This window comes from Psychrobacter sp. WY6, from assembly GCF_018448495.1.
GTDB lineage: Bacteria > Pseudomonadota > Gammaproteobacteria > Pseudomonadales > Moraxellaceae > Psychrobacter.
The window spans coordinates 3114254-3171924 of the sequence record NZ_CP049902.1; the positions used below are offsets into that span (position 1 = coordinate 3114254).

At 42.5% G+C, this 57671-nt stretch carries 41 protein-coding genes, 1 tRNA gene and 22 pseudogenes (2 of these 64 running past the window's edge); 35 read left to right on the forward strand and 29 right to left on the reverse strand.

All coding sequences use genetic code 11. The features are described from left to right. Both G7Y90_RS15600 and G7Y90_RS15605 read left to right on the forward strand, forming a co-directional pair. Positions 1-127, forward strand: a pseudogene (locus G7Y90_RS15600) (peptidylprolyl isomerase) (it extends 387 nt beyond the left edge of the window). Between the two features lie 115 nt (positions 128-242). Further along, positions 243-1094 carry a UDP-2,3-diacylglucosamine diphosphatase gene (locus G7Y90_RS15605; protein ID WP_250162846.1) on the forward strand — a complete coding sequence of 284 codons (852 nt, stop codon included), beginning with the start codon at positions 243-245 and terminating at the stop codon, positions 1092-1094. Between the two features lie 132 nt (positions 1095-1226). Here G7Y90_RS15605 and orn read toward each other — a convergent pair whose 3' ends face one another. After that, the gene (gene orn, locus G7Y90_RS15610) at positions 1227-1814 is read right to left on the reverse strand and encodes an oligoribonuclease (RefSeq protein WP_045446983.1); all 588 of its coding nucleotides are present in this window, start codon (positions 1812-1814) and stop codon (positions 1227-1229) included. A 220-nt stretch (positions 1815-2034) separates the two neighbouring features. On the opposite strand from orn, the gene rsgA reads away from it, so the two are divergent. The 4 genes and pseudogenes from rsgA to secB all read left to right on the forward strand — a co-directional run bounded on the left by rsgA (position 2035) and on the right by secB (position 4945). Next, complete coding sequence (rsgA, locus tag G7Y90_RS15615) at positions 2035-3135, forward strand: ribosome small subunit-dependent GTPase A (protein ID WP_250162847.1); 1101 nt, start codon at positions 2035-2037, stop codon at positions 3133-3135. A 173-nt stretch (positions 3136-3308) separates the two neighbouring features. Further along, positions 3309-3765: pseudogene (locus G7Y90_RS15620) on the forward strand (rhodanese-like domain-containing protein). A 311-nt stretch (positions 3766-4076) separates the two neighbouring features. Beyond that, positions 4077-4328, forward strand: coding sequence for a glutaredoxin 3 (gene grxC, locus G7Y90_RS15625; RefSeq protein ID WP_250164013.1), 252 nt, complete (start codon positions 4077-4079; stop codon positions 4326-4328). A 162-nt stretch (positions 4329-4490) separates the two neighbouring features. Beyond that, a pseudogene (gene secB, locus G7Y90_RS15630) lies at positions 4491-4945 on the forward strand (protein-export chaperone SecB). Between the two features lie 241 nt (positions 4946-5186). Here the strand turns inward: secB and adk are convergent. From adk to G7Y90_RS15665, 7 genes and pseudogenes are all read right to left on the reverse strand, one after another. Continuing rightward, positions 5187-5840: pseudogene (adk, locus tag G7Y90_RS15635) on the reverse strand (adenylate kinase). A gap of 219 nt (positions 5841-6059) precedes the next feature. Next, positions 6060-6794 (reverse strand): tetratricopeptide repeat protein, encoded by a 735-nt coding sequence (locus G7Y90_RS15640; protein WP_502937441.1) that lies wholly within the window; start codon positions 6792-6794, stop codon positions 6060-6062. Further along, positions 6761-7372, reverse strand: coding sequence for a c-type cytochrome biogenesis protein CcmI (gene ccmI, locus G7Y90_RS15645; protein ID WP_250162849.1), 612 nt, complete (start codon positions 7370-7372; stop codon positions 6761-6763). Before ccmI ends, G7Y90_RS15640 begins: the two co-directional genes overlap by 34 nt. Then, positions 7326-7819, reverse strand: a pseudogene (locus G7Y90_RS15650) (cytochrome c-type biogenesis protein). Before G7Y90_RS15650 ends, ccmI begins: the two are co-directional and overlap by 47 nt. A gap of 55 nt (positions 7820-7874) precedes the next feature. Then, positions 7875-8477, reverse strand: coding sequence for a DsbE family thiol:disulfide interchange protein (locus G7Y90_RS15655; protein WP_502937442.1), 603 nt, complete (start codon positions 8475-8477; stop codon positions 7875-7877). A 67-nt stretch (positions 8478-8544) separates the two neighbouring features. Then, positions 8545-10555 (reverse strand): annotated as a pseudogene (locus G7Y90_RS15660) (heme lyase CcmF/NrfE family subunit). Between the two features lie 485 nt (positions 10556-11040). Then, positions 11041-12345: pseudogene (locus G7Y90_RS15665) on the reverse strand (hypothetical protein). A 477-nt stretch (positions 12346-12822) separates the two neighbouring features. Between G7Y90_RS15665 and mrdA the strand changes: the two are divergent. From mrdA to scpB, 8 genes and pseudogenes are all read left to right on the forward strand, one after another. Further along, positions 12823-14807: pseudogene (gene mrdA, locus G7Y90_RS15670) on the forward strand (penicillin-binding protein 2). A 36-nt stretch (positions 14808-14843) separates the two neighbouring features. Then, positions 14844-15530, forward strand: coding sequence for a 16S rRNA (guanine(966)-N(2))-methyltransferase RsmD (gene rsmD, locus G7Y90_RS15675; protein WP_284143758.1), 687 nt, complete (start codon positions 14844-14846; stop codon positions 15528-15530). Between the two features lie 210 nt (positions 15531-15740). Next, positions 15741-16169, forward strand: coding sequence for a 50S ribosomal protein L13 (rplM, locus tag G7Y90_RS15680; RefSeq protein ID WP_045447009.1), 429 nt, complete (start codon positions 15741-15743; stop codon positions 16167-16169). Positions 16170-16179: 10 nt separating this feature from the next. Continuing rightward, positions 16180-16566 carry a 30S ribosomal protein S9 gene (gene rpsI / locus G7Y90_RS15685; protein WP_045451158.1) on the forward strand — a complete coding sequence of 129 codons (387 nt, stop codon included), beginning with the start codon at positions 16180-16182 and terminating at the stop codon, positions 16564-16566. Positions 16567-16902: 336 nt separating this feature from the next. Next, a pseudogene (locus G7Y90_RS15690) lies at positions 16903-17885 on the forward strand (LpxL/LpxP family acyltransferase). A gap of 148 nt (positions 17886-18033) precedes the next feature. Further along, positions 18034-19122: pseudogene (gene trpS, locus G7Y90_RS15695) on the forward strand (tryptophan--tRNA ligase). A 150-nt stretch (positions 19123-19272) separates the two neighbouring features. Next, positions 19273-20079 carry a segregation and condensation protein A gene (locus tag G7Y90_RS15700; RefSeq protein WP_226950294.1) on the forward strand — a complete coding sequence of 269 codons (807 nt, stop codon included), beginning with the start codon at positions 19273-19275 and terminating at the stop codon, positions 20077-20079. Positions 20080-20215: 136 nt separating this feature from the next. Then, positions 20216-20760: pseudogene (scpB, locus tag G7Y90_RS15705) on the forward strand (SMC-Scp complex subunit ScpB). Positions 20761-20943: 183 nt separating this feature from the next. Here the strand turns inward: scpB and lolA are convergent. The 3 genes and pseudogenes from lolA to rplU form a co-directional block, all read right to left on the reverse strand. Continuing rightward, on the reverse strand, positions 20944-21630 hold the full coding sequence (gene lolA / locus G7Y90_RS15710; RefSeq protein ID WP_193008349.1) for an outer membrane lipoprotein periplasmic chaperone LolA: 687 nt from the start codon (positions 21628-21630) through the stop codon (positions 20944-20946). A gap of 452 nt (positions 21631-22082) precedes the next feature. Further along, positions 22083-22340, reverse strand: coding sequence for a 50S ribosomal protein L27 (gene rpmA / locus G7Y90_RS15715; RefSeq protein WP_055123782.1), 258 nt, complete (start codon positions 22338-22340; stop codon positions 22083-22085). Positions 22341-22431: 91 nt separating this feature from the next. After that, positions 22432-22736 (reverse strand): annotated as a pseudogene (gene rplU, locus G7Y90_RS15720) (50S ribosomal protein L21). Between the two features lie 579 nt (positions 22737-23315). On the opposite strand from rplU, the pseudogene G7Y90_RS15725 reads away from it, so the two are divergent. The 9 genes and pseudogenes from G7Y90_RS15725 to hemB all read left to right on the forward strand — a co-directional run bounded on the left by G7Y90_RS15725 (position 23316) and on the right by hemB (position 33518). Next, a pseudogene (locus tag G7Y90_RS15725) lies at positions 23316-24301 on the forward strand (polyprenyl synthetase family protein). Positions 24302-24805: 504 nt separating this feature from the next. Then, positions 24806-25651 carry an IS630 family transposase gene (locus G7Y90_RS15730; RefSeq protein WP_250162852.1) on the forward strand — a complete coding sequence of 282 codons (846 nt, stop codon included), beginning with the start codon at positions 24806-24808 and terminating at the stop codon, positions 25649-25651. 184 nt (positions 25652-25835) lie between these two features. After that, a pseudogene (locus tag G7Y90_RS15735) lies at positions 25836-27232 on the forward strand (efflux RND transporter periplasmic adaptor subunit). Positions 27233-27321: 89 nt separating this feature from the next. Then, a pseudogene (locus tag G7Y90_RS18145) lies at positions 27322-28994 on the forward strand (efflux RND transporter permease subunit); the annotation flags it as partial. Positions 28995-29107: 113 nt separating this feature from the next. Further along, positions 29108-30479: pseudogene (locus tag G7Y90_RS18150) on the forward strand (efflux RND transporter permease subunit). Positions 30480-30552: 73 nt separating this feature from the next. Continuing rightward, complete coding sequence (locus G7Y90_RS15750; protein ID WP_250162855.1) at positions 30553-31188, forward strand: TolC family protein; 636 nt, start codon at positions 30553-30555, stop codon at positions 31186-31188. After that, positions 31166-31522 carry a TolC family protein gene (locus tag G7Y90_RS15755; RefSeq protein WP_250162856.1) on the forward strand — a complete coding sequence of 119 codons (357 nt, stop codon included), beginning with the start codon at positions 31166-31168 and terminating at the stop codon, positions 31520-31522. Before G7Y90_RS15750 ends, G7Y90_RS15755 begins: the two co-directional genes overlap by 23 nt. Next, positions 31479-32192, forward strand: a pseudogene (locus G7Y90_RS15760) (TolC family protein). Before G7Y90_RS15755 ends, G7Y90_RS15760 begins: the two are co-directional and overlap by 44 nt. Positions 32193-32510: 318 nt before the next feature. Continuing rightward, positions 32511-33518 (forward strand): annotated as a pseudogene (hemB, locus tag G7Y90_RS15765) (porphobilinogen synthase). A gap of 104 nt (positions 33519-33622) precedes the next feature. Here hemB and G7Y90_RS15770 read toward each other — a convergent pair. Then, positions 33623-34595, reverse strand: a pseudogene (locus tag G7Y90_RS15770) (glutathione S-transferase family protein). A gap of 305 nt (positions 34596-34900) precedes the next feature. On the opposite strand from G7Y90_RS15770, the gene G7Y90_RS15775 reads away from it, so the two are divergent. After that, positions 34901-34977, forward strand: a tRNA-Val gene (locus G7Y90_RS15775). 228 nt (positions 34978-35205) lie between these two features. On the opposite strand, the pseudogene G7Y90_RS15780 reads toward G7Y90_RS15775, so the two are convergent. After that, positions 35206-35431 (reverse strand): annotated as a pseudogene (locus G7Y90_RS15780) (helix-turn-helix domain-containing protein). A gap of 117 nt (positions 35432-35548) precedes the next feature. On the opposite strand from G7Y90_RS15780, the gene G7Y90_RS15785 reads away from it, so the two are divergent. The 5 genes from G7Y90_RS15785 (at position 35549) to G7Y90_RS15805 (ending at position 37956) form a co-directional block, all read left to right on the forward strand. After that, positions 35549-35764: a hypothetical protein gene (locus G7Y90_RS15785; RefSeq protein WP_058025596.1), complete on the forward strand. Its 216-nt coding sequence runs from the start codon at positions 35549-35551 to the stop codon at positions 35762-35764. 11 nt (positions 35765-35775) lie between these two features. Then, positions 35776-36972, forward strand: coding sequence for an Arm DNA-binding domain-containing protein (locus tag G7Y90_RS15790; RefSeq protein WP_250162857.1), 1197 nt, complete (start codon positions 35776-35778; stop codon positions 36970-36972). Further along, entirely contained in the window at positions 36969-37259 is a 291-nt protein-coding gene (locus tag G7Y90_RS15795) for a hypothetical protein (RefSeq protein ID WP_250162858.1), read from the forward strand. The genes G7Y90_RS15790 and G7Y90_RS15795 overlap by 4 nt, the downstream gene beginning before the upstream one ends. Before the next feature lie 20 nt (positions 37260-37279). Then, positions 37280-37600: a hypothetical protein gene (locus G7Y90_RS15800; RefSeq protein WP_250162859.1), complete on the forward strand. Its 321-nt coding sequence runs from the start codon at positions 37280-37282 to the stop codon at positions 37598-37600. Between the two features lie 185 nt (positions 37601-37785). Continuing rightward, positions 37786-37956 (forward strand): helix-turn-helix transcriptional regulator, encoded by a 171-nt coding sequence (locus tag G7Y90_RS15805; protein WP_250162860.1) that lies wholly within the window; start codon positions 37786-37788, stop codon positions 37954-37956. A 247-nt stretch (positions 37957-38203) separates the two neighbouring features. On the opposite strand, the gene G7Y90_RS15810 is transcribed toward G7Y90_RS15805, so the two are convergent. Together G7Y90_RS15810 and G7Y90_RS15815 are read right to left on the reverse strand one after the other, a co-directional pair. After that, positions 38204-38956: an IS5 family transposase gene (locus G7Y90_RS15810; protein ID WP_193217037.1), complete on the reverse strand. Its 753-nt coding sequence runs from the start codon at positions 38954-38956 to the stop codon at positions 38204-38206. Between the two features lie 79 nt (positions 38957-39035). Further along, complete coding sequence (locus G7Y90_RS15815) at positions 39036-39734, reverse strand: helix-turn-helix transcriptional regulator (protein WP_250162861.1); 699 nt, start codon at positions 39732-39734, stop codon at positions 39036-39038. Between the two features lie 135 nt (positions 39735-39869). On the opposite strand from G7Y90_RS15815, the gene G7Y90_RS15820 reads away from it, so the two are divergent. Next, complete coding sequence (locus G7Y90_RS15820; protein ID WP_250162862.1) at positions 39870-40979, forward strand: histone deacetylase-like amidohydrolase; 1110 nt, start codon at positions 39870-39872, stop codon at positions 40977-40979. Positions 40980-41100: 121 nt separating this feature from the next. Here G7Y90_RS15820 and G7Y90_RS15825 read toward each other — a convergent pair whose 3' ends face one another. The 13 genes and pseudogenes from G7Y90_RS15825 to G7Y90_RS15870 form a co-directional block, all read right to left on the reverse strand. Then, a complete protein-coding gene (locus G7Y90_RS15825; protein ID WP_250162863.1) occupies positions 41101-41931 on the reverse strand; it encodes a M48 family metallopeptidase in 831 nt (276 codons plus the stop codon). A gap of 6 nt (positions 41932-41937) precedes the next feature. After that, on the reverse strand, positions 41938-45300 hold the full coding sequence (locus G7Y90_RS15830; RefSeq protein ID WP_250162864.1) for a type I restriction endonuclease subunit R: 3363 nt from the start codon (positions 45298-45300) through the stop codon (positions 41938-41940). Next, the gene (locus G7Y90_RS19315; RefSeq protein ID WP_502937369.1) at positions 45291-45632 is read right to left on the reverse strand and encodes an Abi family protein; all 342 of its coding nucleotides are present in this window, start codon (positions 45630-45632) and stop codon (positions 45291-45293) included. The genes G7Y90_RS15830 and G7Y90_RS19315 overlap by 10 nt, the downstream gene beginning before the upstream one ends. Continuing rightward, the gene (locus G7Y90_RS15840; RefSeq protein ID WP_250162866.1) at positions 45547-46212 is read right to left on the reverse strand and encodes an Abi family protein; all 666 of its coding nucleotides are present in this window, start codon (positions 46210-46212) and stop codon (positions 45547-45549) included. The genes G7Y90_RS19315 and G7Y90_RS15840 overlap by 86 nt, the downstream gene beginning before the upstream one ends. Positions 46213-46540: 328 nt before the next feature. Then, positions 46541-46907, reverse strand: a pseudogene (locus G7Y90_RS19320) (PD-(D/E)XK nuclease domain-containing protein). Positions 46908-46978: 71 nt separating this feature from the next. Next, on the reverse strand, positions 46979-47266 hold the full coding sequence (locus tag G7Y90_RS15850; protein ID WP_250162868.1) for a hypothetical protein: 288 nt from the start codon (positions 47264-47266) through the stop codon (positions 46979-46981). Beyond that, positions 47263-47760, reverse strand: a complete 498-nt coding sequence (locus tag G7Y90_RS15855) for a restriction endonuclease subunit S (protein ID WP_250162869.1) — start codon at positions 47758-47760, stop codon at positions 47263-47265. The genes G7Y90_RS15850 and G7Y90_RS15855 overlap by 4 nt, the downstream gene beginning before the upstream one ends. Further along, positions 47718-48500: a restriction endonuclease subunit S gene (locus tag G7Y90_RS15860; RefSeq protein ID WP_250162870.1), complete on the reverse strand. Its 783-nt coding sequence runs from the start codon at positions 48498-48500 to the stop codon at positions 47718-47720. Before G7Y90_RS15860 ends, G7Y90_RS15855 begins: the two co-directional genes overlap by 43 nt. Beyond that, positions 48490-48837 (reverse strand): N-6 DNA methylase, encoded by a 348-nt coding sequence (locus G7Y90_RS19325; protein WP_502937370.1) that lies wholly within the window; start codon positions 48835-48837, stop codon positions 48490-48492. Before G7Y90_RS19325 ends, G7Y90_RS15860 begins: the two co-directional genes overlap by 11 nt. Positions 48838-48917: 80 nt before the next feature. Beyond that, positions 48918-49145, reverse strand: a pseudogene (locus G7Y90_RS19330) (HsdM family class I SAM-dependent methyltransferase); the annotation flags it as partial. Further along, positions 49111-49518: an HsdM family class I SAM-dependent methyltransferase gene (locus tag G7Y90_RS19335; protein WP_502937443.1), complete on the reverse strand. Its 408-nt coding sequence runs from the start codon at positions 49516-49518 to the stop codon at positions 49111-49113. The pseudogene G7Y90_RS19330 and the gene G7Y90_RS19335, both read right to left, overlap by 35 nt. Positions 49519-49544: 26 nt before the next feature. Continuing rightward, positions 49545-49985 (reverse strand): type I restriction-modification system subunit M N-terminal domain-containing protein, encoded by a 441-nt coding sequence (locus G7Y90_RS19340; protein WP_502937444.1) that lies wholly within the window; start codon positions 49983-49985, stop codon positions 49545-49547. Positions 49986-50069: 84 nt separating this feature from the next. Then, positions 50070-50543 (reverse strand): hypothetical protein, encoded by a 474-nt coding sequence (locus G7Y90_RS15870; protein WP_250162871.1) that lies wholly within the window; start codon positions 50541-50543, stop codon positions 50070-50072. 570 nt (positions 50544-51113) lie between these two features. Here G7Y90_RS15870 and G7Y90_RS15875 point away from each other — a divergent pair. The 5 genes from G7Y90_RS15875 to G7Y90_RS15895 all read left to right on the forward strand — a co-directional run bounded on the left by G7Y90_RS15875 (position 51114) and on the right by G7Y90_RS15895 (position 57438). Continuing rightward, positions 51114-51623, forward strand: a complete 510-nt coding sequence (locus G7Y90_RS15875; RefSeq protein ID WP_250162872.1) for a hypothetical protein — start codon at positions 51114-51116, stop codon at positions 51621-51623. Between the two features lie 72 nt (positions 51624-51695). Then, entirely contained in the window at positions 51696-52364 is a 669-nt protein-coding gene (locus G7Y90_RS15880) for a hypothetical protein (RefSeq protein ID WP_250162873.1), read from the forward strand. 302 nt (positions 52365-52666) lie between these two features. Continuing rightward, a complete protein-coding gene (locus G7Y90_RS15885) occupies positions 52667-53332 on the forward strand; it encodes a hypothetical protein (RefSeq protein WP_250162874.1) in 666 nt (221 codons plus the stop codon). Between the two features lie 202 nt (positions 53333-53534). Next, positions 53535-54104 carry a site-specific integrase gene (locus G7Y90_RS15890; protein WP_250162875.1) on the forward strand — a complete coding sequence of 190 codons (570 nt, stop codon included), beginning with the start codon at positions 53535-53537 and terminating at the stop codon, positions 54102-54104. Continuing rightward, positions 54091-57438, forward strand: coding sequence for a tyrosine-type recombinase/integrase (locus tag G7Y90_RS15895; protein ID WP_250162876.1), 3348 nt, complete (start codon positions 54091-54093; stop codon positions 57436-57438). Before G7Y90_RS15890 ends, G7Y90_RS15895 begins: the two co-directional genes overlap by 14 nt. 35 nt (positions 57439-57473) lie before the next feature. Here the strand turns inward: G7Y90_RS15895 and G7Y90_RS15900 are convergent, their stop codons facing one another. Further along, positions 57474-57671: the 3' end of a LexA family transcriptional regulator gene (locus G7Y90_RS15900; RefSeq protein ID WP_250162877.1), read on the reverse strand. It continues 453 nt past the right edge of the window; the window shows 198 of its 651 coding nt (coding positions 454-651); its start codon lies off the right edge, out of view; the stop codon is at positions 57474-57476.

Here is a 57671-nt window from a genome sequence, read left to right on the forward strand (position 1 = left end):
TAAAGTAACCAGCGGTATGGATGTCATCGAAAAAATGCGCGGCGTACCTACTGGTCGTTTCGGCATGCATGCTGATGTGCCAAAAGAGCCAGTGGTTATCAAATCAGCGACTATTATCACTAAGTAACTGCTACTAAATAACGGTTTCTCAGTAATCATTCTTCAATAGTTATTACTCAGTAGCGATGAGTCTGTAAAAGCTTATGAGTCGTTACTGTTTAAAATTACGAGGATAAAGATAAATGCAAAGTTTTGAGCACCTAATTACCACCAGCCCTCATGAGGTGCGGCAAGTATTGATTAGCGATTTGCATTTATCGCCTGAAGAGCCTGCCTTAGTGCAGGCTTTTTTGGCGCTGCTTGATGATTGCCTTGCTTTGCCTGTGCTCAAGCGCTTATTTATCTTAGGTGATTGGTTTGAAGTTTGGCTCGGTGATGATTTTTATTTGTCTTTATCCGACGAGGAACGACAAAGTCATTGGCTCACTCCGCTTATCGTCAAATTAAAAAGACTACGGGTAGCTGGCTGCGAGATTTTGGTCATGCATGGCAACCGTGATTTTTTGTTAGGTCAGCCATTCTGCAATCTATTTGGTGGCGAGCTTATTTACGAGCCGTATACTTTGACTGTCGGTCAGCAAAATTATCGTCTAGAGCACGGTGATGCTTTGTGTACTGATGATAAAAAATATCAGTTTTTTCGCAAAATCATGCGTAATCGGTTAACCCAATGGTATTTGCTCAATAAACCACTAGAAAAACGCTTGGCTATCGCAGATAAAATGCGTAAAAGCCAGCAGAACAACGCCAATAAAGCGGCGCATATCATGGATGTGAACGATGAAGCCGTGCATCAAGCCATCAGCGATAGCGATGCTTTATTGCATGGACATACCCATCGTCCAGCTATTCATCAGGCTACCACTGATAAAAAACGCTACGTGCTCGGCGACTGGCGATTGCTCGATAGCAATATTCGCCAGCCAAAAGTAAGTGCGGTGATTGGTGCAGTGACAGGCGACGAGCAATCAAATGACAGTTTTAATAGTAATGCTGCTGAATTTAGATTGATTGAATTTAAATCGCTCATTTAATATCATTTTTTTTGAGCGCCTCTGAACAATAAAAAAGGTCTGTTGATAATTCAACAGACCTTTTTACTATAAATGACACTGCATGATTGACACGAATTTAAGTGTCAAACTATTGATCGCTCAACTCTTACTTTACGGTATTAATTTAAAGAAATGCTGGCGATAATGCTTTAATTCACGAATAGAATCACGGATGTCATCTAACGCTAGGTGACTGCCACCTTTTTCAAAGTTTCTGAGAATATCAGGACGCCAGCGGAAGCAAAGCTCTTTAATTGACGAGACATCCAGATTGCGATAATGGAAGAATTTTTCTAATTCCGGCATTTGACGCGCCATAAAGCGGCGATCTTGACAGATGGAATTGCCGCACATTGGCGACTTACCACTATCGACCCATTTATTGAGAAACTTAATCGTCTCAGCTTCAGCCTCTGCCAATGTCACGGTACTACGGCGGACACGGTCGACCAATCCTGACTGACCATGCTGCTTGGTATTCCAATCATCCATTTTATTTAACGTTTGATCCGATACTTTTATAGCGAACACTGGCCCTTCGGCAAGGACATTTAAATCTTCATCAGTGACAACGGTAGCAATCTCGATAATCTCGTCATTCAAGGTATCCAGTCCGGTCATTTCTAGGTCAATCCATACCAGCCCTTTTTTGCCTTGGTTTCTGATTTTAATCTTGTTGGGGTGGTCACCGGTACTCATAAAATATCCTATGGTCAATAAAGTTTAGAACAACTTTGGAGCAATATTAATTAGATAAATCGCCTGTTAATGTTCATCGCTAAGTAGCAAAACGTTGCATCTACTGATTTATAACCCTTAAAACGTTACAAAATCTCTGTCTGCAGCAGGCGCTTTAGGCTGTATGTTATCAAACTTTCACGCTACACTTAGCAATATTTTTTTAATAGGTTCAAAACCCATGGCATTAATTCGGCAACGCAAACTGACTAAGCAACAGATTCGTCGCATCGACAAACAACAGCTGGCAAGTCAAGACAGCATCGATGACAGTTTGGATGGCGTGGTCATGGCGCATTATGGCAAGCAGTTGGAAGTACAAGTGACCAGCTTGCCTGCGGTGATACCCGTGCAACCGGAGATTGCACCCGATGATCCTGAGCCGTTTTGGCAAGAGCTGGCATTAGGCGATATTTGGCGTTGTCATGTGCGTACCAACTTACCGATGCTAGCTGCTGGCGACCAAGTACGCTGGAGTGCCGATCCTAACACGGGCTTTGGACGTATTGAATCGGTCAAGCCGCGTACCTCTCTGGTCTCGCGTCCTGATCGTTATCATAAACTTAAACCTGTCGCCGCCAATGTCGATATTTTAGCGATTGTATTTGCGCCGCTACCTGCTGCCGCGCCAACCCTCATCGATCGTTATTTGGTCGTCTGTCATCATGCTGGCGTAAAGCCGCTGTTGGTGCTTAATAAAGCCGATTTATTGGCAGAAGAAAACGGCGTCGATACCAAAGAATTATTGGCACAATATGCTTCTCTCGGTTATGAGAGCGTCTTGACCTCAGTCGATTGCCCTGAAAACGTCGCGGATAGCGATGAGCAAGAAGGGCTGGATGAATTAAAACGTTATATCGATAAAAAACTGGTTATTTTTGCGGGACAATCTGGTGTCGGTAAAAGCAGTTTAATCAATGCACTACTACCTGAATCGGCACAAAGCGTCAATATCATCTCTGATAACTCAAAACTTGGTCAACACACCACCACCACCAGTCGCTTATTACCATTTAATCCAGCCGACTTGACCCAAGGCGGTATCGTCGATACGCCAGGTATCCGCGAGTACGGCATTTGGCATCTCACACCCGATGATATCATTTCAGGATTTGTGGAACTTGCACCCTTATCTGGCAACTGTCAGTTCCGTGATTGTCGTCATACTCACAACAGCAAAGGCTGCGCACTATGGCAAGCGGTTGCTGACGGCGTGGTATTGCAGCGCCGTGTGGAAAACCTCGTGACTTTAAGAGAAGAGGCTGATACTAAGCCCTATTAATACGGGCAGTATTAATATTGGCAGTATTAGTATCCGCCTTATAGCTCGTTAATCGCTTGGTTGACCATCGCCCGTTTACTATGGATGGTCTAATCGGTATAATAGCGCCTTGTTCAGTATCGTTAGGCTGTCTTCTCAGCTTAACCGAACACTTATTTTTTTGGAGGTATGGTTTGGATCGTGCGCTGGAATTTGTGGGCAACCACCCGTTTTTATTTGGTATATTAGCCGTACTTGCCGTGCTATTTTTTACGATTGAAAACAAACGTAGTGGCAGAAAAATATCGCCCAATACCTTAGGTATGATGGTTAACTCGCAAAACGCGCAGCTAATCGATATTCGTGCCAAAAAGAAGTTTGAGACCGGTTACATTCAAGGCAGCCGTAACATACCGTTCACCGAGCTCAAAGACCGCTTAGAAGAAATCCGTGCAATTGAGCAGCCAGTGATTATCATTTGTGATATGGGTGTGCAAGCAGGCGCGGCTATTCAGATGATCGGCAAGGACAGTGTCTATCGCTTAGAAGGTGGTATCGCGGCGCTGGCAAGCAGCGGGCATGCCATTAGTTGGTTTAAAAGACGCAAAGCCTAAAAATAAAGGCAAAGCCAAACCAAGTCTACATAAGTAGTCCGCTATACTGATGTTTAAAAATATTTAGCCCGTATCAATTGATATATGATTGAGGGGCGTTGAATATTTATAAATAAAAAAGACACCTTATCGATAGGTGTTTTTTTTTGTGTGCATTTGTGCTACCGTCAGAGCTTTTATACTCAAGCATCTTGAATTTGCTCTGTTCATCCCCACTTTAATAACGAGCATTACCGAATCTATCTTCAATTTACTTGCTGGTAACGGATTATAAGAATTTTTAAAATAATATTTATAATAAAACGATTACCTTCTAAACTTATAAATAAGGATTTACCATGACTGTCGCTGTTAAAGTTTACACCACCCCTCTGCCCATATTGCTCAAACGCCAAACAACTCTTAAAAACTAAAGGCGTTGACTACGAAGAAATTGGCATGCACGATATGAGCCGCGAAGAGCGTCAAGAATTAATGAAAAAAACCAATAACTATCGCACTGTGCCACAGATTTTCGTCGGTGAGACCTTTGTCGGTGGTTTTGATGAACTCAATCAAATGAACCAACAAGGCAAACTTGACGAGCTATTAGCAGGTTAATCTGCTACTTTTCGTTGCTGTCTTCTGCCTGTGCAATGATAGACAGCGGCAAAGATAAAAGAGAGTAATAAAAACATCCAGATTTTGTCTCGATTTACATTACAATGAACTTTTATTAAAATGACAGTTTGTCCAACTATTTGAATAACTTTTAGAGGATTTATCATGGCTGAAGAACAAGCACAACCACAATTAGCGCTAGAGCGTATCTACGTAAAAGACATGTCACTTGAAGTCCCAGGCGCTAGTGTGTTCACCAAAGAGTGGAACCCAGAGCTTGATATCAATTTGTCTAGCAACGCTGAAAAACTGGATGATGATCATTATCAAGTCATTTTAACGGTGAGCGTTACAGCAAAAATGCGGAAGAAGCGGCATTTATCGCTGAAGTGCATCAAGCGGGTATCTTCTTATTAAAAGATATTCCAGAAGACCAAATCGGTCAAATCTTAGGTGCATACTGCCCGAACGTTTTGTTCCCGTATGCTCGTGAAGTCATCAGCGACATCGTAACGCGTGGTAGCTTCCCGCAGTTATTGCTAGCCCCTGTCAACTTTGACCAAGCTTACGCACAAAGCCAGCAACAAGCACAAGTTGATGCTGAAGGTAATGCATAAGTTTTAAGCAAAAATTTGCTAGCTTTATTCACAGTATATTTTGATAAAAAAGCCGTTTACTCATCACGAGTGAGCGGCTTTTTTGTGGATGCTGTTTAAGCGCTTACTCAAAAGAATCGTTGAGCAATGAGAGTTCTACTGAGTAATATTGTGAGACAGACAGTTAAAACCATCAGACATAAAAAAACCCTGCTAACAAACAGGGTCTTCAATCTCATCATCAATTATTCAAAATCGATGATCAACCTTTTAACGCTGATAAAATTTGTTGCTTAACCTCATCGATGCCTTGCGTGCCATCAAACTTATCATAATTAGGGGCATCGGCACCTTCTTTGGCCTTGTCTTGATAAAAACCAACAAGCGCTGATGTTTGCTCATGATAAGTCGCTAGACGATCACGAATGGTAGATTCTTTATCATCTTCACGCTGGATTAGCGCTTCACCTGTCACATCGTCGATACCATCGACCTTGGGTGGATTGTGATCAACGTGATAAACGCGACCTGAACCAGGATGTTGGCGACGACCAGATAAGCGCTTGACAATCTCGTCATCTGGCACGCTAATTTCGATTACATGATCGATAGCAACGTCAGCATCTGCAAGTGCTTGAGCCTGTGGAATCGTACGCGGAAAACTCCAAAATACAACCATTGGCACAATCAGGCTTAGCGATACGTTCTTTCACTAGGTTAATAATGAGTCATCAGAAACCAAACCACCAGCATTCATGATGTCTTTGGCTTTTTTGCCAAGCTCGCTGCCTTCTTTGATTGCTGCACGCAGCATATCGCCAGTTGAGATCTGCGGGATATCATATTCTTTAGAAATAAACTGGGCTTGGGTACCTTTACCGGCGCCTGGTGGACCTAGCAAAATAATACGCATCATTACACGATTCTCCTTAATAGATAGGATTTTGGGACTAATAAAACTCAGGGATTGGTTGTTTGCCAAGCTACCTTACCTTGTGGCTTGGCAAAGCTCAAGTATTTTCATTATTTGCAGTGATAAGTTGTCATGACTTATCTGTTCATATAATGCTGTTGCGCGCTGCTGTATCGGACAACAGCGCTTACGTCAGAGGTGCTGACAACAACAGATATAATACTATGGAATTTGTTGATTAATTTCAACATTGACCTGATTTTGTTCCGCACTAATTACCACAGGATTACCTGACAAATCCTCTGACTCTGCACTGGCAGTACCACTATGGCTGATACGAGCGATGACAGCCAACTGAACTTTATCCGCTCTCGCCGATTTCAAAGTACGTTCAGGCATCATGGCCAAATCGCTAATGCTGGCTTCACCTTGCTTGATAACACTGATCGGCAAACGTTTGGCAGCAAATGGTGGTCCACCATTGACATCACGTATGGCGACAAATAACACATCGTCGGCTTTAACTAACGGCAGCAGGCTAGCATTAATCGTAACAGTCACTTCAACACCTTCAGAGGCTTGCTGTTGCTGAGCGGTGACATTAGCACTTAGCTCATCTAAACTCGCCAATGCTTTGGTATGATCACCAGGTTTAGCCGCAATACTGTCACGTAGACGCTTAATCCAGCCTTGTGCTTGATCAAAATTACTACTCCGTGCCTCACCCATTGCCATGAGCATTTGCGCGCCCTCATGCTCTGGATTTTTAGCCAACACGTCTTGTAGCACTCGGCGACTATTAGCGTCTAATTGGCCTTTATTGGCAAAGAAGCTAATCTGTGCATAAGTGGTTGCAATCTCTTCATTGTCTGGTGACAAACGATAAGCACGCGATAAGGCTTCAATTGCGGAGTCAGTGGCTTCTAATGATAAGAATAATTCTGAAAACGCATCCAGCGATCTGGATCATCAGCGTGACGATAGACATTGGTTTGCATGGCACTAATCAGCTGTTGACCATCTTCAATCGCCCAAGCAGGCGGCTGATCAATCTTACCCGTTAATAAGTCATCAGCCACTTGACCGACTTTGTCTTCAGCTGCCCAAAGCTCGAACACAGGCGTACGATCGCCGACCATCAAATACGCCATCGCCGCGAGGACTGGCACCCAGACAGTAATAATCAATCGGCTTTTGATGCCAGGCGCGACCATCGGTGTGACTTCACGCTGAGCATCCAATAACTGGCGTTCAAGCTCCAGTTTTTGGTTCTGGTAATGGCTGTCATCGATAGTGCCATTGTCTTTATCTGTTTTTAGTTCTGCTAGACGCTCACGGAACACAGCAACGTTGATATCCAACAGCTGATGTCCATAGGCTTTTCTGGCGAGCGTGATGCTCGCAGCCAAGGCATGATAGTAATAACAGCGAGTATTAGGGCGATGAGTAAGCTTAGAGCAATAAATAAGCCCACAGTAGAGAATATGGTCATTTTTTGTCCTTGAGGCTTGTAATATCATGGTCGTTTTTGTCATCGCTCGAAGCACGTGATAACAGACGATCAATCTCGGCTTTTTCAGCAGCAGATAGAGCAGCAGCCGTACTATTGACCGTTACCCCCTTTCACCACTAGCGACAAGCTGACGTCGTTTGCTTTGCCAGAACCAGCCTATGAGTAAACTGATGAGTAATAGTGGCGGAAAAAACCACAAAATCCACGTTGATGGCCGGACAGGCGGCTTATAAGTGATGAAATCGCCATAACGTTCCTGCATATAAGCACGAATCTCGCCATCACTACGACCATCTTTTATCAAATCATAGGTTTTTTGCTTTAGATCTTGGGCAATGGGCGCATCCGATCCTGCAAGATTTTGGTTTTGACATTTAGGGCAACGCAGCTCTTCGATGAGACCACGATATTGGGCTTCTTGCTGCACAGAATCAAAGTCATAGACCTCAATAGCAGCATAGCTTGCCATACTTATTAGACAAGCTATTAATAGGCTCGCGACTTTTAACGTAACGGCTGTTATTTTATTGGCTATCATTTACACGCCTCCGCAACCTGAGTCGGATCTGGACTGACGTTGTTTTATTGGCTTCATTGAGCACCATCAAGCAGGGCGTGATACGGCTTTGCCAGTTGCTTTCATTGATCTCACCAATGATGTGCTGACGAATAATACCATTACCATCGACTACGAAAGTCTCAGGTGCACCCGTCAAACCTAAGTCCAAAGCAAACTGACCAGATAAATCCTGAATGGACATCGAGAACGGATCGCCACCTCGGTTTAAGTAGCCTAGGGCATCACCAATATCATCTTTATAGTTGACCCCGACCAGATTGACACCGCGCTCCTCTAGTTGCATAAGAAAAGGATGCTCAATAATACAAGTTGGGCACCAAGAGCCCCAAATGTTCATCAAAAAGGGCTTATCAGGCAGATTCTCATTGGTCATGATACGACTGGTATCTGATAATAAAGGCAGCTCAAAAGCGGGCACTGGGCGCTCAAGTGCCGTATTGGTAACAATATCCGTCGGCTTACCCAAACGCAGATATAGCATGATGATTAAGCCAATGAAAACGATCAGTGGAATCAAAAACCATAGCTTAAGTTGCTTTTTGTTCATGGTTTTCGTGCCACCTACCTTATCTTGCTTTGCATTTTGATCAGGGGATTGCTTTGATGTGCTCATATTAATTATCCCCTGTCTTTAATGCTGACGCATCCAAATCGGCGACAGTGGTAAAGCCTGCTTTATTCGCCGCAATTTGTGCAGGTGTCTTGGTTTTCTTAATACGATACCGATGATCAAGAATACTCAATACTGCACCAAACGCCATAATCAGAGCGCCTAGCCATATCCAGCGGATAAGCGGTTTCACATAAATACGTACTGCCCATTCATTGCTATCTTCGGCGATAGGTTCGCCCAGTGCCACGTAAACATCACGCATGAGGCTAGCATCAATCGCGGCTTCTGTGACTGGCATCATACTAATGATGTAATTACGTTTTTCAGGATACAGAGTAGTCACAGCACGGCCATCTTTGCTGATTTCAACCTCAGCTTGGGTGGCATCAAAGTTACTGCCTTGACTTCACGAAAGCCTTTAACGGTAAAGTCATAGCCTTGGACATGAACACTATCGTTTGGTCCAAGCGCGACATCACGTTCAATACTTAACGTACTGGTAAATGCGACGCCGATGACGGCAATAATGACACCAATATGAGCAGTCTGTTGACCCCAATAGCTCAGACGTAACTGGCGTAACCCTTTAACAAAATTGGGTGCGTTTTTGGTTTTGTCTTTGAAATCAACCACCATCCATAGCAGTACCCAAAAACTGACCGCCAAGGTAACGCCAATATTAAGCATCGCAGACGGGCTCACAAAATACGTGATAACTGCCGCAAGCACTAAACTACTGGCGGCAATGACCATACCAGCGCCCAAGAGCGGACGGCTGTCTTTTTTCCAGCGAATGTTCGAGCCCATACCCATTGCCACTAATATCAGCCACGTTAGCGGTACAAATAGCTTAAAGTAAGGAGGGCCGACAGACACCTGACCTAAATTAAAGGAGTCAGCAATGATAGGATACAGCGTGCCGAGTAATACGACCAAAGTCGAAATCAAAATAATAACGTTGTTAATGACTAAAAATGACTCGCGTGAGATCAGTTGATACTGACTTTCGACCGTTAAACGCCAACCACGTACCGCAAACATCAACAAGCCACCGCCGATGATCACACCGAGAATGACTAGAATGACCAGACCACGCGTTGGGTCAGCGGCAAACGAATGCACCGAGGTAATAACGCCAGAACGCACGAGAAAGGTGCCCAATAGACTGAGTGCGAAAGCAAAAATCGCCAGCATAATCGTCCATGCTTTAAAGACACCACGTTTTTCTGTAACGGCAAGCGAATGTAACAGCGCAGTACCAGCCAGCCATGGCATCAATGAAGCGTTCTCTACTGGATCCCAAAACCACCAACCACCCCAGCCAAGCTCGTAATAGGCCCACCATGAGCCAAGCGCGATACCAACGGTCAAAAAGCCCCAAGCCGCCAATGCCCACGGACGCGACCAGCGTGTCCACACTGCATCTAAACGACCTTCCCACAATGCCGCCATACAAAAGGCAAACGGCACGACCAAACCCACATAACCCATATACAGCATCGGTGGGTGGATAATCAAACCGAAATCTTGTAGCACAGGATTTAGATCCGCACCATCAACAGGTAAGTTTGGCAATGTACGATCAAATGGCGACGAGGTAAAAATCAGCATCGCGAGCATCATCATCTGCACGCCAGCCAAAATTACCAACACTCGCGCACGCATAGACAGTGGCAAACCACGGCTAAAGTAAGAGACCAGCGCACACCAAGTAGCCATGATGGTCATCCAAAGCAGCAATGAACCCTCATGACCACCCAAGTTGCCGACAGCTTATAATACCAAGGCAACAGCGTATTAGAATGCTGAGTGACATAGACTAGGCTGAAGTCATTATAATAAAAGCCTGCCATCAGCGCGGCAAATGATGTGATCATGGCAGCAAATTGTGCCCACGCCAGACTTGGTGCCAAACGCTGCCACGCAACGTGGTCACGCATGATACCGACGGTTGGTAATACCACCTGCAAAATCGCCAATATAAAGGCGGCTAGCAAGGCAAAATAACCCAATCTGTGATTAACATACGGTCTAACCTTGTTTACCTTAATACGGTCATTGTTTATTTTAGGGATTGGTTTTTAGGATATTCGAAAGTATCCAGTAATCGTTACTACGAGTATTTATACTGCTGGTCTTTATCAGGGCGTATTAAACATTCACAAATAGGCACTGCTGATTGCGAAAACTGTTCTAGACAAAGCGTAAAACGACATGCTCGTGCCTTAACTAGGTTATAACGCACTGCTCATATAGATCTGGGAGGCAGTTTTCACATCAGCTCGAAGAGACAGGACTCTTTTTTACCATTTCATGGTTAAAAAATAGTCTCTGTCAGTGCCATGGTCGAATATTCAACACGCCCTAGTATTATTTATTATAAAAGCGCCATTAGCCATTGCAGCTGAGGGCGTTACAGCAAGGTACATTAGCGTCAACTTGTCACGTTTCTGTATCCACTCTGTATGCGATGTGTATGGACATAAAAAATGCGTCATTACTGAATCGCAGGAAAAAACACTAAGACCAGATGCAACCAGCCTGCTAAAAACCCTGTCAAACCACCCAACACGATTAATGTCATTTCATCTTCACGAAAAGCGGGACGTAATAAGTTCTGAAACTCATCTGGCGTCAGCGCGCGAATACGGTCACGAAACAGCCCAAATATTTACTGGCACGGCTTTCATTGAGCTCAGGATCTCGCAATGGCACCATTGTCGCAACAATTGACTTATCAATGATGGTGTTTTTAGCTGTCCATATTCGCGGCGACCCAAGCCTAGGCGCAGTGTCGTACTAATCACTGGCGACTCTAGCACTTTATATAAATGCGACTTCATCAACTCACGCGTTTGCGCAGCACGGTCGCCATACATCATCTCATTCATGTTCTCAAGCGTCACCAAATCTTTTACGACAATCTCAGCAAAAACCTCAGAAACCTCCTCTTGGCGTTTCATAAAACCGCCTTGCAAACGGTACGGGCGATATGTGGTAATTGCGGTCTAATAAAGGGAAAGCGACTCTGGACGGCAAAAAACTTCACATAAGGAATAAATCGCGGCTACAGGATTAAACACCATCCAATAGCAATCCAATTGGAAAAAACCCAAATAGCGGCAAAAAACGGCACTGTCCATGCTGCGGCACCACCAAAAATATAAACATTTGGATAATACCGAAGACCAAACCAATCAAAGCACTGATATGCCAAATAAAATCGATCTCTTTTTGACCAACCTTCAAAAACATATTGACCATTAAACGACGATCACTTCCATCGTTTAACAATCATTTTGCGCATATCACCAAGTCTTCGACGTATGGGTCAAGTCAGTCACCAAAGACTGCATGAATTGGGCAGCTCTTGATGCGCTTGAGCATAGACACGGCGCTTCAACGCATAAGGCAGATTACCCCACAGCGCTGGCGAATGGTCCAACATAATTTCATCAATCAATGCTTCAGGTTTTTGTCCACGGTATCCGTGATAAATACCGCCATCTGCTCAGGTTCCATCGCCTGAAAGAACTCATCAAGCGAACAAGCTTTGATAGCGTTTGATCCACGATAACGCCTGATAGCCAGCCTTCGTGGGACGATACCTTGCCAGCCAATACCCGGCAACCCAAAAAACGGGAAGTTGGAATACGAATACCCCGAAACTTAATCGGATAGAACAGCATTTTAAGCCATCCACACGTGTATCCTGTGACAAATGCGTCACAGGCGGAATAGTCAGCATGGCAAAAAACTCTGGGTGTTCAGCTATTGTCTGCCACAATGAAGTTGCATCCATGACTTATCTTGCCCCTGACAGGTTAATTGTCGTCGCTAATTAAAAAGGATTAGCAAATTAGAACGCTTAACAAAAAGCCGCTCTGCCCATGATAATATTATCAAATAAATCGCCTGATTTTAGCATACTTGCCATTCATTAGCACACGTCGAGCCTAGGTAAGTTGTGACTAGGGATGACACGTTTTACTATTACTTTCGATAGTAACAATATTAATATCATCTACAGGCGCTTTAGATAATAACGACCACAAAATAAATGGCGGTGTACTGCGGCGGCTCATTTGTTCTGTTATAATTTGTGATTGTATGACCGCACATCGCTGTATATAGATTGAGGGATTATTATTTCAACTCATATCAGTCCATGTAATTGAAATTCTTATTATTATCCTTTATGCTCGCCGCACTTTGATGAACGACCCTGCCCTTTTACTCTCTTTTATTGACTCACTGACCGTTTGGGCTCTTACTTTCTATGAATAAACCGCTAACCCCCAATACTGAACAGGTCAATCGTGTTTTCACCAGTCGTATTATTATCCTTGGAATTCTGATATTTATTGGATTGAGCGGCTTGATCGTGCGTTATGGTTACCTGCAAGTCTATGCGCACGATAAGTATACGACGCAAGCAGACAATAACCGTATTAAGCTGATCTCTGCACCGCCCAGCCGCGGCTATATTTATGATCGCAATGGGATCATACTGGCAGACAACCAGCCCGTATTTACGGCCATGTTAAGCCCTGATGAAGTCGAAAATCCAGAGCGTACGCTAAATTTGCTTGCGCCTATTTTTGAGCTAACAGATGAGAATATTACCGATATTTTAGCGCGACTGAGTAAAAGCAAAAACGATCCTGTGACCATCAAAATTGACTTAACCGATGCCCAATTGGCGCAGTTTAGTGAGCGCAAACCCTTTTTTCGCGGTGTGACCATTCAAAGCAAGCTGACACGTTCATACCCTTATGACGAGCTATTTGCACACGTCATCGGCTATGTTGGGCGTATCAATGATAAAGAAACCAAACGCATTGACAAAGATCGCTACGCTGGCACTGACCTTATCGGTAAAATCGGTATCGAAGATTATTACGAGGATATATTGCTAGGGCAACCGGGTTATCAGTCGGTAGAAACCGATGCTCTTGGCAATATTTTGCGTCAATTAGACACTAAACCACCCGTAGCTGGTAATGACATTACGCTGAGCTTAGATTATGGCTTACAGCAAGTCGCCCAGCAGCAGCTAGACGGTCGTCGCGGCGCTATCGTGGCAATCGATCCAAAAAATGGCGATGTATTGGCGTTTGTCAGTAATCCAAGCTATGACCCCAACCCTTTTATCTCAGGCATCTCCTTTAAGGATTATGGCAATCTGCGTGAAGATCTGGATCAGCCGCTCTATAATCGTGCGCTACAAGGGATGTATCCTCCTGCCTCCACTATTAAGCCTTTTGAAGGCTTAGGCGGCATTCATTATGGGCTGCGTAATTGGGAAACCACTATCTATGATCCCGGTTATTTTAGCTTACCGGGAGACTCACATCGATTCCGTGACTGGAAGCGCGGTGGTCACGGGTCAGTAGATCTTAAAAAATCAATTATGATGTCGGTGGATACCTAATTATAAATTGGCCTATGAGATGGGCATCCAGCGCCTACACGATTGGATGACACGCTTTGGATTTGGTGAGCCGACAGGCATTGATTTGCCCAATGAAAAATCAGGAATTATGCCATCACCGAAATGGAAAAAAGACACCTATGGTAAAGGCTGGTTGCCGGGTGAAACCATCTCAGTCAGTATCGGGCAGGGTTATTTCTTAGCCACACCATTACAGATTGCCAATGCAACCGCCATGACAGCGAATAAAGGCTATCACATTACTCCGCATCTACTAAAAAGTAGCGATGGTGCAGCACAAGTTAACGTAATCACTAAACCAGATGGTAAAATTGACTACAATGGCAAACCCTCTGACTGGTTACGTATGCATGATGCGATGGAAGATACAGTCAAAAGGGGGACTGGACGTGGGATTTATACGCCGCGCTATCGTATTGCGGGCAAAACAGGTACTGCGCAAGTCAAGTCCATTGCGCAAGGCAAACGTTATGATAAATCTGCCATAGACAAACGTCACTGGGATCATGCTTGGTTCAATGGTTTTGCACCCGTAGAAAATCCTGAGATTGCGCTTGCCGTATTGGTCGAAAAGATGGCGGGGCGGTAGTAAAGTCGCTGCACCGATAGGTCGCGCACTATTTGACTACTGGATATTACAGCGCAAAAACGACCCTATCTTGCCACCAACGGCTGATCAACTAAAAGTCATCAAACGCCAAAAAGCTTTTGAAAAATTGATGCGTGATGCCCAGCGTGAAAAAGAAGAAAAAGCGCTAGAAGAAAAGGCAGAGGCGGAAGCAGCTACGGCCACTACGACCTCTGAGTAAAAATACGCTAAACGAGATACGGTACATATAAATATTATGAAAAAATCTATAAGCAGCGCGAGCATAGGAACAATCATAAGAGCAAAAACTATAGCTGCGGGCGACGTGCGGATCATTGTGGTCAGTTTTAAACGCCGTGTTGTACGGTTTATCGACGCAGAGGGTCTACGTCCGACCCCAGATCGCTTGCGAGAGACGCTGTTTAGCTGGCTACTTCCTGATATTCATGGCGCTTATGTGCTTGATAGCTGTGCCGGTAGCGGTGTCTTAGGTTTTGAAGCACTGTCTCGTGGTGCCGCGCATACCACCTTTATCGAAATAAATCCTGCGCAAAGTAATATGCTACGTCAAAGTGCTGAACAGTTGCATCTGAGCACTGATACCCATCAAATTATCCAAGGCACTGCAGAGAGAGTATTGATGCAAGAGCAGATTGTTCCGCGCCCTTTTAATATTGTATTTATCGATCCACCGTATGCTCAAGATCTGTGGCAACCTATTTTAATGGCATTGATTACCCAGTCATTAATTGATAGTGAAACCCTGATTTATCTAGAAGCGGATAAAGATTTAGAGAGCCAATTGAAGCAACTGGAAGAGACGCTTAATAAAAATCCAGATATCCAATCAGGTACTATTCAGCAAATAATCCGCTTTGAATGTGTCAAACAGACCAAGGTTGGACAAGTTGTTGCTGGACTTTATCGTTTATCATCGTCATAATTGTCGGGTTAATGCCTGCCATTAACAAATTTTACAAATGTTTAGAACCGCTAAAAACTGGCCAACGCTGCAGTTTAATGTATATAAGGCGAAAATAAACCCCAATGCAGCTTGCAAGCGTAGGCACTACTGCTTATAATGTGCAGTCTGTTTTTTGAGAGCCCCGTTCCCAGCTAAACTCTCAACGAATTCTAATTTTAAGGTTTTATCATGAAAACACTTAGTGCAAAACCAGCTGAAGTGACCCATGACTGGTATGTCGTAGATGCTGACGGCAAAACCCTTGGTCGCTTAGCCACTCAAATCGCTAGTCGCTTACGTGGCAAGCATAAGCCTTCTTTTACGCCGCACGTTGACACTGGTGACTTCATTGTTGTCATCAATGCTGATAAAATCACGGTAACGGGTAAAAAAGCGCAAGATAAAAAATACTATCGTCACAGTGGCTACCCAGGTGGTATCAAGGAAACCAACTTCAGTAAGTTGCTTGCACATAAGCCTGAAGATGTTCTACACAAAGCAGTTAAGGGTATGCTTCCAAAGGGCCCTCTTGGCTATGCGATGATCAAGAAGCTGAAGCTATATGCGGGTACTGAACATCCACATACTGCACAGCAACCTAAAGAACTAGACATCTAAGGATATACTTATGGAACGCAATTACGGAACTGGTCGCCGCAAGACGTCTACTGCTCGTGTCTTTTTAGCTAAAGGTACTGGTAGCATCGTTGTTAACGGTAAGCCACTTGATGAGTATTTTAGCCGTGAAACTTCACGTATGGTTGTTCGTCAGCCTCTAGAATTACTTGACTCACCTACTGCTTATGACCTTTACATCACTGTAAAAGGTGGCGGTATTAGTGGTCAAGCTGGCGCAATCCGTCACGGCATCACGCGTGCATTGATTGAGCTAAACGAAGCCAACAAACCTGCACTAAAAGCAGCTGGCTTTGTTACTCGTGACTCACGTCAAGTTGAACGTAAGAAATTGGGTCTACGTAAAGCACGTAAACGTCCACAATTCTCGAAACGTTAATCAAAGCTATCTCTTATCTTTTTGCGGCTGTTGTCTTTATCTCAGAGCGACAGTCATAATATTAAAGAAAAGAGTAGATTTGCAAAACCTTATAAGCTGTTCGCAGCTTATAAGGTTTTTTTATGGCTGATGACTTTTGCATTTGCTCGTGATTTTGTGCGTAAACCACCTTGCAAAGCAATGCTGACTACCCCATCATGATGATAACTTTTCATTATTAGTAACAATTTTATGAAAGCGCCTGAACAATACGACCCCAGCAAACCATCTGCCAAAAGCAGCCTGCCACTGCCAAGTACACAGCAGCCTGCTAAGTCCCCAACGATACCTGCTGGCATGCCAACGATTACCCAAAATCATAAGCGCACAGCACCCATAGAAAAAAAGCCTTTTCAATGGCAGTTTTTGTTGCCTAAATATTGGGGCATTTGGCTATTGGCAGCAATGATCTTACCCATCATATATTTGCCGCTACGATGGCAGTTTTGGCTGGGACGTCAGCTGGGCATACTTATCTATAAAATAGCAGGCTCACGTCGGCGTGATACGCTTATCAATTTGAAACTGGCTTTTCCAGAAAAACCAGACGTCGAGCGCGAATTGATGGCAAAACAAGTCTTTGTCAATCAGGGCATTGGTGTTTTTGAAACCTTATGCGCTTGGTATCGTCCAAATGTTTTTACTCGTACCGTTTCAATTTCAGGATTACAGCACGTTATCAATGCACAGAATGAGGGTCGTCCTGTTATTTTACTGGGCGCTCATTATACGATGATCTGGGCGGCATGCTCTGTACGCAATTTTTTCCGATGGATGGGATGTATCGACCGCAGAATAACGCGCTACTTGATTGGTTTGTTTATAATGGTCGTGCCAGTATTCTTAGCAAGCAAATAGCCAGTCGTGACATGCGCAGTTTTGTTGAATCAATTAAAGCCGGTCACGTGATTTGGTACTCACCTGACCAAGATTATGGTCTAAAACAAGGCGTCATGGCACCATTCTTTGGTGTGCCAGCAGCGACTATTACAGCATCACGGCGCATGGCAAAATTGGGCGACAAGGCACATCCACCCGCATTAATGGCGCTGCATACTTACCGGCAGACACCAGACAGTTTACCCAAAGGCAAACGCCCGCACTATCATCTAACGATTACCCCAGAAATTCAAAACTATCCAAGTAACGATGAATTGGCTGATGCGATGCGAGTCAATGAGTTGCTAGAGGGGTTGATTCGTATTGATCCCACTCAGTGGATGTGGTTCCATCGTCGTTTCAAAAATGGTCCTGATGGTCGTACTGATATCTATAAGTAAGCGTGTATTGCTACGAAAGATCGCCAGAAAATTTGCTATACTTTGCAGCTTATATTTTTTATATTACCTACATATAAATAACAATGAATTTACATTGAAAACAAAACTTTATAAATAAAACCTTGATGAACCAAATAATGGATTTACCATGAATAACACTCATATTTCTGACAACCAAGCTCCTGATCACTCAACGCAAGCCAAGCGTATTTTGACGGGCATCAAACCGACGGGTACCTTACATTTAGGAAATTACGTTGGCGCGATTCGTCCAGCCATTCAGTCTATCCAAAACAGTGATGACGAAGCATTCTTTTTTTAGCAGATTACCATGGCATTATCGGCTGTTATGATCCTGCTATTATTCATGAATCGACCAAAGCCATTGCAGCGACTTGGCTTGCCTGTGGACTTGATCCTGAGCGCGTCACTTTTTACCGTCAATCAGATGTGCCGGAAATACCAGAGCTTGCTTGGATTTTGAACTGCTCATGTGCCAAAGGTTTAATGAATCGTGCTCATGCTTATAAAGCAGCTGTTGATATTAATATGAAAAAAGAAGACGTCGATCCTGATCAAGGTATCAACATGGGATTGTTTGGCTACCCTGTACTCATGGCAGCAGATATCTTGATGTTTAATGCCACACATGTGCCTGTCGGTCGCGACCAAATTCAGCATGTTGAAATGGCACGTGATATGCTGGTACCTTTAATCATCGCTATAAAACGCTCTTTACCTTACCATTTGCCGTTGTAGATGACGATATCCCATTACTAACGGGTTTGGATGGTCGCAAGATGAGTAAGAGCTATGGCAACACCATTCCGCTATTTGGTGATTCTAATCCACAAGTTAGCGCCGAAAAGCAGATGCATAAGGCCATCATGAAAATTGTGACCAACTCACAATTACCTGCTGAGCCAAAAGACCCTGACGACTCGGCTATTTTTGAGATTTATAAAGCCTTTGCGACCCCTGCTGAGTTGCCGATATGCGCGCGCAGTTTGCTGCTGGTATTGGCTGGGGCGATGCCAAGCAAGCCCTGTTTGAGAAAATAAATACGGAAATAGCACCCTTCCGCGCGCGTTATGAGCATCTTATGGCTAACCCAAAAGAGCTAGAAGAAATCTTACAAATGGGTGCAGAAAAAGCCCGTCGTCATAGCCGTAAGCAACTAGATAAAGCGCGTCGTGCCATTGGTATCCGTCCACTTGCCAAACTTAAAATCATTTGATTATGTTAACCAAGATGGATACTAAGCGTGCAGACTGAGCTAAAAAATGAACAAGCGGCTTTACCAAAAGCCGCTCTTCTTTTAACTGTGCCTCAAGCCTCTGATTCTTTAGATATTAAGCGCGCGCACGACGGCTCAGTTATCAATGATATGTCTTTACGCATTTACCAGACATCCGTACAACATCTACCAGAAGATCTCTATGTGCCGCCGCAAGCCTTTGCCATTTGGCTTGAGCAGTTTGCCGGACCATTAGACTTTTTATTATATTTGGTCAAAAAAAATAATGTTGATCTGACCCAAATGCCGATACTACCCATAACTGAGCAGTATTTGGCTTACATCAGCGAATTAGATACCGAGCATTTTGAATTGGCAGGCGATTATCTGTTGATGGCGTCCACGTTGATTGCCATTAAAACCGAGCTGTTGCTGCCCAAACCTGAAACTCCGAGCGATGAGCGTGATCCAAAAGCAGAACTGATTGAGCGCCTTGAAGAATATGCGCAAATCAAAGTAGCCAGTCAACGCTTAGATAATCTGGTGCGTCTTGAGCGTGATGTGTTTTTAGCCATGGTCAGTATGCCCGGTCAAGACGTCATGAATGCGGAATTACCTAGCTATTCGCCAAACCTTTTGATTGACAGCTTATTTAAAATGCAACTGCAGCCCGATTATCAAATGCATACCATTAAAGTCGACGCTGTTCCCCTTGCTGATCGTATTGCCAGTATTAGCCGACAGCTCAGTACGGATGGTGAGCACTCTTTTTATGAGCTACTAGATAAAACACAAGGTAAAATAGGTGTGGTTGTCAGCTTCGTCGCCATACTAGAGCTGATAAAACGACAGTTGGTTGGTATCGTAAATACTGAGTTAGAAAGTCACCCTACCACTGACAATAATGATGCTGAAGACAGTCATATTAAACCCTTAACGTTACAGTGGTTGGCATAGTTATTATCGACCTGTCTATTCCTATAAATATCGATACACATTATTATTTAAAAAGAGTCGCTTTCTAATGACAGATACTGACAATACCAAGCAAGATTATGACAAACCACCCTCATTATCTAGCGCTTTACTGTCATTGACCGATGAGCAGCGACAGCATCTAGAAGACTTAAGCAAGCATATCGAAGTGCTATTACATGCGTCCGAAGCGCCCCTCACCGCCACTGTCTTAAGAAAACACCTGTCTTTAACGGCTAAAGAGCTAACACAGGCTTTGGCGCTACTAAGACAGCGCTTGGATATGGGCGTACTAAGCTTGCACGAAACTGCCAGCGGTTATCGACTGCAAATCGCGAATAACTATAGTGCATTAATTCAACGCGTCTTCCCGCAGCGCCAAGAACGCCTGAGCCAAGCCTTACTTGAGACGCTTAGTGTGATTGCTTACAAGCAGCCAGTGACTCGTAGCGACATAGAGCACGTGCGCGGTGTCACGCTATCGAGCAATATACTGCGTCAGTTGTTCGATAAAGGCTGGATTGAAGAGAAGGGCTACAAGGAAACCTTGGGTCGCCCAGCATTGCTACATACCACGCCACAATTTTAGATGCCTTTGGACTGAGTGAGTTGAGCGAGTTACCACCGATGCCAGATATCAGCGCCATCAAAGCGATGTCTTAAGCCTTTAGAGCGTGAAGCCTTTAAAAAGCGTTAAGCAATTAAAACATAGTATAGAAAAGATTTAGCATTATTCTCCAGAGAATCTTTATTCAAAAAAAAACAGATCGCATAGGATCTGTCTTTTTTATTTAATCAATAAAGCCGTTGATTAGCCATTAATAATTGGCTCTTGCTAACGGCCTATTATTGATTGATAACATCAACGCCTTTTGGTGGCGTAAACTTAAACTGACTGCTACTGATGCTTGGGTTTAGTTTGATACTACTGAATTTGATGGAAGTGGTTTGACCAAGGCTGTCATTTAGCACCATCATTACTGGCTTCCCACCACTAAAACTCATTGATAAGCTCTTAAAGCTGGCACTGTCTGATTTTGGGTACAGCACGTAGTAATTTTTATTGTCATATGGCTGGGTAATTTTAAAATTCTTGTCAATTTGGCTTGGGTCGCCTGATAACAGCAGTGCTGGTGTATTGCCAACTTGGCTGTCAACGTTTTGCTTGGTCGCTTGCTCTAAATCCTTGTCATAAACCCACATGGAGTTACCATTAGCGACGATCAGTTGCTGTGATGGCGACTTTGTTTCCCAGCGGAAATTATTTGGGCGTTGTACACTCATCGTACCCGTAAAAGTACCACTGTTGGCACCTTTGGTCGTTTGGCTAAAGTTAGCCGTCATGCTTTTGGTATTTGTCAGCAGCTTGTTTAAACGTTTGGCAGCGGTCAAATTATCAGCTGGTGCAGCAGTAGCTGATTGTGTCAATACCATCATCGGGGCTGCAACACCAAGCGATGTCATTAATACACCAGCTAAAGCACCGTTCATCATTTTTTGTTTTAAAGTTGTTTTGTTGGTTAATAAAGTCATCATAAATCCTCTCTAAAAATGCATAATCGCTTAAAAATTGTCGCTTTAAAATAAGACATCTTATTAAAATTTTGTTTTCCATAAATGTTTATCTAGCAACCATAAAACGGGTGCTTATAAACAATGACAACAGTGTGCCAGTTTTTTTATTACACGCCTAGTCATGATTTGCAATCTTTACTACCGCTGCCATACACGCTTGTAACTACTCTTTTGAGCATTTTTGTGATCATAAGTGGCTACACAATAATAAACCGCATGGATGGTGAGTTTTTTGACTATTCATTATTTTCTAACGTTATTTACTAATATTGTTTAGCAGCATAAAGCCAATTTAGCATCCTTAACCCCTACGAAAATAACTAAAAAAAAGCCCCTACTACCAAACGGTAATAGAGGCTTTTAGTCATCGGATTATTTTAGTCTTTGACTAAAATAACCTAGATGGGCAATTATGCGCTTTCAACCATTACATAACGACGGTTGAACTTACCTTTGGTCGCAAACTTTACTACACCGTCATTCAGTGCAAATAAAGTATGATCACGACCCATGCCAACGCCTTCGCCTGCGTGGAATTCTGTACCACGTTGACGAACGATGATGTTACCAGCTGTGATAGCTTGGCCACCAAAGATTTTAACGCCTAGCATTTTTGGGTTTGAATCACGACCATTACGGCTTGAACCGGCAGCTTTCTTATGTGCCATGGGAAAATCTCCTTGTTAATTTGACTTATCGCTGATGCGATAACTCTTAAGCATTTAGTGCACTATTTAGCAGTAATTGCTAAGTGGATAATTAGGCATTAATAGCTTTGATTTTTAACAAGGTATACCATTGGCGGTGACCTTGCTCTTTGTGATAATGCTTACGACGGTTGTGCTTAACGATACGAATTTTTTCGCCGCGACCATGTTCAACCACTTCAACTTCAACACTTCAACGCTTCACGATTACTCGATCAGTCTCGCCGTCAACAATCAATCACACACATCTTCGAATTTAATTGTTGCGCCAGTTTCTGCTTTTAGTAGTTCAACTTTAAGCAACTCATCGACAACTACACGGTGCTGTTTACCACCAGTTTTGATTACTGCGTACATTGTATGACTCCGTTTAACCCGTGTGCCGTGGCTGATGTATACCAACGCTTTTACGACGAACACGACAGGGAAAAATTAAAGGCAAGATTTTACGGCTTTTTGCTCATAAAAGCAAGCCGTCTATCTCACTTGTTTAACTGGTTTTTGTAAGGCAGTTACACGAATAACCACCTCACTTTTTATTATATCTACTGCTGATTAAGAGCGCATCCAAGATGCTACTCCAACAAAAAAACACTATATAATAGCGGCTATTATAACTTATATAATCAGCGACTTACAGCCTTTTATACATCTCTTAAACGACCTTAAATGTCACCGATAAATGACCATTAATTCTAGTGAAATTTCAGCCAATTTTTACAGTTTTTATGTCAATTTCTATATATAGTAAATCTTATGCAAAAGATAGGCGCGATGTTTTAGGCACGTTTTAACCCACAATCTAAAGGCATAGCTATGCTATTATAGAAAATAATGCCTGACCTATCTATAAAACTAAGGCTATAAAAAATTCTCTTTATTCTTATTAATATGACTATTTATTATGACCAGCATCCCTTCACATAAACAGATTCAATGACTCAATCAACGCCTAATTATGCTGATATTCAAAGTATCGTGGCGGATGATTTTGAGATTATGGACAAGCAAGTATTCGGTAATCTTAATTCCAAAGTTCAGCTGGTAATGAGCGTCTCGCAGCATGTAATCAATGCTGGTGGCAAACGTATGCGCCCGCTGATTACCTTGTTATGTGCACGCATGTTTGAGGACAAGCCCTCAGAAAAAGCCATGCATCTAGCCGCTATTACTGAAATGCTGCAGCGACCTTTTCATGACGATGTGATTGATGAGTCAGGACAGCGCCGTGGTAAGCCAACTGCTAATGCCACTTGGGATAATGCCACCGCGGTACTAGTCGGTGACTATCTGATTGCTCGCGCCTTTAATTTATTAGTTGGCTTCCAAAGCTTACCACTGTTGCAAGTATTCTCAGATGGCACCTGCGATATCGCTGAAGGCGAAGTATTGCAGCTCCAGCATCAGCACAACCCTGCCGCGACAGAAGAGGACTACTTGCGCATTATTGACGGTAAAACCTCGCGGCTGTTTATGATGGCGACTCAAGGCGCTGCAATTTTACAAGACAGAATAGAGTATATGCAGGCTTTAGGCGATTTTGGTCAGCACTTTGGCAATGCTTTTCAAATTATCGATGATGTGCTCGACTATAGTGGTGATAGTGAGGTAATGGGCAAAAACCTAGGAGACGACCTCGCTGAAGGTAAGCCAACCCTACCGACCATCAAAGCGCTTGAGCTGCTAAAAGATAGCGACATCAAAGGCTATGAGCAGTTGCGTGTCGCTGTACAAACTGGGAAGACACCGAACGCTGAGCAGCTTATTGAGTTAGTGCGCCGCTCAGGATCATTAGATTACTGTAAGCAGCGGGCTTGGGAAGAACCAAGCTGGCGCAACAAGCACTGAGTACGTTACCTGACAATCGTTATCGCACAGGCTTATATCAATTGACTGAATTGGCTAGCGCACGCTTGCTGTAGTCAGTATCGTCATAACAGTTGTCAATACTTGCGGATAGTAGCCATTAGCTGTTGATAAAGACCATTAATGAGTAATTGTGTTAATGGTCACAGTTAATAGTTGCTAAAGTTTTTGTTTTGTTGGCAAACCTTATTTATCATTCATTAAAGACCTTACAATCTATATGGTTATGCTATTTTCACAAAAGTTTACAATTATTTCTCATTGACCGTTGTATGACTGTACATTAGCTGTTAATGAAGATGGCGCTTGCCATGACAGCATTTAATGCATTCACAAAAGCTGATATTACGATTTCTAACCATAAATCCTGCGATCAACTACTTGACTGTGGGGTTATCCCGATAGTTTATATTACTCGTTAACTTTACTAATCAAGGTTGTGGTTTGGCTACAGCTTTGATGCTTAAGATTCTTACACATACTTATACTTGATACTTATAGTCAGTTCTTTTTAAATAAGATACAATCGTTTTAAAACAAGCGAAATGGCAGAATAACAAATGACCTATTCAGCAGATTTTCGAGCACAAGTGATTAAAAGTGTCAAAAACAAAGACATGAGTATCCGTCAGGCTTGTACTTTTTATAATATTAGCAAAACCGCATTACAGCGCTGGCTCAAAGATTCAAGTATCAAACAAACCCGGAATAAACCACCGACTAAAATACCGAATGAAGCACTCTTAAAAGACGTTGAACAACATCCAGATGACTATTTATATGAGCGAGCTAGGCGATTCAACTGTAGTAAGACCGGCATGCACAATGCTTTAAAACGCCTAGGTATCAGTCAAAAAAAAGACCTTAGAGCATCCAAAAGCCTGCCTGATAAAAGAGCGTCGTATCAGAGTAAGCTTGATAGCTTTACACAGCAAGGCTATCCCATTGTGTATATGGATGAAAGCGGCTTTGAGGCTGAAACTATAAGACCTTACGGATACTCACCGATAGGCAAACCCTGTATCGACAGCTTCAACTGGCAAGCAAAAAAGCGCACTAATGTCATCGGTGCTTTGTATAAAAAGATGCTGTTTGCGCTTGATTACTTTGAACAAAATATCAACAGCCATATATTTTATGACTGGTGCAAGTTCACGCTAATTCCAAGTCTCAAGACTAAATGCGTGATCGTTATGGATAATGCCCGCTTTCATAAGAGCAAGCGTATTCAAAAACTACTGAACAGGCACGGTCATCGTATTCTATGGCTGCCACCCTACAGTCCTGATCTAAACCCCATTGAAAAGAAATGGGCTCAAGCTAAGTTTCTACGCCAAGGGTGGATGGAGAATAATCTGCCTAAGCTATTTCAGGATATGGGCTGTATTTATTTTATTGTGAACTGACTATATCGCTATTAGAGGTTCTAATAGTGATGTTTGGCTAAATTCATATTATTAAGAACAAATTTAGCCGAGAAAGTAAAGATCATTAGAATCAATACTCATTTTTATATTCAATACGCTTAGATTTATTGATAAACTTTTTATACTGTCATTACTTATTTTATACCTATTGCCGAGGACATTGATGAAGCACTCTACTCTTGCGCTTGTAATAGCATCTGTACTATCTGGAGCTGTACTGATTGGCTGTGACAAAAACGAGGACGCCGCTGGCGCAGATGCCGCACAGCAGCAGATGCCGCCTGCGGTTGTTAACGTCCAGACTGTCACGCTCGATACTGTACCCCAAGTACAGACTTTTTCTGGACGTACCACGGCTTATCAGACTGCCGACGTCCGCCCACAAGTTAATGGCGTTATTGACGAAGTATTGTTCCGTGAAGGCGGCAACGTCAAAAAAGGCCAGCCACTTTATCGTATCAATACTGATAACTACGCTTCTTCTGTCACCAGTGGTCAAGCAGCAGTGCAACAAGCACAAGCAAATTACCAGACAGCACAAGCAAATAATGCCAATGCAAAAGCCGAGCTAGCCAGCCGTCAAGCATCATTAGCACAAGCGCAAAATGATTTACAGCGCTTACAAGGCTTGGTCAGCATCGACGCCATCTCAAAGCAGCAGTATGAGCAGGCACAAACACAAGTACGTACTGCACAAGCAGCGGTACAAAGTGCGGCCGCCGCTGTTGGACAGACACAAGCAGGCATCGAAAGTGCAAAAGCAGGCATTCAGACTGCTCAAGCGGGGTTAGATGCTAGCAACCTAGATCTTAACCGTACCATCGTACGTGCCCCGCTATCGGGTCGTACTGACCGTTCTAGTGTCACCGCTGGTACTTTGGTCAGCGCAGGTCAGGCTGATCCGCTGGTGACTATCTCACGCTTGGACCCTATCTATGTTGATATCAGTCAATCATCCTCTGAGCTATTAAAACTGCGTCAGCAAATCGCTGAAGGCAAAGCACAAGCAGGAATGAACTCGGTTGAGTTGGTATTAGAAGATGGCTCAGTCTACCCAGCACGCGGCAAGCTCGCTTTATCTGAAGCAAAGGTTGATGAATCAACAGGCGCTGTGACCTTGCGTGCTATTTTCCCTAACAGCAATAACATCTTGCTGCCTGGTATGTATGTGACGGCACGTTTGACACAGAGGAGATTACCAATGCTGCATTGGTACCGCAAAGCGCCGTAATGCGTACACCGAAAAGTGAGACGCAAGTTTACATCGTTGATGAAAATAATAAAATCCAAGTACGTCCTGTCACTATTAATGGCACTTATAAAGGCCAGTGGGTTGTCACTGACGGCTTACAAGCAGGGGACAAGATAGTTGTTATCGGCGGCTCAAAAGTTAAGCCTGAACAAGAGGTGGTCGTTAAGCCATTAGAGAATCCAAACCCAGCACCAGCTAAAGAAGGTGCCTCTAATGCCCAGACGCCGCCGCCAGCTGCTAAAGCGATGGATAAGCCAGCTAGCAAAGATGCCACTGCTCAGAAACCAGCAGAGTCTACCGCTAACTAATTCCATTCAAAGATAGGAAGACTAGGAATATACTATGTCACGTTTTTTTTAATCGCCCTATTTTTGCATGGGTTATGGCTATTTTAGTCATGCTCATCGGGGTGATATCGGTCATTAACTTACCGATTGAGCAGTATCCACGTATTGCACCACCGACGATTTCAGTCAGCGCAAGCTATCCTGGTGCTAATGCTCAGACGGTTGAAGATTCAGTCGTTCAGATTATTGAGCAACGCATGAAGGGTCTTGATGGTCTGATGTATATGTCGTCATCGAGCTCCTCGAATGGTGCTGCATCCATTACGCTCACTTTCGAAAATGGTACAGATTCTGATACTGCACAGGTACAGGTGCAGAACAAACTCCAAGCCGCCATGAGCTCACTACCTGAGTCGGTACAGCGTCAAGGCGTCAACGTTAATAAATCCTCTAGCAGCTTTTTAATGGTGCAAGGTTTTATTTCTGAAGATGGCAGCATGGATCGTGCGGATATCGCCGATTATGTCAACTCAAACGTTGTTGACCAGTTAAGCCGTGTGGAAGGTGTTGGTGAAGTACAAGTTTTCGGTTCTGCTTATGCCATGCGCATTTGGTTAGATCCGGCGCGCTTACGTAGCTATAACATGGTGCCAGCGGATGTGGTTGAGGCAGTACGTGCACAAAACGCCCAAGTATCTGCCGGTCAGCTAGGTCAAGCACCTGCTGATATCAGTCAACAGGTTATCAATGCGACTGTCACGGTTCAAAGCTACCTACAAACGCCTGATGAATTTAAAAACATTCTATTAAAAACGGATACCGCTGGCGCAAAAGTGCGTTTAGGTGATGTGGCAGAAGTTGAGATTGGTAGTGCAGACTACGGCGTAGTGTCGCTATACAATGGTAAAGAAGCAGCTGGTCTTGGTATTTCATTGGCGGGTGGCGCAAACGCACTGGAAACTCGTGAAGCTGTTGGGGCTCGTATGGCAGAGCTGGAAGCAAACTTCCCAGCAGGTCTAACATCCGTTATCCCTTATGACACCACACCATTTGTGCGCTTGTCTATCGAACAAGTGGTTATGACACTGCTTGAGGCAATTGTTCTCGTATTTATCGTTATGTTCGTTTTCTTACAGAACTGGCGTGCGACTATCATTCCTACTCTTGCCGTACCTGTCGTACTACTTGGCACCTTCGCTGTGCTTTACATCGCTGGTTTTAGTATTAACGTCTTGACCATGTTTGCCATGGTACTATCCATCGGTCTGTTGGTCGATGATGCGATCGTCGTCGTCGAAAACGTTGAGCGTATCTTGGAAGAAGATCCTGATATCTCTATCAAGGATGCTACCGTACAATCAATGGGCGAGATTAGTAAAATCGTTATTGGTATTGCGCTGATTCTATCTGCCGTATTCGTACCGATGGCGTTCTTCGGTGGCTCAACAGGTGTGATTTATCGTCAGTTCTCTATCACCTTGATTACCAGTATGGTGCTATCGGCCTTAGTGGCGCTTATTTTTACCCTGCCCTTTGTGTGACCTTACTCAAGCGTAGCAAGAGCCATGATAAAGGCAATACAGAAGAGCAAAAAGGCTTCTTTGGTTGGTTTAACCGCTCGTTTTATAAAGTCAGTCGTAGTTACGAGAATTTAGTTGGCAAAAGTTTCCGCTTGAAGTGGCTATACTTAATTCTTTATGCTGCCATTATCGGTATTATGGCGGTGGTATTCTTACGTATTCCCGGCTCGTTTTTACCAGAAGAAGATCAAGGTATTATGTTTACCTTGGTTCAGTTACCTGCTGGTGCGACGCTTGATGAAACGCAAGAAGTGCTCGATAAGTCAGTGATTATTACAGTACCCAAGAAGGCGATAATATCGCTTCAGTCTTTACGATCGCAGGTTTTAGTTTTGCAGGACAAGGGCAGAATATGGGACTGGCCTTTGTACGTTTATCTGATTGGGCTGATCGTCCCGGTGAAGAAAACACTGCACAGGCTGTCGCTGATCGCGCCATGGGTTACTTCTTTACCCAATTAAATGAAGCACAAGTATTTGCGATTGTACCGCCAGCCATTACCGAACTTGGTAACGCCAGTGGTTTTGACTTAATGATTCAAGACACGGGTAACCTTGGACATGAGGGTCTACTCGAAGCACGTAATATGCTGTTGGCATGGCTGCGCAAAACGACAAAGTCGCAGGCGTTCGTCCAAATGGTCAAGAAGATGCACCGCAGTTAAAAGTGAATATTAATCAAGAGCAGGCCGCTGCTTATGGCTTGTCACTTGCTAGTATTAATAGCGTTATTCTACCGCTTGGGGCTCAAGTTATATTAATGACTTCGTCGATCGCGGGCGTATTAAACGCGTCTTTGTTCAAGGTGAACCAAGCAGCCGCACTAACCCTGAAGATATTGCAAAATGGTATGTACGCAACGATGTAGGTGAAATGATTTCATTGATGCGTTCTCTAGCGCGAATGGCAATCTGGCTCACCCGTCTGACCCGTTATAACAGCTTACCATCGATGAATATCAAGGTAGTGCTGCACCCGGTAATACGGGTGAAGCGATGAGTTCAATGGAGCAATGATGGAGAATCTGCCCGAAGGTGGGGCTATGAGTGGACGGGTATGTCACTTGAAGAGCAAAAGTCAGGTGCTCAAGCGCCGATGCTATACGCGCTTTCAATCTTGGTGGTATTCTTATGTCTAGCAGCCTTGTATGAAAGCTGGTCTATCCCCTTCTCTGTGCTATTGGTCATTCCACTTGGGGTATTAGGTGCAGTCATCTTTACTTGGCTACGTGGCTTTAATAACGATATTTATTTGCAGGTAGGTCTACTCACAGTCGTTGGTCTATCCGCTAAAAATGCTATCTTGATCATTGAGTTTGCAAAAGAGCACCAAGAGGAAGGCTATAGTCTGAGAGAAGCCGTCATGACAGCCGCGCGTCAACGTTTGCGCCCGATTATCATGACCTCGCTTGCCTTTGGACTGGGTGTTGTGCCATTATTTATCGCCACAGGTGGTTCAGGCAGTCAAAATGCCATCGGTACCAGTGTACTAGGTGGCGTCGTGACCGCGACATTGTTAGGTATCTTCTTTATTCCCATGTTTTATATTTGGGTACGTAGTATGTTCCCGTACAAATACGAGAATAATAAACCAAACGATAAAGATGATGATAATAGTACGCCTGACCCGAAAAACCCAACGCCTTCTGAGAATTATCAGCCTGCAAGCTTTGGAGACAATACACAATGAGTGTTCAGAAAACATATAACACTCAGCAGCGGTAGCAAACATTGCTATCACTGCGCAACCAGCGGGCTCACATATGCGCAGAAATGCTGGTCGCCTAATCGGCTTGACCGTTTTAGCGATGAGCATGGCTGCTTGTAACACGATTCCAAAAGCAGATATGCGCCCTGTGCTTGCTGAGCCAAATATCCCTATCGAACAAACCTATGGGGCATTCGATAAAGAAACGGTTAGTAGCGCTGATCAAGCAAGTATTGCGGGTCAACGCTGGCAGAATTTTTATAGCGATGAGCGTTTAAAGGGCTTGATTGCTTTAGGGTTAGAGAACAACAAAGATTTTGAAAGTGCTCGTTTAGCAATCGAGAAAGCACGCGCACAGTATCAAATTACCGATCTTAATGATCTACCAGCGATTAATGGTAATGGTGGATACACGCGTCAAGCACAAAATAGAACCGACAAAAACCCCAATAGTAGTTATAACGTCAACCTAGGGTTGGCTAATTACGAGTTGGACTTTTGGGGCAAAATTGCTAGCTTAAAAGATCAAGCGCTACAGAATTTCTTAGCCACTACAGCGGCCAAAGATTCGACCCAAATCAGCTTGATTAGTAATATCGCTCAGAGCTATGCCAACTTGAGCTATAGCTTAGCGCAGTTAAAGCTGGCAGAAGCGACGGTTGAGAGTCGTGAAAAGTCCCTGTTTCGCTGATAAACGCTTTGAAGCAGGCATTGCCGAAGCTGCCATCTTGCAAGCCAGTGCGTCATTAGAAAATGCCAAACTTGCTGTCCTACGGGCACAAAGCAGCATTTTAAAATCACGTAACGCCTTACAGTTCTTGGTGGGTGGACCGATTCCAACCAATCTAATTCCAACACCAGCAGTCAGCAACATCACTAGCCAGCAGATATTTAGTGCAGGCTTACCAAGTGAGTTGACGTTATCGCCCAGATGTACTGCAAGCAGAATACAACCTAAAAGCCGCTGGAGCCAATATCGAAGTGGCACGAGCGTCTTATTTCCCGTCTATCAGCTTAGCAAGTAGCATTGGGGTTAGTAGCGGCAGTTTAGATGACTATTCAAAAGCGGCGCTGTCGGTTGGTCGTTGGCCAAGCATAGCGTGCCTATCTTTGACGCTGGTCGCTTAGACGCCAATTACGATGTGGCTAAAATTGAGCGTGAAAACGCTCACAGGCTACGAGAAATCGATCCAAACCGCATTCCGTGAAGTGTCAGACGTACTCGCGACACGAGCCACGCTGGGTGAGCAGCTCGAAGCACAATACCGTCTACAAGATAACTTTGAACAAACATTCCAGATAGCAGATGCACGCTTTAAAGCAGGTATTGCCAACTATCTAGATGTGTTAGATGCACAGCGTTCATTGTTCTCAACGCAGCAAGGTATTTTGGATTTAGAGCTACAAAAAATTGTGAGCCAAGTCGAGCTATACCAAGTGCTGGGTGGCGGTGCTAATTTGGATGTACCAACGGAGATTCCTGTACCGCATAAAAACTTAGTGCAACTAGTGAATCTACCGGCCAATAGTAATAAAGCAAAAGCGGCGAATGCTATCGATGCGGCTAGCTCAGCGCGGGTTGCTTCTGCACAAGAAGCAAACGCCATAAACAAGCGCAACCATCGGAAACGGCTACCTTTGAGCCGACCGCTGTCGTTGACGTCAATAATGATGGCAAAAAAGATGCTGCCGTAGGAGTCGTTACCAAACAGACGACGTATAACGAAACCAGTGTTGAGCAAGTACCGGTCACGCAGATCGTTGAGCCTTAAATACTGATAAATAGTGTGAGGTGATTTCCTTCACATTGATAGTCGATAAGTACAAAAAGCCCTACCGACTTGGTAGGGCTTTTTGCTTTTTTAAGGCGCTTTTAGTTATAGTAGGGAAATTAGCTTACACATACTTTTATCCACTTATTAATGTCCGTGATATAAAAAAACATATGCTTCAAAACAGCTTATTTAATCAAGCTGATAAATAACAATGACTAAAATCTAATGAGGACAAATCATGACTTATACCTTTAACCGTCAATTCCCTGAAACTCGTCTACGTCGACTACGCTACAACGATAACGTACGCGCGATGATTCGTGAAGTTGAGCTGCATCCTAAGCACTTTATCGCCCCTGTCTTCGTCTTAGAAGGCAAAAATAAGCGCGAAGCAATCGCTAGTATGCCAGGCGTCGAGCGCTTATCGATTGACCTACTGATCAACTATGCCAAAGAATTATTAAGCGAGGGCGTCACTACCATCGACATCTTCCCTGTTATTGATAATTCCTTAAAAAACCCGACGGTAAATCAGTGATATGATGAAAATGCCCTTACTGCTCGTACCGTAAAAGCGATCAAAGATGCTGTGCCTGAAATGGTAGTAATGACCGATGTGGCGTTAGATCCTTATACTTCGCACGGTCAAGATGGACTGCTGGATGATTCAGGCTATGTGATTAATGATGAAACGGTCGAAGTATTGGTCAAGCAAGCATTGGTACACGCTCGCGCTGGTGCTGATATCATCTCGCCTAGTGATATGATGGATGGCCGTATCAAGGCCATGCGTGACGCCTTTGAAGCCGAAGGCTTTGTGAATACCGCTATTATGGCTTACTCTGCCAAATATGCTTCTGCATACTATGGCCCGTTCCGTGATGCAGTCGGCAGTGCTGGCAACCTAAAAGGTGGACACAAGAAACAGTACCAGATGGATTTCGGTAATCGTGCTGAAGCGTTGCACGAAGTGGCGATGGACATAGCCGAGGGTGCAGACATGGTGATGATTAAGCCGGGTCAGCCGTATTTAGATCTGATTCGTGAAGTTAAAAACACCTTTGGCGTACCGACCTTTGCTTATCAAGTGTCTGGCGAATATGCGATGCATATGGCTGCGATTCAGAACGGCTGGCTAACCGATGCGGTTATTTTAGAATCGTTGATTGGTTTCCGCCGTGCGGGTGCTGATGGAATTTTGACGTATTTTGCGCTAGAAGCCGCTCGTCAATTGAATAATGCGTAATAAATTAAGCAGCTTTTTATTTATACCGTCAATTCATCGCGCCAACTGTGATCAATCAGCTGGCGCGATTTTTTATTGGTCTTATTTTAATACCTCAATAGAACTTATAAACGTGTACGCTCGTGTGGCTCATTAAAATCAAGCACTGGACCAATAGGAATGATACGCGTGGGATTGATATTGGCATGGCTAGTATAATAATGCTGCTTAATATGCTCGATGCTTACCGTCTCTGCAATACCTCGCACTTGATATAAATCACGCAAATAACCCCAAAGATTGGGATAATCAACAATACGGCGAATATTACATTTAAAGTGTCCGACATATACCGCATCAAAACGCACCAGCGTAGTAAACAAGCGCCAATCCGCCTCAGTAATCGTATTACCTAGCAAATAACGCTGGTCTGTCAAACGTGCCTCTAGCGTCTCTAATACATCGAATAGCTCCGTCACCGCTTCTTCATAAGCCTCTTGTGTGGTCGAAAATCCTGCTTTATAAACGCCATTATTGACCGTAGAATAAACGAGCTCATTAACTGCATTAATTTCTGCTAACTCGGTTGGTAAAAAATTACCTGCTAGTGCCCCAACCTCATCAAAAGCTGAGTTAAACATACGAATGATCTCAGAGGACTCATTACTGACGATGGTATTGGTTTTTTTGTCCCATAATACGGGCACCGTCACCCGTCCTGTATAGTCAGGCTTTGCCGCCGTATAAATCTCATATAAGTAATTAGCATTTACAATAGGATCAGCAATCACGCCCTCGCCCTCTGCAAACGTCCAGCCCTTATCGCCCATAAATGGATGCACCACTGACAGCGAAATCAGGTCTTGCAAACGCTTTAGCTGACGGTAAATAATGGTACGATGTGCCCAAGGACATGCAAGCGAGATATAAATGATAGCGATCAGCTTCGGCTTTAAAACCGCCAACACCTGATGAGCCTGCGCTGCCATCGACCGTGACCCAATTTCTAAAACCGGCATCTTCTCGCTCAAAACGTCCACCGCTCGCCTCTGTGTCATACCATTTGTCTTGCCATTGACCATCAACCAATAGACCCATAACACTCTCCTCAACATTCTATTTTGATATAACTTTTGTGAAATATGCATACTGTGAAGTCATTATCACTATCCTCACTTTATTTTGAGAATGATACCAGTTATATACTGCCTAGCTATTAGGATTTGTAGTTCTACTGACAATAAAAAATAAACCAATTTCAATCACTATTTAATATAACTACATAAAAAAATATTAAAAGTCACTTAATATAAAGTGTGATAATCATTATTATGCTAATAAAAAATTTATTAGAAATAAAGCTTGCAAAGTCTCAAAAACTTGATAGAATACTCAACCTAAATAGGCGTATAGCTCAGTTGGTTAGAGCGCTACCTTGACATGGTAGAGGTCAGCAGTTCGAATCTGCTTATGCCTACCAAATATTTAGAAAGCCCCAGTTTAACGACTGGGGCTTTTTTTCCGTAAAATATGGGCTGTAGCGGAAAATCTTTACTCGTAACACTCTGTAATCATCACTACTTAGGCTCTTTTAAACTGCTCAAAAAAACGACGGTGACCAAATGGTGACCAAAACGTGACTAGCTTCCAAAAACTCTTCAATTAAAAACTCGCTTTTTGACCTCTACTTCAAATTTTAGATTAATGTCTATTTCTTTCTATCCTCTGCCTCAATCTCTGTTACATATTCAAAAATATCTCCTACCCCTACTTCTAAATATTCACAAAGCTTATCTATCGTATCGAAATCAATTCTTGATGACTGATCATTATATCTTATGCAAAGTTGTTTTGCTAACACCTGTCGCTCGCACTGCATCCGCTACTTTTAGCCTTCTTTCAGCTAACAAAGTGGGAAGATGGTTAACTATCATCCTAAAAACTCCAACTATAGTTATAAAAAGTACTTGCATAGTTATAAATATGTGTTAAATTACAACTATGGTATTCAAAAGTACCATTATAATTAAACTTTATATAAGGAACTCATTATGTCACATACTTACCTAACTACCCAAGAGCTTTCTGAGCTTATCAAATACAACCCTCGTACGATACGTAATGAGCTCAAAGATACTGTGCTCATCGAAGGAATTCATTATATACGCCCATTCGGGGGTCGTAAGATCTTATATGTCTGGGAAGAAATCGAAAAAGATATGCGTACTGGTGTCGCCGGTAGCATCAACGCTATGGCACTACAATAAGGAGAAATATCATGGCTAGTATCAGAAGTAGATATAACAAGTTAGTGGTCGACTTTCGCTATATGAATAAACGTTGTAGGGAGACGACAAACCTTACAGACACGCCAGCTAATCGCAAAAAGCTTGAGAAGGTAATTGAACAGATGGAGGCAGAAATCACCCTAGGCATCTTTAGCTATGCTAAGTATTTTCCGAAAAGTGATAAAGCAGCAGAAATGGTCGCGTTAAACGATCGTAAGGAATGTATTAATACTAACGTTCCTTCTTTTAAGCAGTTTGCAACACTATGGTTTTCTGAAAAAGAAATTGAGTGGCGCGATACCTACAAACGTAAAATACAGGAGATTATTGATATGTATTTAATTCCTGAGTTTGGGACTAGACCCATTCATCTCATAAAAAAGACAGATGTATTAGCCTTCCGTTCATCGCTCGCCAAAGTAACGTACGGAAAAGCTAACAAACATCTGTCAGCGGCACGCATCAATTCGATAATGGTACCTTTAGGTATGATACTAAAAGAAGCCGCGAAACGCTATAAGTTTGATAACCCTTATGATGACATTAAGTCGCTCAAAGAGCCAAAGACTGATATCCAGCCATTTACACTGGAGGAGGTCTGGAAATTCATCAATGGTGTAAGAGCTGACTATCGTAATTATTATTTAGTACGTTTCTTTACTGGTATGCGTACGAGTGAGATTGATGGATTAACGTGGGAGAATATTGACTTTAATCGTCGTGAGATTGTGATCAAGCAGGCGCTGGTTAAAGGGAAAATAGTTCCTCCTAAGACGCAAGAGTCTTATAGAGCGATTCAAATGTCACCTTGGGTTTTTGATGCTTTAAAAGAACAACAGGCAATCACTTATAAGCGCTCAGATTATGTGTTTTGTGCCCATACTGGTTCGCCGCTTGATTATAACAATATCAATAAACAAGTATGGCATCCCACGCTGAGGCTTTTAGGACTCAAGACACGCAACGCTTATCAGACAAGACACACGGCAGCAACGCTTTGGTTAGCTGCTGGTGAGAGTCCTGAGTGGATAGCCAGCCAAATGGGACACTCTACGACTAAGATGCTATTCAATACATATAGTCGTTATGTACCAAATATGACCCGTCAAGATGGCAGCGCTTTTGAGGCATTGGTCAATCGGAGTCAGATTGCTCAAGCATCTACTGACAAGGAGAAGGCACAATGAAAGTTATTAATTACGATGAACTATTTGCGGACTTGAAACCTAGTGGCTACGTCAGCGAGGATGCTAATGGTATTGCTAACACTTTGATTTGTGAGCTCTATATTCAGTCAGGTGTTGGTTTGGCTCGTTTCTTAAGTGTTGATCGTTGCTTTGATAATCATATGGCTATGCGCGTATGGGTACAAAAGCGCTTAGATGCTAATAGTGGGTATGTGGTTGATGACATGTATCAAAAGCTTCAGGGTGAGCTTTATGAGCTATTGCCGCAGCATGGCTCATGGCTGTGACTACTAACGAGGAGAATACTATGAGTGTAAAATTTTTCTTCGACTCAAATGTAGATGATGCGGCAAAGCTTTTATGCCATGAATATTGGTCATATGTTTCACCCAGTAATTATATTCGTCATCTGAATAAGCTTTGCTATGACTATGATGTAAGTCCTAAGGATTTGTTTACTAACCTTGCAAAATGTCAGGCCTATTTAGATGAGATTCATTGTGAGTACTGCGGTCTTGGTTACCGTCTAGATGTGCCAGCGGATATTTCGTATATAAAAAAGCAGGAATTCTGGTTTTGTGATGGCTGTATTAACTTTTCGGGAGGTCAGCTTATTGTAGGTAGGTAAATACTTGAGATTACTTTATAACCAGAGAGCCTAGGCTGTCTGGTTATCTGTTTTTAGAAGTTTAGATGAGTAATATATAAGTTCACTATCATACAGAATAAGAAAAATTAATTTATAATGAGTAAATCATGGAAAACTTTAATACTAATAATCAAACTGATACAACGGATCTAAATGCTTTACGCATGCCTCGGATGTTAACATTGAAAGAGGCTATCTACTTCACTGGGTTAAGTAGCACAAGGATTTATGAGATGTTAGACAAGAAGTCTAATCGCTATGATACCACCTTCCCAATTCAGGTTAAGCTATTAAAAGGTCGTGTGGCATGGGTAGAAAGTGAAATTGCTCAGTGATTAGGTAAAAAATAGCTGCGAGAGTTCACTAAGCAGTAAGCAGTTATATGTAAATAAGCCACTTCGAGTGGCTTATTTTGTATAGTGTTATACTGTATTCAGTTTTATAATTGCGTTATCGAACTATTGGCATAATTAGATGACCAACCCATCTAATTTATAAATCAGGCTCGTACGACTATTAACCTGATTTTTCTCATACATATTTCTTAAATGCTTTTTTACAGTATTAGGGCGTGTTGAACATTCATAATTTCAGCCAGATATAGGCACAAGCGAGAGCCACTGTGTTCTCATAACTTTGTTTGAGCTTATCAAATCTAGTTGCAACCGCCCTGTAGTTTTTTAACTTAGCAAAAGCATTTTCTACTAAGTGTCGAGCCTTGTACAAGTGCCAGTCCATATGGTTATTGGTGAACTTAGTATTCTGTTTTCTAGGAATATTATTGAAGCAACCCGCTTGTTCAATATGGTCTCGCAGCGGATCAGAATCATAGCCCTTATCGGCACATAGCATGTCTGTACCACTTAAATTAATCTTATCAACTAAGTCTGGAGCCACCTTTACATCGTGAGTCGTGCCATCTGATAAGATAAAAGTAATAGGGTTGCCGTGAGCATCAACCGCCAAATGAATCTTGGTGGCGCGTCCTGCCACACTTTTACTAATGGCTTGTTCCACCTCATTGCTACCATTACTGTGCTGATGCGCTTTAATGTGTGTGCCATCGATAAATACCCATTCACAGTCTGAGTCTTTAATTAATAAAGCGAACAGTGCAATCAGTTTATTGCTACGAAACCAGCGCTGATAAGCCTTATAGACGGTATTAGGCTTACCAAAGTAAGGTGGCAGATCACGCCAAGGACAGCCAACACGCATACGATATAATACGCCTTCGACTGTTTGTCTAAGATTCCCTTTGTCATAGATATTAAGTTCTAGTAATATAGGTCTTAGTCTTGTCCAGTGTTGATCTTTGAGCATTGTACGAGGCATAGCAAACGATGTCTTTTTTGTGTGAGAACTTAAAGACTAACCGTTTGCTATTTTTTTGCCATCATTTTATTCTCAATGTTCAACACGCCCTAATAGTAATGTACAATTGGTCGGCAATTTCTATATTTGAGCATCCTTTTGTTACAAGTCGATAAACTTCCAATTCTCTCGTGGAAAGAATGGGCTGAAGATCTCTAGTCGGATTAACTAACATTTTAACCGTTGCATTCTCTTTTATCCGCATTGAATTCTTTACTAAGTGCTGCAAATGCGTGGATAGTGTTTGCAATATTTTCTTATCTTTTCGAGTAAAGAGTCTCTCCCCTTTAAACCTTACAAATCCAATGCCTGCATAAATAGTAGTAGCCGTAGAAAGGTACATCACCATTTGATCTATTATCTCGTGTCGCTCTATAAAGTGATTGTAAGAGGAGTTTGCCAACTCCTTTTGGGTTGTCACCTCCCCAATTCTATACACCGAATCTTTGCTACTTCCTAAGTTACGCAAGTGCTTTTTAGGGTGCATCACATCGTTTGTTCTATGAATTTCTTTATAATCAAACATCATTTGGTCGCTAAAATTATAGAACTTTAAACTATGCATATTACCTTCTTCATCTGCATGCCAAAGTAATGAGCGATCAAACTTAAAAAGCTTGGAAAGTAACGATTGAATATTTCTGTAATCGTATAGTGAGCTATTGATAAAACTTAAAATATTTTGATAGTCCGTTTTTGTTAAGTTCATAATTCCTTTTCCTTGTTGCTCTAGTCCCACAAAACCTCTTCCTTGTCGAAGGTGCTCTTAATCAGTCTAGACTAAAAAATTATCCTTTTGTAATATACAACAGTTTGATTATTTGGAATGATAAGACTAACAATCACGTTACAAACAACGAAACAAGGAAGTGAAATGAAAACTACAGGTTTTATCTACGATGAAAGCTATTTCTGGCACGATAATGGTTCAGGCGCACTGCATTTAGCCTCTGGCGGTTACGTGCAAAGTCACACATATGGAGAAGATCCTGAAACGAAGAGACGTTTTAAGAACTTGATGGATATTTGTGGTTTGACTCCTCAATTACAGTCAATAGCTCCACAACGCGCTACAAGAGAAGATATCGAGCTATTCCACCTGCCAAATTATGTTGATAAAGTAAAAGAATTAAGTGACGCGAACGGTGGTGATGCAGGACAGATTGCTATTGTAGGTAGAGGCTCTTATGAAATTGCTCTCCTATCTGCAGGTGGAGCAATGACCGCTGTAGAATCTGTTATGGATGGAGACGTTCAAAACGTTTACGCATTAACAAGACCGCCTGGCCATCATGCTGAAGCACAAGAAGGAATGGGGTTTTGCTTATTCAATAACGTAGCAATCGCAGCAAAGCATGCTAAACGAAAGTATAACTTAGAGCGCATTCTCGTGCTTGATTGGGATGTTCACCATGGTAATGGTACAGAACAGGCATTTTACGAGGATGACAGCACACTATTTATCTCCCTGCATCAAGATAACTTATTTCCTGCCGAGCGTGGTCACATTGAACATACAGGTAAAGACAAAGGTGAAGGCTATAACGTCAACATTCCATTGCCAGCTGGTACAGGAAATGCTGGATATCTAAATGCATTTGAAAAGATTGTTGGTCCGATTGTTGATCAATTTAAACCTGAGCTCATTATCGTATCCGCAGGACAAGATCCCAATTTCTTTGATCCATTGGCACGAATGATGGTGACATCAGGAGGCTTCAGACGTTTTGCAGAATTTATGAAAAATCTTGCAGAAAAACATTGTGACGGTCGTTTAGTACTATGTCATGAAGGTGGATATAGTGCAGCATATGTTCCTTTCTGCTCATTGGCTATCGTTGAAGCAATTAGTGGTATTAAAACCGATGTAGAAGATCCATTTATGGAAGGTTTTGGTGTCCCAGTTGAAACACTGTTCCCTCATGAAGATGCAGCTGTTCAGGCAGTTATAGAACAGCAGTCAAAATATTGGAAGTTTAAATAAATTAGCTCTTAACGCCTTTTAGTGATTATAACTAGAAGGCGTTTCCTTTTCTGTATCCAACTACTCAAATCTCAAAGTAGTTTATTTTTAAAGTATTCTATAACTAGTTAAAACCCCAAACCTACTCATTCAAATACAGCTCAGCCATCCTATCAAGTCTAGCCTTCACCTCTTTCCAGTTCGGCATCACTTGCGTTAGTAAACGCCAAAAGTGCTCGCTATGATTATGCTCAGCTATATGACACAGCTCATGCAGTATCACATAATCAATGCACTCCTTTGGCGCTTTTACCAAATGCGGATTAAGTATTAAATTGCCTTTCGTTGAGCAGCTTCCCCACTGCTTTTTCATAGTCATAAGTCTAAATGATGGCGTACCTGTGACCCATGATGCTTTAGGTAGTACCGCATCTAGTCGCTCTGCAAAGATAAGCTTGGCTTTATCTTGGTACCATTTATCAATAAGGCTTTTTACGAGAGTAGCTCGTTCATCCAAGTCTAATTCAGCATCACTTTGCGATAATTCTACATTCAACTGACCACGACTCAGCTTTACACTAGGTTCAGTCTCAGAGTTAATGATCACTTTTAAGACATAACGACGACCCAGATAAAACTGAGTCTCACCGCTGACATAACGCTTGGGCAATACATGATCTTTTTGCTTGGCAAAGTCTTGTAGGCTTTGCCATATCCAGCGCGCACGCTTCATCATAGCATCATGGATCATCTCCTCTGTAGCATCGATAGGCGCTGTGGCGACCACACGCTGATCAGGATGTACCTTGATAACAATTTTACGAGGTTGTCTTGATTTACTGGGTTTGGTCTTTTCGCTAATAAGCGTGTCGCTTTTAGACTTGCCTGTTGTTTTGTTATAAGTTGCGTCTTTACGCACTACTTCATAATGGATCTTATCTTCACCATAATAAAAGTCGCCATTCTCAGTCATTATCTACTACCCTCTTGCTGCTCGTGGGCTACTTGACTCTCTCGACAGCCCAAGTCGGGTAATCTTTAGCACGGCTTCAATAAGCTGTTGCGCTTTATCGATACCCAAGTCAGCAAACAACATTGGCAATAAACGTCTATTAATCGCATTTTCAATTTCACTGGCATTGATGGAATATTCAGCTACATTGGTTTTAACCACCTCATCAATCTCAAAGGCGTAAGCGACCAGCTTGTCGTTATCTAGCTCTTTATCCGCTAAGAAGTCAGCGTCAAATAAGTGCTTAAACAAACCAAAGTAAGCCTGAGCATGTTTGTTTAATTTGCCACTATCATCGATAAAGTCATTCGGTACATCAGCGACATCGCGGTCTTTGACGGCTTGCTCAAAGTCAGCAAACATCATGTATTGCTTCACGGGTGCATCGAACATTGCTCTGGCTTCTTCAATGGCTTTTTTTAGCTTAGAGAAGTACTCTTGCGCATACGGATCATCCGCCAAATCTTGCTCAATCATTTTAGTGACACGACCGGTGATTTTATCGGTTTGGTTACGGGCTTCATCATCACTCAGCTCTTCGGGCTTAACATCCTTACCTAAATTGCCGACTAAGTAAGCCCCTTTTGCTTCCTTCACCTCAAGCCCTGCAATGTGCTTATCGAGTAAGCTGCGAATATCCGCTTCGTACTCATCGTAATCGATAGTCTCATCAGCGTCTTCACGCACTTGCTTACGTAGGTTAATAAAGGCTTTTAGATCGGCTTTGTAGCGGTCACGCTTGCTATCGAATGATTTATCTTCAAAGAAGGACGCTGACTGCAAAGCAATTTTCATGGCGTTAGAAAACTCGGTCAAGGCCGCATAAAAGTCGTCACGCGCTTTAAGCTTGGTATCGACTACCCTGCCGTCGATCTCTTGCATCTTAGGTGCAAGCACCTGCCTTAAAGCTTGTCCGTCTTGCTTATTTTTCACTGATGAGAAGATCGCCCACAGCTCGTTATGCAGTCTTGGTAGCTGTTTGTACTCGGTATCCATAGCGTTATACAGACCTTTGAGGTCTTCGATATCAAAGCCACCTTGCGTACGTTCCGCTAAGTCTTGGTATTTCTCAATGGTGATATCCAGCTCTTTTAAGATGCCACGATAATCAATCAGATAACCAAAGCGTTTTTTCTCATGTAAGCGGTTCACCCGCGCAATCGCCTGAATAAGGTTGTGCTGCTTTAAAGGCTTATCGATATACAGTACGGTGTTTTTTGGCTCATCAAAGCCCGTTAATAGCTTATCAACAACGATCATAATGTCAGGGCCATCATCGGTACTAAAGGCTTCTATAATGGCTTTGGTATAGGCTTTTTCATCACCGCCGAAGTCCGCGGCAACATTATCTTGCCACCAGTTTTGTACGATGTCTTTTGATTCGCCATCGACGGTATCATGCCCTTCACGGGTATCAGGCGGTGACATGGCTACCACTGAAGTCACTTTGCCAATCTTATCTAAAGCGATCTTATAGCGAACGGCTGAGGCTTTAGAATCACAAGCCAGTTGACCTTTTAGATGCTGCTGTTTAAAGTTTTGGAAGTGATCAGAGATGTCATGAGCGATGAGCTCAATACGACCTTCAACCTGATAGATTTGACCTTTTTGGGAGAACTTACGTTTGAGGTCACTCTTCTGATCATCGGTAAGCTTTTGGGTGATACGGTCAAACCAAGCATCAATGGCTTGATCATTGGTATTGAGCTCAGGGATACGCTCTTCGTATAACAGTGGCGTAACGGTTTTATCTTTGACCGCTTGCTGCATGGTGTAAGAGTGAATGATGCTGCCGAATTTGTTTTCGGTCTTATCATCCTTTAACAGTGGCGTACCAGTAAAGGCAATAAAGGCAGCATTCGGCAGAGCCTGGCTCATGCGAATATTATTCTCACCGTTTTGGCTGCGGTGACCTTCATCGACCATGACGATGATGTTTGGGCTGTCGTTATAGCATTCATCATACTTAACGGCTGAGCCAAATTTATTAATGATGGAGAAGATAACGCGCTCATTACCGTGACCGATTTGCTGTGCTAGGCGGCGACCAGAGGTTGCCATCGCCTCCGATTTATCTCTATCACTAAGTACGCCACCTGAGGCAAAGGTTTGACTAAGCTGAGTTTCCAAATCAACCCGGTCAGTGACCACAATAACACGGCACTTCGCGAGCTCTTCTAACCAAATCAAAGCTTTAGAGAAAAACACCATAGTGAAAGATTTGCCACTACCTGTGGTATGCCAAATAACACCGCCTTGCCGACTACCCGACTTACCATCAGGGCCGTCAAAGGTGCTGATACGTTCAATCAGGGCTTTGATACCAAAGACTTGCTGATAACGGGCAACAATTTTGCCAGCCTTTTTATCAAACAAGGTAAACATGCGCGTCATCTCAAGCAAACGCTCAGGCTGTAATAAGCTAATGATAAGGCGGTCTTGATCAGTGACGACGAGATCGCCAGCATTAATCAGCGATAAGTATTCTTTTTTAGCAGAGGCAGGACGATGATCAAATAGATTATTAAGCTGCTCATCAGTAAGCGCTTGGTTTTTTAGACGGTTAAATTCAGGCTCTTGGATGTCTTCTTCGACCCATTTTGCCCAGAACTTTTCAGGCGTACCGCAAGTCGCATACAGTCCGTCATGACCATTAACCACCAGTAATAATTGACTATAGGCAAACAGATGCGGGATTTCTGTTTGATGTTGATTGCGAATATGCTGGGATACCGCTTGGGAATTGGTCGATTGCCACTCTCTACTAGAGTCAGGGCGTTTGGCTTCAATCACTGTCAGTGGTAGACCATTCACAAAGCAGACGATATCAGGTCTACGGCTGTTCGTCGTACCCTCGCTATTCTGTACTACCAGCTCTTCGGTAAAGTGGAAGCTATTGTTATCGATATGATTCCAATCTATCAAGCTGATGGTTTGCGAGGTTCTTTTGCCGTCGATAAACTCGGTCACGGTCACGCCATAGAGCATGGCGTTATAGAGCGCCTCGTTAGCGAGCTGTAGCCCTAAGTTCATCGCTGGGTTTAGCTCATGCATGATCTTATCAATGGCACTGTCTGACAAATAATGCGGCTTGCCTTCAAACATAAAAGTTTGCTTAGCTAAGAACGCACGCATGATAGGTAATAACACCACTTGACTAGTAGCTTTGTTAGCACTCGCCTGATTAGCTAGCAGCTTACTGCTACGCATGGCGTTGCATTGGCTAGGTGGTATAAACTGATAGCCTAGTGTAGTGAGCAAGGTTAAGGCAGGGATTTTTGAACTAAATTCTTCTGCGAAGTTGATGGCTCTATTAGAGGTTATTTCCATAATGGGTGCTCTCTCCAGTTTTCAGGTAAACCCATTGCTGAGCGCCATTTTCTTTCGACAGCTAATGGCTCTAGTAGATTATTCACTTCTACTGCCCAATCATCTCCGTTACCAGTCGCTCTCAACAAGTGACGTAACATTAACAAGACATAGAATATCCTGTCATTTCTTGGTGTCATTGGTGGTAACCAATTTGCGTCTCTGGTTCTATCTGGTTTTATCGCTAATGAACGATTCCATAATCGACTATGATGCGCACAAACATTTCTGACGTAAGTCAAAGTATGCAACCAATCGCCAAGCTTTTTGATGAAGATTAAAGTGATTAGCAATCAGCTTCTTATCTTCAACCCCTTGCGCTTGATTATTGATTAATCCCCTGTATCCAAAAGATAATGCACCTAACGATATTACCTCTGTAAGCATCCAAATAGGAATAGTTGGGAAACCTATATATTTTGAACTAAAATGTTCAATAAAGTCATCCGTTGACCTCTCTACTTCATTCTCAATTTTTCCAAGCCATTTCTGATGATTAAATTTATTATGGAAATTGGCACTATTGGTATATCCAAAAGCGCCATACTTATGACCCATTTGATAAGTAAATTGAGTTCTAACTGCGATTTCAACACGTTCGATAGCATCAAGGATCAAAGAGCGTAACTTACGGTCAAATTCATATAGAGATACGACTTCATTGAAGTTTGTTCCATTCTGAAATTGGCTAGTGACGAATTTTTGATCATTGCGAATTCGAAAGGGATACCAATAGCCGCTTAAACGATAATAGCTAATACTGGCTAACTTGGATTCGGCAAGGTTTTTGTCTTCAAAAAACATGCCTTTTTTCTCAAGACGTGCAATCTGCTGTGCAAAGGTAAGAGGAGGTTTGACATAGGTAACTAACATTTATTAGCTACCTTATAAGAAGGAATTTCAGACAAAGAAAAACCGCCAAGGTTGCGCGTTACCCAGAGGGCACTAAGCGTGACGGTTATGTTGCGTACATTATACGGCGTATTGACACTTCTGTCAATACATGCATTCAGACAACACTTTCGCATCTTTTCCAAAAGACAATTCCCCAACTATTTAAAATTAATGCTCGGGTTAAAACTAGTACACAGATTCAGTTTTTTTATTCTATATTTTATCGGTGCGTAAAATGCATCTTACGCCTCTGGACGAATAAAGACTGACACAGGAATACCATTCATGTTTTTACTCAAGTCGTTCTCTATACCGGATTAGCGATAAAGCCTTCAGGATCGTAAACAAAACAAATAATCCGTTTGCAATCTGGATGTACCTGATATCGTTGCGAGTCAATAATAAGTTGTTCGCCAACTTCTTTCGCTCTAAGCGTTTTATTTTACGGCTTTTTTTGAGCTCTATAATAATTTGTTCTTTCTTCAATAAGAAGTCAGTTCGAGAAGCCGCACCAGCATAACTTGGCGTATACTCTTCAGGTCGAACATCATCAAAATACAACTTCAACAAGGCATGAATAAATCTTGTACGTCATATTCATCATTTATATTGAGAGTATTTCTATTGCTATACCTATGACTTAACTGTCGACATACTTGATGAAACCGGTTCATAATACGTTCAATATTTTCATTAGCGCTTACGACAGTATTTATATTTTTATCAGTTCATCCCCAGTACTCTGTTATTTCATCATCATAGATTTTAAGAATGTAACTGAAGAACTTAAAACCTCATCACTATTATCTAAGACTAATAATAAATCCATTTCAGTGATACTTGAAAGAGAATAATTAAGGTTTTCAAATTCTTTTATATGATGCGAGTCAATACCAAATATATTCCTAATGGCAGCGTCCGCATCTCTTTTCCACTTGACTATTAGTTGAGAATTACCTGTCTTAAACTCAAGTGCATTTGCTCTATCAACAAGCGAACTTAATTTAGAAATTGCGTTAGACTTTTCCATCACACAACCTCCCCATCAACCACCACCCGCTTCTTACCCGTCAACAAAACCTGCATCAGCGCCTTTTTCTCTTGGTGCAAATCAGCTAATTGCTGCTCAAGCAACTCAATCTCTTTATCGGCATTGGTTAACACGGTGGCGATTTTTTGTTGTTCAAGTAGAGCTGGAACTTTAATCTTTATAACTTTTATAATTGTGGCACTTAAGTTAGGTTGTCCACCTTGAACCAGTAGTAACGCTTTCAACATTTCAACTTCAAGTAAATAGAACAAAAACAAGTTATGGAATTCTTCTTTTGGCTCTAATGCTAAAACTGCTTGATTTACAGTTGCACTATCTAGCATATTCAAAGCTACTTTCCCCGCTGTTGCGCCATACATAGCAACAAGAATACTTCCATTCTTAACAATTTTTGCGGAAGAATTTTGGAGTCCCAGCTCTGTTATATATTCATTTACAGAATCAACAAATCGTTTAATTTCCCAGAAGTAATCCACGGTATACTGCCATTGTAATACTCCTTTGTTCTAGAGGGTGTTCCACCTGAAAAGCATTTTGAAGTAGAGCCTATACTGAACTCTTCCCACTCACCATCAAACCTTTTTCCCGACTCATCAAGCAAACGCTTTTTACCCGTCAGCAACTGCTGCATCAAGGCTTTTTTCTGCTGGGTACTATTGTCAATCAGACGCTCAGTGGTGCTAATTGCTTTATCCCAAGTAGATAGGATTTTGGCGATTTTTTGTTGTTCTGGAAGTGGTGGAATACCAATTTTAAGATTAAGAAACTCACCTTTAGTAATATTTTTCATTGAGCCACTTGTACCAGTCGCTAAATTTGACAACGTATATCTAACTGGTTCAGATGCCAATACGTAGCTTAACCACTTCATATTGGCATCAGGTTTTGGAATAGTTTGCCATAATTTATCGGGTAAAAATAATTCAGGATAATCGGAGTTTATATAAGCACTAGCTCCTACTAAACTTTCTGTATTACTTCTACTAATTATAATTTGAGATTTTCTAGGATTAATTTTTGCTCTATCGAGTTCATCTTCTCTTTCAATAACTTTAACTGCATGTGGATTAAATGTCCCATAAGTAACGGCACTAACTCTTAAAACACCCTTCTCACCATCCAGTAATTGGCGATCTTCAGCGTTTACACTTACACCAGATTCTAAACCATTTAATAAATCTTCTACTCGACCATCCGTCCATCCATTAGGCACCATAACCCAACTCCTTTAAATACCCTGCCATCTCAGCTTCTAGAGCATCTAATTCAGCTTTTAACTCAAGACGCTCAGTACGCACCGCGTCCAGATCAATCTCCGCCTCTTCCTCAAAGGTATCGACATAGCGTGGAATATTTAGGTTAAAGTCGTTTTCTGCTATCTCATCAAAGCTTGCTAGATAAGCGTATTTATCAACGCTTTCTCGCGCCTTATAAGTCTCAATGACCTTGTTAATATTATCCTCAGTGAGCTGGTTTTGATTCTTACCCGATTTAAACTCATTACTGGCATCGATAAACAGGACTGTGTCATCAGACTTATTCTTTTTAAACAATAAAAGCGCTGGTATACCCTACCAAAGAACAGCTTTTCTGGTAAGCCAATCACCGTATCGAGCAGGTTTTCCTCAATCAGTTGCTGACGGATTTTGCCTTCACTAGACGCACGGAACAGCACGCCATGCGGTACGACCACACCCATTCTGCCAGTGCTAGGTTTCAGCGTTTCAATCATATGACTGATAAAGGCATAGTCGCCCTTAGTCTTGGGTGGTACACCGCGATGGAAGCGACCGTAGGGATCGCTGCTGGCATCTTCATGACCCCATTTATCCAGTGAAAACGGCGGGTTGGCCGTCACCACATCGAACTGTAATAAGGGTGCCGTCTTTGTCCAGTAGCAGCGGATTACGGATGGTATCGCCCCACTCGATACGGTGGTTGTCCTCACCGTGTAGGAACATATTCATCTTAGCCAGTGCCCATGTCGAGCCAATGGCTTCTTGACCGTATAGCGCATACTTCTTAGAATTTGAGTTTTTGCGTACCATCGCCCCGCACTTAATGAGTAGCGACCCTGAACCGCAGGCTGGATCACAGATTTCATCGCCCTCAACAGGCTCAAGAATAGTCGCCAGCAAATTTGATACTTCTGGCGGTGTATAGAACTCACCAGCCGTCGCCCCACTACTGGCGGCAAAGTGTTTGATTAAATACTCGTAAGCATTGCCAATCACATCCAAGCTACCAACGCGTTCAACGCTTAAGTTGAGATATCTTTGCCAAAGTCTTCTAATAAGTGGCGAAGTAGCTCGTTCTTTTGCTTTTCTTGCCCTAATTTATCCGTATTAAAGCTGATATCTTGGAAGACGTTTTTGAGCTTAGTGCCGTTGGCTTCTTCAATCGCATGTAGCGCCTCGTCGATACGTTGACCGTTGCCCGGCTGATGACGCTGCTCGTATAGATCCCAAAAGCTGGCGCCCTCAGGTAAGACAAAACGCTGCTTCGACATCATGGCGTGGATCAGCTCAGGGTTGTCGCCGAATTGTTCGACCAGCTTGTTGTACTCATCTTTATAAACGTCAGACAGATACTTCAAAAACAGCATGGTTAAGATAAAGTCTTTATAGGTATCGGCGCTGATGACCCCACGGAAGGTGTCACAGGCGTTCCAGACGGCTTTATTGATGTCGTCTTGATTGATTTGGCTGGTTGTTTATCAGACATTACTGGTATTTCCTTAAGCGGATATATACTATTGAATAGTTTTATAGTTAATTGCTTTGATTTATGGCGCAAGTGCAGAGGCGTAGGTAGCATTGTTAATAGTCACTTTAGCGAGAGGTCTATAGTCTGAATCCATATAGGAATACACCATCGTGAAGTTATTAGCTTTCATAAACGTCTCAGAGATAAAGTAATCTTCGCAGATTTCACGCAAATTTTGCTTTGATGCAAGATCTTGCTTAACCATAGCTCTATCTTCTGCGTCAAAAGGGATTGTATAGCGGTAATTAGTGTAAGAATGATAAGGCGTCATCATCAAACCATTTATTTCAATAAAACGATTGAAGCTCATCGGTAATGATTTCGCATAAGTTTCTGTGACCATAGTAAAGAAGGTGGTGGCTAACTCGACATCTGTATAGACGTAATTATCATCAACGATACCTAACTCATTTAAGCCTTTATCTATATCAGACTCTGCAAAAGCAGCTCCTGCTACTGTCATGCTCACTAATATTATCAATAATTTTTTCATTATCATTTACTTATTATTGGCTTTACTGGTTTTTTGATTAATTGGTTTGATAATGATAGCAGGGTCTACAATGTTTGGCAGATGTGATTACTTTTAAATTCTATTATATGAGTTGTATAAGGAAACTAGACAGTATCGCGAAGTTAATTAATACTAAAACTGAGGTTAACTTTCAAATAATAAACCACTCTTTTTCTATCCTAAAATTGCATATCAATCTGCATCAGGCATCTAAGCTCTGTACCCTACTATTCAGCCAATACACTGTTTTAGCTCCATTTTTCATCCCTAAGCCATTGTTGTAAATTACTTTTCTACTCACCCCGCCCCACACCTACCAACTCTAGTTAGTTCCTGAAGCACTTCAAAAATAATTATCATAAATTCTCTCCAAAAAACACTCAAAATACAATCTGGCGTCACGTACTGTCGTGTGTTTCATCATTTTGCTTCAAATCTTAGTAAAGTGGGTTTCAATTGTTGATCAGTCCTCGTAAGGTATGAGTGGAGGTCAATAAACGAGGCGTATCGACCAATTCACCAACTCGTTATCTTAGTGGGGAGTACAACATGAAATCACTGTCGATCGCCAAACTACAGACGACAACAGTTATTATTTATCCAGACATTGTTGACTTGTTTGCTATTTATACCTGTCATATCAGACCGTTTATTACTGAAGCATTTAAGCTTGAGCAAAGCGCTGTGTGGACTAAAACCACATTGTTCATCAAAGAAGACAAAAGATGGTTTTTAGTCAATAATTTTGAGCTTTTTCAACTTATTAAAAGCCATGATGTTAATTTTAATGTACTAAGACAAGAAGTGCTTGTGAGATACATTTCAAAGAATCAGTTTGAGTTTGACCTCTGTTTTTATGAGCTAATCGAGCTCATCGCTCAGCATAACAAGAAGCTAGATATCAAGCTTATTTACAGACATTTAAAAAATATTTTAGATAAACAGATGAACCAACAGTTATTTGGCAAAAATATCTTTGCCGTTACTACATTTTGCCAGCTTATCAATATCACTGAGCAGACCTATCATGCAAGGCGTTCTAAGGAAGTATCATCATGACTCAAAATAATGACACCTCTCCCAGTCAGAAACAATGGCTGTCTGCTAAGACTATTGATTACTTAAAGAGTGATGAAAGATTTGTTTACCCAGAAGCTGCCGTATATCTATCCCACCATCGTTATTGCAGTGCATGAAGATTATGAGCGCGCTAATAATTCTATTCAATATTTGCTAGAAGGGGTTGTAACGGCATTACAGGCCAGACCAGTTGCCAATCAGTATATGCAGATCAATCGCACTGATTTGGCACAAAAACCACTGCTGATGCAGCTGCTGATCCTAATGCAGGATATCGTCACCAAACAACAACTAGGTCACTCATTGCAACAGCTAGTTTGGTTATCCATAGCGATGCACACCGCAGCTTTACTTATCGTTCAAGATAAAAAAACCCATACCAACAATGTACTAATGCAATTTAAGATGGCGCGGTTTTCAGCTTCTCCTAGGCGCAAATGGCTTTGGCAGGCACTTCCTGATATCGCCCAAACTGAGATGAGTATAGAGCGTATATTATCGGTATTTAATAGTCTATTAAAGCAGCAACAAAGCGCGCTTGCAGCGCTAAACAATAGCCAAGCTACTCATACCGAGGAAGTGGCAAAGGCTGAATCTGACACAAAAGCAAAGCTGAGCCAAATAGATAAAATAATGACCGCCTATCAACACGCACACAATTTACATGCACCAAAACCTAAGCGTAAGAAGCCACCAAAAAAAATAAAGTTAAGCCTATAAACTTATCTGATAACAAACCGATATACCCGTCTGACCCTGATGCGACGACCCATAACTGGGATAGTACGCATAGTAAGGATAATTGGGAAAGCACACGTGATGATATAGAGCAAAGCGCTGTCACCATAGATCTAGCATTTTTAGAGGCTAATACCGAAACCTATGAAGGGTTAACTACCAGCTTTGAAGAGCGCATTGACCACTTTGAGGCGCCCTACTTTAGCTATGGTGAATATCCAGACCCATTCATCAAAAAGTCCATACCGCTACAAACTATCGACTTATCGCTACAGCAAAACTATATGTCTCAGCGCGATCTTGCGCTCAACTCCAACACGCGATTACTCTCCCTTGCCGGCTACCAAGCACTATTTGCTGCGCTAAACCAAGATGCAAGCACATTACCGGAATCAGAGACTCATAAAACTTGTTCGGGTATTTTACTGTTATCTATGATTACCGGACTGCCAGTTAAGTCCTTACTGATACCCGGCTATATTGGTCATCCTGGTATTTTCAGCCTTAATGATAAAAGAGTTTACATCAAACACAGCCTTGGTATTACTAAGCGGTCTGATAGCCAAACGTTAACAAAGGAGGATTATGAAAATCATTCCGATACTATCAAAATCCCACTGCCATCGTGGCTAATAGATAATCTGCTTGCTTGCGAGTTGCCTGTAAAGGAAGATTTTACCTCATATCTTGCCAACCTACGTAACCATCTTGGACTGCCCTATCTGTCCGTCAATCGTGTAGAGACCGCACTACATGTCGTGCTCTCTCGTTATACGCCTGATTGTCATGCGCACATTGCCGATATCATTTGCCGCACGCCAGCGCCACATGCTCCAGCGATGTACTACAGCAGCCACACCAGTGAGATGATCATTGCTCACTATAAATCAGCGCTAAGCGTATTTAGCAGCTTAAGTAGTTTTGACTTAACTTATCACTCCTTGGCATAAATATACCGTAGGCTCAGGGTTTGCGCTCAAACTTGAGAGCGTTCACGCCATCATGAAGGAGATGAGAGTCTGGGCAGACCAAAGTATAAATGAAGAGGATCACTTCAATCGAACCAGTATTTTTGTCTGGTTTGTATTCTGTCTTCTAACTGGAGTGCGACCAAATAATGGCCTTGGTAAAACGTACAATATCGATCTCGAGATGGGTTGGCTGGTCATCAACGACAAGCCAGTTAAAAAAGTCAAAAGTGATCGTCTAATCCCGCTATGCCCTACCCTTGTAAAACATTTAGCAGTTTATAGAGATTACTTGATTGATTATCAGGCTAAGCATCAGTCAAATCATGTCATCAGCGCCACCATTGACGATATTCGCTTAGGTAACGATGAGGCTTTATTGAAACTATTGTCTGAACGTGCTCCTACTTTTAACGCCCCTATTCTCAAGGATATTAAGCGCGGTGATGCTTATCATATGACCAAACACATCATTGATGCTAACCCTTATTGGACACGCCACTTTGTCCGTACTCAACTTGAAAAGCTTGGCGTTTCCTTATCGCTAATTAACACGGTTATTGGTCATGAAAAAGCTCGTCAAGAAGTGTTGGGGCGCTGCTCATCGAGTAGTAAAGCAGATATTAAGCGTGTAGCATCCGCGTTTGAGCAGATCGCTGAACAGCTAGGGCTAACCGACTTAAAAATCAACCACTACCCTAATTCAAATCATGTAGGCATAAGCCCCGCAGAGGTAGACCATGCTAATAGATAAGTTACGTTTACCAAGAATTACTGATGACTTAGCTAAGTTTGATGGTAGAAAAAAGCGCTACGTGCCTTACCCGTCCATACTCAAAGACAGTGACCCGATAAGGAAACGTGAGATACAGCTACTTGCCGATTTACAGACCAAGTGGGATTCCTTGCAAAAAGTCTATCTTGGCAATATCAGATTTATAAAGTCTTTTAATAAACATTACCGACAAGTGCTTTGGTCAAGTGATCGCACCTTTTTGGCTTTACAGAGCCCTACTAGTTATGCTGATGAATTATGGTTGCCACAGAGCCAAGTGATAGGTCAGTTTCAACGTGGCTTTAATGAGCAACTACGACCTTTATCTAACGAAGGGTTCGATAAGTTTCAAACTATCGTTCAGGATGAGATTGCTCAAGCCTATAAGTCAACCAAGACACTAAAACAAGCATGGCAAACAGTTAGTCAGTTTATAGATTATCAAAACCAACATTATATGCTTGCTGAGTACAGTTATCCTAAGATCATCGCGCCGCAGCCCACAAAAGTTAATCCACTGATTATAAATGCAGCTTGGGTCAAAAATGGTAAGTCGCTGGTCAAAATTATACATGCAGTGCAGAATCACTGGAGCCAAACAACCGATTACAGCCAAGAGCAGATCTTAGGTTGGCTGGTATTCTCAGGTATTGTATACGGTGGTATCAATGAAGTGCAGATGCTTCAAGGGTGGCTTGCCTCTTTACTTAACAAGGAATATCAGCCGTTTATCAATGAAAGAATAGTGGTCTCGCCGCGCTTCATCCAAAAGCGCTATGGTAATGAGCGTGAAGAGAGTAGTGACGAGCTTTATAACACCAAACAAATCGTTGTGGATGTGGTCAGTCAATGCTGGCTGATGCGTTACCATCAAAAGAGCAGTCAAGAAGAGATAAAACATACGCTTGCCAATCTTTCTAAAGATAAGATTGGGCAATACCTGACAAGCACTCTATCGGAGGTGACCGAGCCTTTAAATATTAAACCACCACCTTTATCACGATTTTTATATTACGCCAGTTATTATTGGGAGATGCTAGATGGCGCTGATATTGATAATGCCTCGGTAGGAGTCATGCGAGGCATACACAACACCGCCGGACTAATGACTAAAGATTTTGATCGTTTTTTGCATCAAGACTATAAGTATAAAGAAACCCTTTACGATCTAGAGCAGGTTTTAACGCTATCTATCAATGCAAACCCTAATTCTAGAAAGGAAACACTAAGCAGTTCCTCTAAAAGAGCAAAAGTGAGGAAATCTGATTTAATCATAAATCTCACTAAAGATTTTAAACTGGACGAAGAGCAAAAAAAGAAAAGACCAAGCCATACGCCGCTTACTCTTATTGAAAGAGTGCAAAAATGCTGCGAGCAATATACCGACATGAGCGAGGCTATTTTATTACAATGGGCACTAAGTTTACTTTGCCGAGAAAAACCACCTGCTAACCAAACCGTTTTGAAATACATTAGAACCATAGGCTATGAATGGCTATACTTCACAATGGCACAGCCGCTCCATATCTGGTCAGAGGAAGAGTTTGAGGTCCATTACGATGATATTTTAGAATACAAAGCAGTCGTACGCGGTAACACCGATCTTGTTTATTCTGCTTCTTTGCTTCAGCGTATACATGATTTTGCTAAGGATAAGTATGACCTGCCTCCAGTAACTATTCAACAGTCCAAAAACGGTCGGCGGGTACGTGCGGAGCTGATATCACCTCAAGCTTATCGAGCCATTATTACGCAGATATTAGGGTCTGTAGATATATTGGAGCGGGAAATGTTCGCGCTCTTATTCATATTGGTCTATCGTACTGGCATGCGCAAAAAAGAGCTGCTGGGACTTAAGTATAACGATATCGAAGGTCTAAAAGCAGCTGCACCTTCATTGGTAATCAGACCTAATAGCTACCGCTCAACCAAAACTCAAAGCAGCATTCGCCGCGTTCCCCTATTTGCCCTTCTAAAGCCTGACGAGTTAAATCTTTTTATCAATTTTGTACAAAGCAATATCGGCAATAACTCTAATAAGTTTATCTTTACCTTGTCATCTGATCAGCGCCCTATCGATGATCATGTCCCCCTACAGTTACTCAAACAAGTCTTAAAAGACATCTCGGCAGATGATAATGTGGCAACGCATACCTTTCACGGATTTAGGCATACGGCGGTGAGCAACTTATCGTTAGTGCTATTAGGTCATCCTGATCTGGTTCAGTCATTAACCAATTATGATAACAGCGATGTATTACGTATCAAACAGGGCTTACTCGGCGAGCATACCGATGAACAAGATCGCTGGTACGCTTTGTCCGGCATGATGGGACATCTGTCACCGCAGCGTAGCTTTGAATATTACAACCACTTTGCTACCCTTATGGCCACTTATGCTTTAAGCCTCTCTGATATAAGACTACCTAAACAAACACTATTTAGTATTACCAAATTTACTAAACTTACCGAAAGAATGATCAATGATAACGGCGACATTAATGATAACGGTATGGTCAGTATGCCCAGTATCCGTAAGCTTTTATTCAAAAGTATTATAGAAGGCAAACGCAAGTCACCGCGATTTACAGTCGAAAATCCTGCTAAGTATTTTTTATTAAACCCGGAGCCATTAGCCACTGACGAACTGTTCGGACGCTATGGTTTAAACCGAATACAACTATTATTACAGACCTCTGATGAAAAAACCTCCTTAAATAAAGTGGCACAGCTGGCAAATATTTCTATGCACGATGCAGGGGTTTTAATAAAACGTGCAAGAGAGGTTGCCGCCATTACCACCAAACGCGGTAAGCCCCGCTTTGTAAAACCAACAGATTTAGAGACTACTGCTTTAAGTCCGCTAAGTATTCAATACCAAAGTGATCTGAGATTGCTATCACCCCTATTAAGCAACGCTTATCGGCTACGAGAAAAATCAGAGCCTGACTGGACTTGGTTCCTTGGTATATGCCGTCAGAAACTGTCTAATAGCAGAGCCTCTATATCATTTGTAAGAAAAGAGAAAAAAGAATTAGTGCGTTTTTTGCGTATCGCTAAAGAACTGCTACCTTTGAAGCATTGGCTGATGAGCAGTAACGAAGCAGTTCTAGTGAAAACCAAGTCATCTGCTGATTACCTAGATATCAAGCAGCATTCTAATGACTCAATAAATACTATCCATATCGGTATTGCTAGCCGAGATCATAGAAGTCTGATGAATAAATGGCAGTTCTCGCCGCTGCTACGATTTTTTGTACACATGATGCTCATCACTGATGAAACCCTGCCTATTGTTAATAATGAGTCTTAGAAAGTTTGCTGACTATAATTATAAAGTAAAATGAATTATCTCAATTTAATTCTATGCTCTGTAGCGACCCCATGTATTTTAAACTCAGTAAACCGGCTATCAGTAGTTGGATAGTCGGGGTTGAGCGCTATCAGTTGCGTATATTCCTGCCCCAACGTTTCATCAAAGCCGCAGTCTCGCCATTTGCGTAGCATCACTTGATCGGCATCGTCGGTTGCAAGCACATAGTCGCC

What these genes read in the sequence shown, in the direction of transcription:
- G7Y90_RS15860 (WP_250162870.1), bottom strand. Translation starts at nt 48,500, where the DNA reads ATGGTGCCTAATGGATGGACGGATGGTCGAGTAGAAGATTTATTAAAT.
- G7Y90_RS15790 (WP_250162857.1), top strand. Translation starts at nt 35,776, where the DNA reads ATGGCTAGTATCAGAAGTAGATATAACAAGTTAGTGGTCGACTTTCGC.
- G7Y90_RS15890 (WP_250162875.1), top strand. Translation starts at nt 53,535, where the DNA reads ATGGGTTGGCTGGTCATCAACGACAAGCCAGTTAAAAAAGTCAAAAGT.
- G7Y90_RS15830 (WP_250162864.1), bottom strand. Translation starts at nt 45,300, where the DNA reads ATGGAAATAACCTCTAATAGAGCCATCAACTTCGCAGAAGAATTTAGT.
- G7Y90_RS15795 (WP_250162858.1), top strand. Translation starts at nt 36,969, where the DNA reads ATGAAAGTTATTAATTACGATGAACTATTTGCGGACTTGAAACCTAGT.
- G7Y90_RS15840 (WP_250162866.1), bottom strand. Translation starts at nt 46,212, where the DNA reads ATGTTAGTTACCTATGTCAAACCTCCTCTTACCTTTGCACAGCAGATT.
- G7Y90_RS15800 (WP_250162859.1), top strand. Translation starts at nt 37,280, where the DNA reads ATGAGTGTAAAATTTTTCTTCGACTCAAATGTAGATGATGCGGCAAAG.
- G7Y90_RS15880 (WP_250162873.1), top strand. Translation starts at nt 51,696, where the DNA reads ATGAAAGATTTGTTTACCCAGAAGCTGCCGTATATCTATCCCACCATC.
- G7Y90_RS15805 (WP_250162860.1), top strand. Translation starts at nt 37,786, where the DNA reads ATGCCTCGGATGTTAACATTGAAAGAGGCTATCTACTTCACTGGGTTA.
- G7Y90_RS15605 (WP_250162846.1), top strand. Translation starts at nt 243, where the DNA reads ATGCAAAGTTTTGAGCACCTAATTACCACCAGCCCTCATGAGGTGCGG.
- G7Y90_RS15885 (WP_250162874.1), top strand. Translation starts at nt 52,667, where the DNA reads ATGTCTCAGCGCGATCTTGCGCTCAACTCCAACACGCGATTACTCTCC.
- G7Y90_RS15750 (WP_250162855.1), top strand. Translation starts at nt 30,553, where the DNA reads ATGCGCAGAAATGCTGGTCGCCTAATCGGCTTGACCGTTTTAGCGATG.
- G7Y90_RS15825 (WP_250162863.1), bottom strand. Translation starts at nt 41,931, where the DNA reads ATGACTGAGAATGGCGACTTTTATTATGGTGAAGATAAGATCCATTAT.
- G7Y90_RS15875 (WP_250162872.1), top strand. Translation starts at nt 51,114, where the DNA reads ATGAAATCACTGTCGATCGCCAAACTACAGACGACAACAGTTATTATT.
- rsmD (WP_284143758.1), top strand. Translation starts at nt 14,844, where the DNA reads ATGAAAAAATCTATAAGCAGCGCGAGCATAGGAACAATCATAAGAGCA.
- G7Y90_RS15870 (WP_250162871.1), bottom strand. Translation starts at nt 50,543, where the DNA reads ATGAAAAAATTATTGATAATATTAGTGAGCATGACAGTAGCAGGAGCT.
- rplM (WP_045447009.1), top strand. Translation starts at nt 15,741, where the DNA reads ATGAAAACACTTAGTGCAAAACCAGCTGAAGTGACCCATGACTGGTAT.
- ccmI (WP_250162849.1), bottom strand. Translation starts at nt 7,372, where the DNA reads ATGACAAAAACGACCATGATATTACAAGCCTCAAGGACAAAAAATGAC.
- G7Y90_RS15785 (WP_058025596.1), top strand. Translation starts at nt 35,549, where the DNA reads ATGTCACATACTTACCTAACTACCCAAGAGCTTTCTGAGCTTATCAAA.
- rpmA (WP_055123782.1), bottom strand. Translation starts at nt 22,340, where the DNA reads ATGGCACATAAGAAAGCTGCCGGTTCAAGCCGTAATGGTCGTGATTCA.
- G7Y90_RS15655 (WP_502937442.1), bottom strand. Translation starts at nt 8,477, where the DNA reads ATGAACAAAAAGCAACTTAAGCTATGGTTTTTGATTCCACTGATCGTT.
- rpsI (WP_045451158.1), top strand. Translation starts at nt 16,180, where the DNA reads ATGGAACGCAATTACGGAACTGGTCGCCGCAAGACGTCTACTGCTCGT.
- G7Y90_RS15820 (WP_250162862.1), top strand. Translation starts at nt 39,870, where the DNA reads ATGAAAACTACAGGTTTTATCTACGATGAAAGCTATTTCTGGCACGAT.
- G7Y90_RS15730 (WP_250162852.1), top strand. Translation starts at nt 24,806, where the DNA reads ATGACCTATTCAGCAGATTTTCGAGCACAAGTGATTAAAAGTGTCAAA.
- orn (WP_045446983.1), bottom strand. Translation starts at nt 1,814, where the DNA reads ATGAGTACCGGTGACCACCCCAACAAGATTAAAATCAGAAACCAAGGC.
- G7Y90_RS15895 (WP_250162876.1), top strand. Translation starts at nt 54,091, where the DNA reads ATGCTAATAGATAAGTTACGTTTACCAAGAATTACTGATGACTTAGCT.
- G7Y90_RS15810 (WP_193217037.1), bottom strand. Translation starts at nt 38,956, where the DNA reads ATGCCTCGTACAATGCTCAAAGATCAACACTGGACAAGACTAAGACCT.
- G7Y90_RS15700 (WP_226950294.1), top strand. Translation starts at nt 19,273, where the DNA reads ATGTCTTTACGCATTTACCAGACATCCGTACAACATCTACCAGAAGAT.
- rsgA (WP_250162847.1), top strand. Translation starts at nt 2,035, where the DNA reads ATGGCATTAATTCGGCAACGCAAACTGACTAAGCAACAGATTCGTCGC.
- lolA (WP_193008349.1), bottom strand. Translation starts at nt 21,630, where the DNA reads ATGACTTTATTAACCAACAAAACAACTTTAAAACAAAAAATGATGAAC.